Origin of the sequence: Streptomyces sp. NBC_01288, assembly GCF_035982055.1 — a bacterium.
Lineage (GTDB): Bacteria > Actinomycetota > Actinomycetes > Streptomycetales > Streptomycetaceae > Streptomyces.
Genome location: NZ_CP108427.1, coordinates 799111 through 854646, shown reverse-complemented (window position 1 = coordinate 854646; position 55536 = coordinate 799111). Strand labels below are relative to the sequence as shown.

The following is a 55536-nucleotide window of genomic DNA, read 5'->3' as shown; positions in this document are numbered from 1 at the left end:
CACCGGCCAGTTCTGCATGGGCGGCCCCCGCCTGCTCGTCGCGCGCCCCGTCTACAGCACCCTCCTCAACATCCTCGCCGACGCCGTCCCCGGCGTACCGCTCGGCGATCCCCGGCTGCCCGAGACCGTCGTCGGCCCGATGGCGGGGGAGCGGCACCTGCGGAAGGTCGAGGAGTACGTCGACCTCGCCCGCAAGGAGGGCGCCCGCATCGTCTGCGGCGGCGAACGGCTCGACCTGGACGGCGGCTACTACTACAAGCCCACGGTCATCGCCGACCTCGCCAACGACTCCCGGGTGATCCAGGAGGAGATCTTCGGCCCGGTCCTCACCGTCCAGCCCTTCGACACCGAGGACGAGGCCGTCGAACTCGCCAACTCCACGCCCTACGGCCTGGCTTCGGGCATCCAGACCGGCAACCTCACCCGCGCCCACCGCATCGCCGACCGGCTCCAGGCAGGCATCGTCTGGATCAACGACTGGGCGATGCTCGACCCCAACGTCCCCTTCGGCGGCGTCAAGGACTCCGGCTTCGGCCGCGAGTACGGCCCCGAGGGCCTCGCCGCCTACACCCGGACCAAGTCCGTCGTCGTCTCCCTCGACTGACCAGGCCCACTCAGGACGACCGACCACGCCCACTGAGGAGTTCGTACGATGTCCACCACCACGCGCGCGGCCGTCGTCGAGTCGGGCGGCGCACCCTTCACCCTCACCGCCGTCGAACTGGCCGAGCCGGGCCCGCACGAGGCGCTGGTCCGCGTCGTCGCAACAGGCCTGTGCCACACCGACCTTGGAGCAGCGAGCGGCGGACTGCCCTTCCCGCTCCCCGGAGTTCTCGGTCACGAGGGCGCCGGTGTCGTCGAGGAGGTCGGCTCGGCCGTCACCGGCGTCGTGGCCGGCGACCACGTCGTCCTGTCCTTCACGTCCTGCGGCGACTGCCACAACTGCCAGGGCGGGCACCCCGCTTACTGCGCGACCTGGCTGCCGCTGAACCTCATCGGCGGCCGACGTGCCGACGGCAGCAGCACCATCAGCCGCGACGGCGAGCCCCTCGGCGGGCACTTCTTCGGTCAGTCCTCGTTCGCCGAACGGGCGTTGGTCGACGAGCGCAGCCTGGTGAAGGTCGACCCGGACGTGCCGCTGGAGTCGATCGCCCCGCTGGGCTGCGGAGTCCAGACCGGAGTCGGCGCCGTCTGGAACGTCCTCAAGCCCCGGCTCGGCGACACGATCGTGGTGCTCGGCGCCGGAGCGGTGGGGCTGTCCGCGGTGATGGCCGCCGCGCTCACCCCGGCCACTCGGATCATCGCCGTGGACCGCGTCGGCGAACGGCTGGCCCTGGCAAAGGAGTTGGGAGCCACCCACACCGTCAACGCGGGCGAGGCCGACCTCGGTGAGACCCTCGCGGCAGTGACCGACGGCCGGGGAGCCGACGGCATCGTCGAGACGACCGGCAATGTCGGCGTCCTCCGCCAGGGCGCCGACGCGCTCGCCGCCCGGGGCACGCTGGTCGTCGTAGGAGCACCGCCGTTCGGCAGCGAAGTCGCCCTGGACGTCAACGGGTTGCTCCCCGGGAAGCGGATCGTGGGACTCACCCTCGGCGACAGTGAGACGCAGAGCTTTATCCCCGCGCTCGTTCAACTGGTCAAGGAAGGGCGGCTGCCGCTGCACCGCCTGATCACCACATATCCGTTCGCGGAGATCGACCAGGCGGTGCGGGACATGAGCGCGGGCAAGGCGATCAAGCCGGTGCTCACCTTCTGAGCTGTTGCCGGTAACCCGAGCTGTCAAAACGTAGGGAATGCGTCCTCCGGCCAGCAGGGAGTATGTGCCCCGGTACCTGCAAACGCCGGCTTGCGAGGCAGTGCCATTGACGCTTCCAGGTATCGCCCGTTCGATCCGCAATGATCTTTGCGCGGCAGTCCTGCCACTGAATCGGGGCATCTGCGCGTTGGCTTGCAGGACGTCCTGGCGGTTGACTCGGGTGGTGCAATCGATGCTCACCCTGAGAGCCATGGCCTGGGGGTGAGACGCGGACTGCGCGACTTCTCGTTGCGCAGGCCCCTCAAGATCGCCCTCGCTCGGCAGCCTGACCTGGTCAGACCTGTATCAGTGGTGCACCCAGGAGTTTCCACGTGGCTACCGGGTTCGGCACGGCCGCCTGGGCAGAACTGGGCGTCGGCACCTGTCCGGGAACGGAAGTTTTCCTGCTCGAACTGCCTGCGAAACGGTGCTTCCCGTCGATCAGGGTGGCGAGGCGGCACGCGAGGGAACTCCGGCGTCGGGAGGGTTCGACCCGCGGGTGGCGCCGGAGGAATTGCCGGCGCGGGCGGGGCTGTCGATCGCCGATGCGGGGGGTCGGGTTTTCCTCGCCGGTGCAGATCCGATCGTGGCGGATCCGATCCGTCTGGGAGCGGCGGTCGGAATTCCGATGACGGCCGGCGCTGCGGGGGCGGCGAACCTGTTCGTCACCGCGCAACTGCACGACCTCCAGGCACTGGAACCGCTGCTGCGCCGCATCCGCGCCACAAGACCCGGCATCGAGATCGACGACCGGCAGATCGTCCTGCGGTCCGTCGAATCCTGGAGACGCCTCCTCGCGCCTGACGGCCGCGCAGTCCGTGTGGTCCCCGTCGACCCGTGGACATGGACCTGGTCCTACGTCGTGAGGCGGACATGGAGCCGAGCATGACGCGGTATCGGCTTCGGTATCGGCCCCCCTGATGCTTACCGGGGGCGTCCGGGCTGCGCCGGTTCGCCGCGTGGGGAGGCCGGCCGAGCCTGGTCGGCGGTCACCGGGAGCGACGTACGCGTCGGACCCGCCCGGAACCGCCCTGCTGTTCACGACGGCGGCAGCGCGAAGGGCACGCGGCCCGTGGCCCGGCCCTGAAGGTCGAGCAGCCGACCCATGTGCTTGGCGGCGTGGAGCACCACGGCGCGGTCGCGGACCTCCAGCTCCGGGAAGCGGTCGGTGAGCAGGGCTTCGAACGGGTCGACGGCGTTGAGCCCGTGGAGCCACACGACGATGAGCAGGTTGTGCGGGCCGCTCACGAAGAAGCACGAGCGCACCTGCTTCATGCGGGCCAGCGCGTTGCCGGTCGCCTCGCGCTGGGAGTGGGGGACCGAGGCACGGTAGATCATCGCCGCCGACAGTCCCGCGAGGGGGCGGGCCAGGTCGCAGCGGACGGTGATCTCGCCTTCCCGCAGCATGCGCTGGAGCCGTCGGCGGGCGGTGTGCTCGCTCATGCCGGTCAGGGACGCCAGTTCGGTGTAGCCGAGTCTGCCGTCGTCGCCCAGCGCGGACAACAGGGCCTGGTCCTCGGGCCCCGGGCGGTCATACATGTCCGTGGCGAAGACGACACGGGTCGGCGCCCGCGGTTCGGACAGGGCGGCGCGGTCGGCCGGTTCCAAAGCCCAGGTCCGCCAGTCACTGCCCGCCCCGTACTGGGTGATGGCCAGCCGGGTTCGGAGGCTGCGAACCCCGTCCAGTCCGCCGATCGTCTCGTTCACCGAGCGGCCGAGAGCGGGCAGATCGGTGGCCACCACCCCCAGGAGCAGATCGAAGTCGCCGGCGGTCTCGTCGACGTTGAAGACCCAGGGCAGCAGAACCGCGGCGGAGCTCACCGACGCCAGGGAACCCGGTCGGCACCGCACTTCCACAAAGGCGACGGTGGCCTGCTTCGCGGCGTCGTGAGCCGTGATCCAGGCCAGACCGGCCGCGCGCAATCGCTCCCAGTGCCGGGCCGCGGTGGTCGCGTCCACACCCAGCGCCTGGCCGATCCGGGACCAGGGCGCACGGGGAGAGGTCTGGAGCGCGTCAAGGAGCGCCAGATCCAGCTCGGAGAAGCCGTGCCGAGCGTCCGGGGCGTGGGTGCCGGAATCCGGCACAGACCGTTTCACCATGAGGCTTTCCTGTGATTTCCCGGGTTTGTCGCTCATGAGCGGGATCGTAGTGGCATTCCCGTCGGCCGGAATCGGTCGACCCTCCAGCCTCCTGCCCGGATCACAGGCGGAATGCCCACGGCCCGGGTCGGCATCCTGCCGGTCCTCGACCAAGCGTCCCTTTCCACATCCGTGTGGGCCGCCCCCCTCCACACCCCGCATCGTCGAGCAACGAAAGACCTGACTGTGACACCCTCTCCGGCCGACCCGGCCCAGGACACTCCCCCCGCCCCCGCCCCCGCACCACAGGGATTCACCACCGAACTGCGCGATGCCCTCAACCTGCGCGGCGTCCTGCTGATCGTCGGCGTCCTCGCCCTCCAGCTGGGCTTCGTCCTGTCCTACATCGGCGCCTTCCACGCACCCAAGCCCCATCACATCGCCGTGGCGGTCGTCGCACCCTCGCAGGTGTCGGGCCCAGTCGTGAAACAGCTCAACACCCTGGAGAACGGCCCCCTCGACGCCCGCGTCGTCGCCACCGAAAAGCAGGCCCGCACCCTCATCCTCGACCGCACCGTCGACGCGGCGATCCTCGTCGACCCGAAGAGCACCACCGACACGCTGCTGGTGGCCTCGGCAGGCGGTCCGGCCGTCTCCTCCACGGCCCAGCAGATCGCCCAGACCATCGAGACGGACCGCCACCGCCAGGTGACGATCACCGACATCCGGCCGCCCGCCGCCAGCGACGGCCGCGGCATGTCCTCCTTCTACCTCGTCGTCGGCTGGATGGTAGGTGGCTACCTGGCCGCCACCATCCTCGGCATGGCCGGCGGAGCCCGCCCTGCCAACCTCCACCGGACCGTCATCCGGCTGAGCTCTCTCGCCCTCTACGCGATCGTCTCGGGCCTGGGCGGGGCCATCATCGTGGGTCCCCTCCTGGGCGCTCTGGAGGGGCACTTCGCCGAGTTGTGGGCGCTGGGCGCGCTGATCGTCTTCGCCTCGGCCGCCACCACCGTCGCCTTCCAGGTGCTGTGGGGCGTCATCGGTGTCGGGGTGACCATCCTCCTCTTCGTCGTCCTGGGCAATCCCAGTGCCGGGGGCGCCTATCCCGCCGTTCTGCTGCCGCCGTTCTGGCGATCGGTCGGCGAGTGGCTCCCGCCGGGCGCCGGCACCACCGTCGTACGCAACACGGTCTACTTCTCCGGCAACGCCATCGCCCAGCCCCTGTGGGTGCTCGTCGGCTACGCGGTTCTGGGCACCGCGGTGGCCGTCACCGCATCCGCCCTGCGCCTCCGTCGCAGTCAGCGCCTTGCCGGCGCACAACCGGCCGGCGAACCGGTCGTGAGTCGGTTGGGCACCCCGTGAATTGCTCTCCGTAGCGATCTATGGGTTCGGCCGACGGGTGTCGGTCTGCTGTGGGTGGTGGGTGACAGCAGGCTGGAAACGCTGGTGCCGAGCGAGCCCGAGCGGCAGGTGTGGGAGTACCGGGTCATCGGGCTGCTCGATGACCAGCCGGTACGTCTGACTCGCCGAGAGAGTGATCCCGCGCTCGGCCAGCAGCGGGCACGGATCGGTGGTGGAGAACATCCCACGGTTGGCCATCACCTCCCGCAGACGCCACCGGTAGTTCAGCTTCCCCGTCATCTCATCGTCTTCCTACTGACCTTGGCGAAGCGCCCTGTCCAGCACAATGCGCATCATCGTGTTCATGAAGTCCCCACTGACCCCGGTGTAGAGCGCGGTCGTCGAGGGGAATGGGTGGCCGACCTGGCGCTGGACGAACGCGGGATCGGCGCCGTCTTCGATCTGATGTGTGACGTGGCTGTGCCGCGGTCAGTGCGGGACAAGGTCTCCGTCCAGCCCGAGCGCGTCGCGGTACTCCGCGAACCGATCCTCGATCTCCCGGTTCTGCAGCCGCCCGCCGCGCTCGGTCGGCCACAACGCCGCACCCGCACAACTGCGGTAGCAGGGGCGGACGTTGGAGACGCAGTCCTCGACCGCCTCCACCGCCCACGGCATGACACTGAGCACCGTGCGCCGCTTGGGCGGCGAACCTTTGGTGCGCTTGCCTCAGCGCACGTGCGGCGACCGAACCCGCTCAGCTCCGGGGCCTTGGGGTTGCGGTACCAGTCGGCGAAGTCGAGTTTCGAGGTCTCGGCACAGCGCGGCCCCCAGCCGTAGACGACCTTGAAGGCGGTGGCATCCCGGTAGGCCGCCAACGCCCCTTCGCGGTCGGCCCGGACGACCCGGTCGACCTGGGCATCGGCATGGTCGAGGGAGTACTGGAACTCCTCGCGCGGCATCGGCCGACGGGACGCCTCGGCCTCGTAGTCGACCAGGTGAGCAGCCGTGTTCCATGCGTGGCAGAGCTGCACGGGGTGCGTGCCGAAACGCAGTTGGCACTCCTGTGGCCACTGGTGGTGCGGCGAGGTGACGTAGTCGCGGAACAGCCGCACCGCGGTCTGGTAGTTGCGGATCGTCGACGGCGCCCGGTGCGGCTCCGCGATCAGGTACGTCGTCCACTCGTCCACTCGTCCATCGCTCCGGCCGACCAGCGCCACGGGTACTCCTGGGCGAAGGCGTTGAACCGGCGCACCACGCGCACGCAGCCGCTGATCGTCTTCGGCTGCAGGCGTCGGCCACCGTGCTGCCGGCGTGTCCAGCCCTCCAACATCGCATCGAACACGGCGTCTTCGGGATGCAGGAGCACAACGCCGTTCAGCAGCACCAGACGTGCGGAGCCCTCGCTCAGGTCGGTACTCGTCGCCACGCTCCCTCGCTTTCAGAGAGCGCGCGAATCAGGCATCAGATGAAAGATCCTCGGCAAGAGGACAGGCCAGAAGACCTCAACACCCGTTCGCTGGAGGTACGTCTGATGTCACAGGTCTCCAGCTCAGGCGATCCGGGGTCGTACACCGGATGCAATTCCCCGGATCTTTCTGACCTGTTCGGTCGGTCAGTCGACCGCCAGTACCAGCTTGCCCGCGGTGCGGCCGGTGGCGCCGAGCGCGTGTGCCTCGGCGGCATCGGCCAGCGGGAACGTCCCGGCGATCGTCGCGCGCAGCTTGCCAGTCTCGACGAGCTCCGCGATCGCCTCCATGTCGGCACGGTCGGCGTCGACGAGCATCCGGACCGCCCGTACACCGAGCCGCTCGGCCTCCTCGTAGAAGTCCGGCTTGCCCATCGGCACGATGGAGACCACGATCCCGCCCGGACGCAGCACCCGCAGCGACTTGAGCGCGGTCTCGGCGCCGAGCATGTCCAGGACGACGTCCACGTCCTTCACGGCCTCGCTGAAGTCGGTCTCCCGGTAGTCGATCGCCTCGTCGACGCCGAGTTCACGCAGGAAGTCGTGCTTGGCCGCGCTCGCCGTGCCGATCACATAGGCACCGCGTGCCTTGGCGATCTGCACGGCCACATGTCCGACCCCGCCGGCCGCCGCGTGGATCAACACCCGCTGCCCGGGCTGGACTTCGGCGTTCTCCACCAGCGCCTGCCACGCGGTCAGCGAGACCAGGGGCAGCGCGCCCGCCTGGACGTGGTCGATCCCGGCCGGCTTGTGGACGAAGGCGCGGGCCGGGGCGGCGACGTACTCGGCGTGCGAGCCGTGGCCCCACGGGTAGGACAGCATCCCGAAGACCTCGTCGCCGGGTGCGAGACGGGCGACACCGACGCCGACGGCCTCGACGACGCCGGAGACGTCCCAGCCGAGGGTGAACGGCGGCTCGCCGAGGAAGCCGCCGGTGGCCCGGTGCTTCCAGTCGGTGGGGTTGAGTCCGGCGGCCCGCACCTTGATCAGGATCTCGTTGGCGCGCGGCGCGGGGCGCTCGACCTCGGCGACTTCGAGGACCTCGGGACCGCCGAGGACGTGCTGGGTGATGACGCGCATGGTGTTCACAGTGCTCATGGTCAGTCAGCCTGCCGGGTTCCGCACGACAAGGAAATGGCACGATGGCCAACCTTCGATAGAATCGTGCCATGCAGCATGTGGAACGGGTCGTGGTCCTGGCGCTCGACGGCGTCTACCCCTTCGAGCTGGGCATCCCCAGCCGTATATTCGGCGCGGCCGACGGCCACTACGAGGTGCTGACCTGCACGGTCGACGGCCGTCCGGTGCGCACCAACGCCGATTTCTCGGTCGCGGTGGAGCACGGGCCGGAGATCCTGGAAACGGCGGACACGGTCGTGGTCGCCTCCATGGCGACCCCGCGCATCCCGACCGGGCTGCCCACGGAGATCGCCGCCGCCCTCGCCCGGATCCGCCCGGACGCACGGATCGTCTCGATCTGTACGGCCGCCTTCGTGCTCGCCGCCGCCGGTCTCCTCGACGGGCGCCGCGCGACCACCCACTGGCAGGTCGTCGACCGCTTCCGGGCCCTGTATCCGCAGGTCGACCTGGACCCTGACGTGCTCTTCGTCCACGACGGCCGGATGCTCACCTCCGCGGGCGCGGCCTCAGGGGTCGACATCTGCCTGCACATCGTGCGCACCGACCATGGCAGCGAACTCGCCAACAAGGTCGCCCGCAGCTGCGTCGTCCCGCCGTTCCGCGACGGCGGCCAGGCCCAGTACATCCAGCAGCCGGTGCCCGACTGCGGGGTCACCAGCACGGCCGCCACCCGCGACTGGGCCCTCACCCGCCTCGACGAGCCCCTCGCCCTGACCGACCTCGCCCGGCACGCCGGCATGAGCCTGCGCACCTTCGCCCGCCGCTTCAACGACGAGGTGGGCCTCAGCCCCGGCCGCTGGCTGATCCAGCAGCGGGTCGCCCGCGCCCGCGACCTCCTGGAGGCCAGCGACCTGTCGGTCGACCAGATCGCCGGCCGCGTCGGCTTCGCCACGGGCGCGTCCCTGCGACAGCATCTGCACGCGGCGATCGGGGTCTCCCCGCAGGCGTACCGGCGTACGTTCCAAGAAGCCCGCTGAACCCCAACGTTTCGGCTCGCCCGTGCGTCGTAGGAACACGACATGAGGGGGCAGGGCATGCGCAGAGGACTCGCGGGGGTCGCCGTACTGGTGGCCGTGACGGCGGTGGGATGCGGCACGGGGCACGGGAAGGACGTCGTGGTCGCGGGCACAGCGCCTGCCACGCCCTACGCCGGACCGCTGTACGTACTGGCAACCGGCTCCGACAAGTCGGGTGCCGCGGGCCGGGCGCTGGAGTGCGACAGTGCGATGTACGAGGGCGGGGGCGCCGACGCGTGGAGCAAGGGCGACGGCGGCACGACCCCCGAGGGCGGCCTACGGGCGTACTTCGACATGCAGCAGCCGGACGTCCCGCGCACCGGCTACCGCGTCGAGCGCAAGGCGGACGGCCGCGTCCTGTTCTCCTACGACGTCGACGGCCGGACGAAGGTGGCCGTCGTCGTCGCCAAGGACCGCAAGAACAGGCCGGGTTGGGGCCCGGAGACCAGCGCCTCCTGCGACCCTGCCGAACTCCCGGAGAGTTTCACCAAGGCGCACGGATACGAGATCTGGACCGGCAAGGACGGGAAGCGGGTGGCGACCACGGTCGTGAGCAGCTCGGTCGGTGCCGCGCACTGCGACTGGCAGAAGGCGCACTTCCTCCAGACCGGCGAAGGCGCGAAGGGCAGGCTGTACGCCCGCGATCCGGACAAAGTGCTCCCGTCCCAGATGCTCACCGCCCCCTACGACGGTGACGTCCGCATGCCGGCGAGTGCCCACGACACCGGATACCGGTACCGCGACTGGCAGTTGTGGCTCACCGCCGACGCGTCGAAGGCGTACGTGCGCACACCGGACGGCGTGGAGGCCTGGCCCGCGGTCAAGGCGGGCGAGGGCTGCCTCTGAGCGTCCGTCACCGGCTCATGTGCAGGGCGACCAGCAACTGCCATACCTGGTCGGCGATTTCCTCCGCCGTGCCCTCCAACAGCCCGTGCAGCCAGTCGGCGAGGACCCCGCCGAAGGTCCCGGCGACGGCCGAGGCGACCAGGGGGGCGTCCGCCGCGCCCGCGAGTTCGCGCTCACGGAGGCTGTAGGCGCGCAGGTCCCGGTGCAGGACCCGGCCGAGCGGGCCGCCGCCGCCCGGGCTCAACAGGGCGCGGTACAGGGCCGCGTGGGGGAGCAGGCCGGCGAAGAACTCCGGCAGCGCGGGCGGCGCGTGCACCGGGTCGGGCCGTCCGCGCCACGCGTGCAGCGCCTCCACGGCCTCCCGTACGACGTCCGCGCAGGCATCGACGGCAAGCGCTTCCAGGCCGTCGTAGTGGACGTAGAAGGTCGCCCGGCCGACCCCCGCGCGGCGTGCCAGGGCGGCGACACCGACCTCCTCCAGGGGGTGTTCGGCGCACTCGTCGAGGAGTGCCTGGCGCAGGCGTGCCCGGGTGCGGGCGGCCCGCCGGTCCTCGGGCTCGGCGCGGCTCACCGGGCGATCAGGACGGCGGCCAGGGCCACCGCGCCGGGCAGCGCCTGGGCGAACAGGATGCGCCGGTTCGCCGTCACCGTGCCGTAGACGCCCGCGATCACGACGCAGCCGAGGAAGAACACCTGGGCGCGGAAGCCGGTCGGGTCGGCGGCGATCAGGCCCCAGACGAGACCCGCGGCGAGGAAGCCGTTGTACAGCCCCTGGTTCGCGGCGAGCGGTGCGGTGGCTCTGGCCATCTCGGGGTCGAAGCCGTGCAGACCGCGCCCGGGCTTCTTCTCCCACAGGAACATTTCGAGCACCAGGATGTACAGATGCAGCGCGGCCACCAGTCCGACCAGCACGTTCGCGAGCGTTTCCATGATCGATCGACTCCTCGTCAACTTGGACAGGTGTCTACTATAACTGGACACATGTCCATGTTCAGACTTCTCGGAGAGTGACGGAACCCTCACTTCCGCACCGCCTTGAGGTTGATCTTTTACCGTTCAAACCCGATAAGCTCCCCTGCGGCGCAGCGAGTTGACGTGATCGTGACCGGTCGGCTCGTGGTGCGTCCTCCTGAGTGCGGTCTGTCCTCGCACACCCCCCTGTACGTTCGTGTCGCTTCGAAGGATGCAGATGGAACTCGCCACTCCGCCACCGGCGGCGCGGGCACCTGTCGCCTGGTACAGCTGGTGGCTGATGCCGCTGGCCTTAGGAGGTGGGACCGTCGCCGCCACGTTCATGAGCTCGGAGCGAATAGCCGCGACGGCGGCCGGAGCGGCGGCCACGGTGGCCAGTGCCGTGTGCGTGCGACTGCTCATCCGTACGCAGGCTCAACTGCGCCGTTCCGAAAGCGGTTTCCGCACCGTGCAGGCCGAGCACTCCCAGCAGTGGCAGCAGCATGTGGCGGGCCTGGAGCGGAAGTTCAACGCCGAGCGCGCCGCGCTGGAGACGCAGCTGACCGAGCACTCGGGTGCCTACGAGACCCGGCTCGCCGACAGCTCAGGCGCCTACGAGGCCCAACTCGCCGAGCAGGCGCGGGCGTACGAGGAGCGGCTGACCGGGCAGGCCACGTCCTACGAGGCGCAGCTCGCCGACCAGGCCGAGGTCTGGCAGGAGCAGCTGGCCCACCAGCTCTCCGCCGTGGCCCGCCTCGCCGACGAGCAACTCCCCGAGGCGCTCAAGCAGTTGCGCGCGGGTGACGCCATCGACGACCTGCTGCCGGTCACCAGCCAGTGCGCGAAGGTCAGCGCCGAGCTCCAGTCCGAACTGCGCAAGGTGCTGCGGATCTCGCTCATCGGCGTCGAGGAGGAGTTCAACCGCTCCACCGCCGCCGAGCAGGCCGTCATCAGCATCGGCAACCGCATCCACGTACTGACCAGCAAGCTCCGCGGCCGACTGCACGAACTACAGGGCGAGCACGGGCGGTTGCCCGCCGTCGCCCGCGGTCTGATGGAGCTGGACCAGGAGATCGGCCCGGCCGACTGTCTCGCCGCGAGCGTCGGTGTGCTCGGCGGCTCGGACCGGCCCGGCCGGCAGTGGCAGGAACCGCAGCGCCTGCTCAGCGTGGTGCGCGGCGGCATCGGCCGCATCAAGGACTTCCACCGCGTCGACGTCCGCCATCTGCCCGAACTCGGCGTCGACGGCGGTCTGGTGGACCACCTCACGCTGATCTTCGCCCACCTGCTGGACAACGCGGCCCGCTACTCGCCGCCCACCGAGCCGGTCATCGTCTCCGGGAAGGAGGTGCCGAACGGCGTCGGCATCGAGATCCAGGACTCCGGCAAGGGCCTGAGCGAGGAGTCCAAGCGCGAGGCCGAGCACGCCCTCGCCGGCACCGGCGCGGGCCCCGGACTCGGCGGTGTCTCCGAGGACGCCAGCATCGGCCTGCGGGTCGTCGGCACCCTCGCCCGCCGCTACGGCATCCGCGTCACCTTCGCGGACTCGCCCTGGCTCGGCACCTCGGTGGTCGTCGTGGTCCCGCACAAGTACTTCAGCCAGCTGCCCGCGTCCGCCGTCACCGGCACCCCCTCGTTCCAGGCCGCCGCGACGGCCGCGACCGCGGCGGCGAGCCGCGGCACCGCCGTCACCGAGGCTCCGGCGGAGACCGTCGAGGCGGAGGACACCACACCCGGCGGGCTGCCCAGGCGCCGTAGCAAGCGTGGCGAGACGGCGCGGCCCCAACCGGCCGGGCGGACCGGGGAGATGGCCGTCTCCGCCGTACCGCCCGACGCCTCCTTCACCGGCCTGGCGGCCTTCGCCACGGCCGGACGGGAGGCCCCGGAGGAGGAACCGGCGTCCGCAGGCCGCGAGTTCACCGAGCACAGCACTGAAGAGAGCGACGAGTCCACATGACGCAACAGGGAACCGACGTGAGCTGGGCGCTCCGCGATCTGGTGGAGAGCATCCCGGAGATCCGCTTCGCCCTCGTGGCCTCCAGCGACGGCAAGGCGATCACCTCCTTCGGCGCGGAGGACCCCGACGACGTGGACCGCTTCGCGGCCGTGGTGGCCGGCCTGCAGGCGCTGGCCCAGCCGGTCGCCGAGCAGTTCCCCAAGTACGCGGGGCAGTTGCGGCTGGCGATGATCGAGGTCGACGGCGGTCACCTCTTCGTCGTCCGCGCGGGTGTGGAGACGTATCTCGGCGTACTGGCCCGGGAGGGCCTCGACCAGGGCCTGCTCGGACACCAGATGCGGGACCTGGCCCGCAGGATGGGTGAACTCCTCGGCACCACCGCGCGCCTGGAGGAGCACTCTGGATGAGTGCTCCCCGCCGGCCAATCGACCCCTCCGGTCTGGAGCGTTACTACGTCCTCACCGGAGGGCGCAGCGGACCGGGCGGTTCGGCGTCGAGCCTCGACGTGGCGACCCTCATCGTCTCCCGCGCCGCACCTGTACCGGGCATGCAGCACGAGCACGAGGAGATCCTCCGGCGCTGCCGCGAGCCGCTGTCGGTGGCCGAACTCGGCGCCCACCTCGGACTGCCCTTCAACATTCTCGCGGTGCTGCTGGCGGATCTGCTGGAGGCAGACCGCGTCGAAGCCCGTGACCCCATCCCGGCGCACGACGCCGGTCGCGGGCCCGACCTCGCGCTCCTTGAGGAGGTACTCAGTGGACTTCAAAGGCTTTGACCATCCCGGTTCCCCGGCCGGCGCCGAAAGGGCGCGTCGGGGTCGAGAGGACGAACGCGCGGAGGCCCGAAGGGCTGAGCACGATCGGCCTCTCGAACCCGGCTTCGGCGCCCTGGAGGCAAGCGTCGAAAAAGGCGTCACCCGCTCGGTGAAGGTGATGATCGCCGGCGGTTTCGGTACCGGGAAGACCACGATGGTCCGCTCGGTCAGTGACATCAAGCCGCTCACCACCGAGGAGACCCTCACCCAGGCGAGCGCCGGCGTCGACCACCTCATCGGGGTGACCGACAAGACGGAGACCACCGTCAGTCTCGACTTCGGCAAGATCGGCATCAACGACGAACTGGTCCTCTACCTGTTCGGGACCCCGGGCCAGGAGCGGTTCTGGTTCCTGTGGAACGGCCTGTTCAAGGGCGCGCTCGGCGCGGTCGTCCTCGTCGACACGCGTCGCCTCGCCTCCAGTTTCCGGGCGATCGAGGAGATGGAACGGCAGGACGTCCCGTTCGTCATCGCGCTGAACGTCTTCCCCGACTCCCCGGAGCACCCGGTCGACGAGATACGGGACGCCCTCGACATCTCCCCGGACATCCCCGTCGTGGCCTGCGACGCCCGCGACCGCCACTCCAGCCGTGACGTACTGGTCGCGCTGATACGGCACTTGAAGGACCGCTCGGCCGTCGTCGCACTGGAGCCCCGATGACCGACCAGACCTTAGACGGCCCCGATGCCCCGCGCGGCTGCCCCGTCGCCCATGACTCGGGTGACGACCTCACCCGGTTGTACGGGCCGGACGCGGCGACCGATCCACGGGGCATCTACGAGCGGCTGCGCGAGCAACACGGCTCTGTGGCACCGGTGTTGCTCGAAGGGGACGTGCCGGCCTGGCTGGTGCTCGGGTACCGGGACAACCGGCGGGTGCTGGACAGCCCCCGGCAGTTCTCCCGGGACGCGCGGATCTGGCGGGACTGGCGGGAGGGGCGGGTCGCGGAGACCTCGCCGATCATGCCGATGGTGGGGTGGCGGCCGGACTGTGTCTCGCAGGACGGGGAACCTCACCGTCGGCTGCGGGGTGCGGTGACCGACGGGCTGTTGGCCGCGGCCGGGCGGGGTGTCCGGCGGCACGCAACCTACTTCGCCAACAAGCAGATCGACGCGTTCGCGGACGCCGGTCGGGCTGATCTGGTGGCGGACTATGCCGAGTATCTGCCGATGCTTGTCCTCACCCGGATTCTGGGGCTTCCCGCGGGGGACGGGAACCGGCTTGTCGAGTCCAGTGCGCAGGTCCTCAAGGGCGGGGAGGACGCCCTGCTGCACAACGACCGCATCATCGAGATCCTCGGTGAACTCGCCGAGCGTAAGCGGGCCGAGCCGGGTTCCGACTTCACCACCGCGCTTCTTCAGCATCCGGCTGGGCTCGATGCGGAAGAGGTCGTGATGCATCTGCGGCTGGTGCTGATCGCCGCGCACACGACTACCAGCAACTTGTTGGCTCGGGTGTTGCAGCGGATCCTGACGGACGCGTCTCGGCTTTCCGGGCTGGTCAGTGGGCAGTTGACCGTCTCGGCCGTTGTCGAGGAAGTCATGTGGGACACCCCGCCGCTCGCCGTATTGCCGGGGCGGTTCGCTACGGCGGATCTTGAGCTCGGGGGGCATCGGATCGGGGAGGGGGATCTGCTCGTCCTTGGGCTTACCGCCGGGAATGGTGACCCGGAGGTTCGGCCTGATGCGGGGGCTTCCATGCAGGGGAACCAGTCGCATCTGGCGTTCAGTTCGGGGCCGCACGAGTGTCCGGGGCAGAGTATTGGGCAGGCGATTCTTGAGGTGGGGGTGGATGTGTTGCTGCATCGGTTGCCGGGGTTGCGGTTGGGGGTGGCGGTGGAGGAACTGACTTCTACGGCGTCTACGTGGGAGTCGCGATTGGATCGGCTGCCGGTTGAGTTTGCCGTGTGAGTCGGTTGTTTTTCGTCTGCGGGCGCGTGGGGGCTGGTCGCGCAGTTCCCAGCGCCCCTAAAAGACAGGCGCGCTGCCCAAGCCCTTGGTCAGGCAGCGCGCCCCTCGGATCAGACGACCAACAAGAGCCCTTGGCCGGGCAGGTCGCCCCGTCTCACACTGCCAGCAGGTCGTCCACCGAGCCCTTTACCGCTGGGCCCTCTTTCGCTGCCGTGTACCTGCCCGACACCAGCGCCCATTCGTAGTTGCCGTTGATCCAGTGCTGGATGGCCTCAACGCCCTGCTGTACCCGGGCGCGTTCGTCGTCGTTGAGGGCCAACTCGTCGCACATCTGGGGGACTTGGGCCTCCAGGCCGAGGTACTCGGTGAGGCAGGCGGTTGTCATGCGGTAGGCCTCCTCGGCCGCCGCTTCCCAGGACAGGCCGCGGTCCCGGTGGAGTACGGCTATGAGGTTGTGGCCGTCGCCTCGGCGGCGTTCGCGTTCGAAGGAGTGGATGTCGTTCATGAAGCCGATGGTGTCGGCGGCGAGGTCACGCATGCGTTCCATCAGCGGGTGGGCCTGCACCTGGGCCGGGACCTCGAAGCCCCGGCTGCGTTCGCCGGCGTCGATGCTGTGGTGGATGCCGACCGTGCGGCGCCGGAACTCCGTGTACTCGTCCAGGTCCAGCGTGCCCGCGATGCCCCGGGCCGCCAGGTCGACCTCCTCGCAGTGCGCCACCAGGAACCGGCCCCAGGACGCGGCGAACCGAGTCCGCCAGGTCAGGGACATGCCATCCGAAAGGTGGTCCCAGACCTGCGCCCAGGCCACGGTGATCGGGCAGACCACCCGGGGCCTGCTGCCCGCCGGACGCAGGGGCGTGACGATCAACTCCCGCGCCACTTCCAGTATTCGGTCGGCGCGGTCCGGTTGGCTCGCGTCGAACTGGTCGTCGAAGAGGAAGGCCAGGGAGAACCAGTTCATCAGGACGACCATGTCCGCGGCCGACGCGTGCGGATAGGTGCGGGCCGCGGCCTGCGGGAGATCCCACGACCGGTACTCCTCGAACCCGGCCTGGCTGCGCACCAGGCCCATGTCCCAGATCCAGCGCAGATGGCGGGCCCGGGCGTACTCCAGATGGTCGCTGACGGGGGTGTCGAAGGGGAGGTCGAAGGTGACGTCCTGAGGCATGCGCTTTCCTTTCGGGAGACGGAACACGGAGTCCCCCCACTGCGAGCGGGCGGTCCGTTCGACCGCCCGCGCCCTCGAACTGCGCTTCGTGGTGCGAAAGTTGGACCCAGAAGCGGCGGTTACGAGGCTGCCCAGAGCCTAGATGATCTACACCGTGCCCCGATCGTGATCCCCGTTACTGCTCATGCCTCCTGAGCTGCGTACACTCCCGTCCCTCCGACGTAGGTAAGCGCTACCTGCGTCTCCCCGATCTCTTCCGGCGGAGCGGCGAACGGATCGCGGTCCAGGACCACCAGATCCGCCAACGCCCCCGCCGCGATGCGGCCGGTCTCATCCAGATGGTTCGCGTACGCCGAACCCGAGGTGTACGCCGTGACCGCCGCCGCGAGGTCGAGTCGCTCGCCCGGCAGGAACACCGGTCCCGTGCCCCCGGGTTCGACCCGGTTGACCGCGACATGGATGCCCTGGAGCGGGTCGGGACTGCTCACCGGCCAGTCGCTGCCCGCCGCGAGCGTGGCCCCGGAACGCAGCAGCGCCCCGAACGGGTACTGCCACAAGGCCCGTTGGGGCCCGAGGAACGGAATCGTCAGCTCGTCCATCTGCGGTTCGTGCGCGGCCCACAATGGCTGGATGTTCGCCACCGCGCCGAGGCGCACGAACCGCGCCACGTCGTCCGGGTGCACCACCTGAAGGTGCGCGAGATGCGGCCGGGTGTCACTCGGCCCGTTCGCGTCACGTGCCGCCTCGACCGCGTCCAGCGCATCCCGTACGGCCCGGTCGCCCAGTGCGTGGAAGTGGCACTGGAAGCCGAGCGCGTCCAACTCGGTGACGTATTTGGGCAGTTGTTCCGGGTCGATGAAGCTGGTGCCCCGATTGGCCGTCGCGCAGCCGCACTTGTCGAGGTACGGGTCGAGCAGGGCGGCTGTGCCGGTCTCGGCGACCCCGTCCAGCATCAGCTTGACGCTGCTCGCACGGAACCGGCCGTGGGTCAACGCGGCCCGGCGCTCGACCAGTTCGGGGATCTGCTCGGCCCCGCGCTCCCGGTCCCACCACAGCGCGCCGACGACCCGCGCGGTGAGCGAACCGTCCCGGGCGGCGGCGAGATACGCGTCCGAGGGGTCGTCCATCCCCAGGAACTCCCCGACCAGCGCGTCCTGCCAGGCCGTGATGCCGAGCGCGTGCAGATGCCGTTGGGCGTGCAGGAGCGCGGCGAGTCGGTCGCCCTGTGTGGCCGGTGGCGTGAGCCTGCCGACCAACTGCATCGCACCTTCCTGGAGCGTCCCGGCCGGTTCGCCGGACGCGTCCCGCTCGATCCTTCCGTCCACCGGGTCGGGCATGTCCCGTGTGATGCCCGCGAGTTGGAGGGCCCGGCTGTTGACCCAGGCGCCGTGATGGTCGCGGTTGGGCAGATACACCGGCCGGTCCGGCACGACCGAGTCCAGCAGCTCCTTCGTCGGCGTACCCCCCTCGAACGCCTCCATCGACCACCCGCCCCCGGTGATCCACTCCCGCTCGGGATGCGCGTCGGCGTAGGCCCGTACGGCGGCGACCGTGTCCTCCGCCGTCTTGGCCCGCGTCAGATCGCACTGGGTCAGCTCAAGCCCCGCCGGCACCGGATGCACATGTGCGTCCTGGAACCCGGGCAACAACAACCGCCCCGCGAGATCGACGACTTGGGTGTTCGGCCCGGCGAGATCGTGCACCTCGGCATCGCCCACGGCGGTGATCCGGTCGCCGGTGACGGCCACGGCGGTCGCGGTGCGGCCCTCGGGGGTGAGGGCGGGGCCGTTGGTGAAGAGGAGGTCTGCGTGCATGGTTCGTATCCTTGCGGGGTTGTCAGGAGGTGGCGAGGAGCTGCGGCGCGTCGGCGTCGGTGCTTCGGCCCGAGTGGAAGTACGGGGATCTGCGCACCCACTTGGCCCACGCGGCGGCCAGGAAGCCGGACGCGATCATGGCCAGCGGGGTGAGCAGCAGGAACCAGCCGTTGTCCGCGCTGACTTCGAGGTGATCGGTGGAGGTGTAGAAGGACCAGCAGAGGTAACCGCCCAGTCCCAGCAGGGACATGGCGCTCAGCGTGGGCAGGACGACCGCGCGCACGCCCTGCCGCCAGTCCTCCCGGAGGAGAGCGCGGAAGCGGACTGCGGCGGCGAGGGCGGTCAGGGCGTAGGAGAGCGCCACGACGATCCCTACGGCGTTCACCGTGGCCATGATCATGTCGGCCAGGCGGGGTATCACGAGTGACAGTGCCGCAACTGCCGTTGCCAGCGCGCCGATCAGCAAGGTGCCGAGGGCCGGCGTGCCGTAGCGGGCGCTGACCTTGCCCCAGACCGGGCCGAGGGTGCGGTCGCGGCTCATCGCGAACATCCCTCGGGCGGTGGGGATGACGCCGGCCTGGAGTGAGGCGACCGCCGAGAACATCAGGGCCACCAGGGGGAGTGCTGCCAGGGGTTGGGAGGCGAGGCGGTCGCCGAAGTACGCCAGGCCCTGGGCGCCGTGGCCCGCCAACTCGTCCTCGGACAGCACCCGTTGGAAGGCGATCGAGCCGAGCAGGAACAGGCCCAGCATCGTCACCAGGGTGATCAGACCGGCCCGGGACGCGTCGCGCGGGTCGCGGACCTCCTCGTTCACGGTGAACGCGGCCTCGAAGCCCCAGTAGCAGAACACCGACAGCAGCAGGCCCTGCGCGAGCGCCGACGCCGAGGGGATCGCGAACGGGTCGAACCAGCTGAGGCTGAAGGCGTGCGGGCCGGTGACGATGCCGTAGCCGCAGAAGCCGAGCAGGACGACGTACTCGAAGATCAGGAGGCCGGTCTGGAGGCGGGCGGCGGTGCGGACGCCGGTGACGGCGGTGAGGGTGACGGCGACGAGGATCATGATGCCTACGGCGGTCGTCTGTGCCGTCGAGCCCGGGTCGAGGGTGAGGCCGCCCGCCTCGTGGATTCCTGCCTCTCCGGCGAGTTGGATCATCGCCGAGCCGGTGACCGCCGTGGTGTAGGCGAGGAACGCGATCGTCGCGACGATGTTCACCCAGCCGACCAGGAAGCCCAGCCACGGAGTGAGCGAACGGCCCACCCACACATAGCCGTTGCCCGCGTTCGGCTCGACCTTGTTCAGCCGGGAGTAGGCGCCGGCGATGCCCAGGATCGGCAGGAACGCGAGCAGCATGATGGCCGGCAGATGCAGCCCGACCACCCCGGCGGTCACGCCCAGACCGATGCCGATGCTGGTGGTCGCGGCCGTGCTGGACGCGGCGATGGCGACGCCGTCCAGCAGACCGAGGGACTTTCGCAGTGCGGGCCCCGACGGGGGTGGCGTGTCGATCATGGCGTGCTCTCCGCTCGCACCGGGGGGCCCGAACGGCCCCGGTGAACGCACATGAAACTGCCCGCGCACTTAACAGGTCAACGGTGTTGTCGTAAGGTGCGGACACCCGGACAGACCATCGAGGAGGTGCCGTATGAGCGAGCGTGTCGTCCCGGCCGCCGCCCGGCAGCGCAGGCGCCCCACCAAGCAGGGCGTCGTCCTGTCCGAGGAACTGATCGTCGAGACCGCCTTGAGACTGATCGAGGAGCACGGGGCCGACGCGCTGTCCGTGCGCCGGCTCGGGCGTGCCCTCGGCGCCGATCCCAGCTCCCTGTACCGCTATTTCCGGCACACCGACGAGCTGATGCTCGCCGTCGCGGACGAGCTGATCGGCCGGACGCTGCGCACCTGGCGGCCCAGCGGCGACTGGCGGGCCGACCTGCGGGAACTGGGCCTGCGCGTGCACGCCGGGGCACTCGCGCACCCGAGGGCGGCGGTGCTGAGTTCGTACCGGGTGACCGGGCGGGTGTACGAGATCCAGGCCGTGGAGGCGATCCTCGGGGTGCTGCGCGGGGCCGGGTTCCCCGACGCCGAGGCGGTGCGGATCTACCACGCCTACGTCGACCAGGCCCTGGCCTTCGGTGCCCTCGACTCCGCGAACACGGCGTTGCCGAAACCGGCCCGCGAGGCGGAGGCGGCCGTATGGCAGGCGACGTACGCGCGGCTGCCCGCCGACACGTACCCGCACATCGCGGCCACGGCCCGGCATCTCGTGGCCACCATGCGGCACAGTTCCTACCCGGCGGCCCTGGATCTGCTGCTGAGTGCGGCGGCGGCGCGGCTCGACGAGATCCGTGCGGCGGCGGAGGGCTGAGCGGCAGACTGAGGCCATGACTCACGAGCCCGCACGCACCGCGAAGCAGCGCAAGCAGGACACGCTCCGTCGGCTTGAGCACGAGGAGGACGCCTGGGTCGCCACGGCCGGTGAGGACGGGGGAGCGCCCTATCTCGTTCCGCTGTCGTTCGTGTGGGACGGCACGACCCTGTTGTTCGCGACCCCGGCCGCGAGCCCCACCGGCCGCAACCTGGCCTCGACCGGCGTCGCGCGGCTCGGTATCGGGCCGACCCGGGACGTCGTGATGATCGAGGGCACGGTGGTGATGCTGACCCCGGCCGATCTGCCCGAGGAGGACGCCGAGATCTTCGCCTCGAAGACCGGCTTCGACCCGCGCCGACTGACCACGCCCTACCTGTACTTCAGGATCCGGCCGCAGCGCGTGCAGGCCTGGCGGGAGGCCAACGAGCTGAAGGGGCGGGACCTGATGCGGGACGGGGAGTGGCTGGTGGCCGACTGAGCCCGATCGCTATGAGGTGCTCGTGGCTTGCGAGGAGCGCGGGGCGAAGGCCGTCGTCGTGAACGTCGTCTTGTTCGCGGTCGTCGTGCCGTCGGTGAGCCACCAGCGTGTGGGGTCCTGGCCGTAGCTGCCGAACTTCGCGTCCGCGCCCCAGTTCAGGACCAGTTCGTCCTTGCCGTCACCGTCGAAGTCGGCGGCCCCCGCGGGCCGGGCGTGCCGCCACTTCGCCGGGATCTTCTTCCCGTCCTCCGCCGCGGGCCCGTCGCGCAGGACCGTGGTCCGCCGGGCGCCGTCGATGAGGGTGGCGCCCTCGTAGGTGGCGACGAGGATGCCGTCACGGCCGTCGCCGTCCGGGTCGGCGGACACATAACCACCGGGCCCGTACTGGGTGCGCGCGGACTTCGGCGCCTCGGGGAGCCGGTACGTCACCGGTGCGCCGCCGTCGCCGGGATACACGGCGAGCGAACCGTCGACGTCGGCCGGCTCGGTCTCGTAGCCGGGCTCGTCGTTACGGCTGCCGTCGTCGCCGACCGCCACATCGCGCTGCCCGTCGCCGTCGAAGTCGCCGAACGCATGGGCGTTACCGCTCCTCAACTGCCGACCGTTGGCGGACAGTCGGGAGCCTCGGTGAGCGGTGTAGAGCGTGTTCCCGGACTGTTCGCCGTCGCTCACCGCGTGCAGCAGGAGTGAGGTCGCGCGGGGCGTCCCGGACGGCGCGACGGCGTCGGCGGTGAGATCGCCGTCGGCCCAGGGGATGCTCGTGTCGGTGCGGGCGGGGGCGCCCGAGCGCGTGAACGGGCCGTACATCACCACCATCGACGACTGGTTGTACGCGAACCCGGCGAGGTCGTGGTGCCCGTCGCCGTCGAAGTCGCCGCGCACCACGGACTGGACGCCCAACTTCGTCGCGCTCTGCGGGAGTTGGACGGGAGTGGCGGAGGTCTTCGCCGTCGGTCCGCCGGGGCCGCCCCACGATATGTACGGGAGGGTGCGCGGGGCGGTGATGTTGTTGTCCGACGTCATCGTGCCCGGGACGGTCGTGATGACGTCCGGGAAGCCGTCGCCGTCCAGATCGGCGGTGGTGAGGTCCGCGGTGGACACCGCGTCCTTCGTCGCCGACATCTGCTTGCCGGGTGCGGGCAGGCCGAGGTCGCCGCGCCGGTAGACCGTGTGCGTCGATGCGTCGAGGCCCCTGGCCGATCCATAGACCACACCGACCCGTTCGTCGAGGGTGCCGTAGAGCGCTCCGCTGTCGACGGTGATCGGCACCACGAGGTCGCGATGCCCGTCGCCGTTGATGTCGTCGGGGTCCTTGGAACCCTTGCCCGGAGCGGGAGTTCGGCTCGCGGCGGCCGTCGTCGGTTCTCCCGGGGACGGCGACGATTCATGGGCGCCGGTGCCGCTCCCGCATCCGCTGAGCGGAGCGAGCACGGTGCAGACGGCGAGGGTCACTACGGCGATACGAGGCTTCACCCGTCTCACCCTCGCATCCCGTGTCCCACCCGAACCAGGGGAGCCGTGCGGTTGTTGCACGTTCGTTGATCGACGCCGGTCGTCGGCATCAACTCGCGGAACGGGGATATCCGTTGGGGGCGAGGCAACCGGACTCGACCCTTGCCCGCCCCAGTCTTCGGAGGACACATGGCATTGGTCAACGCTAGCTTCGTGGTGCTCGACGCGGTCGAGCCGGAGAAACTCGCCGTGTTCTACACGGAGTTGCTGGACGGCGAGCAGACGGACATCACCCTCGACCAGGTGGAGATCAGGGGCGCCGACGGGACCCGGCTGGCGTTCCGCCGGGACCTCAGCGCCACCCCGCCGAGCTGGCCCCGCGCCGAGAACAACCAACAGGTCCACCTGGACTTCCTGGTGGAGGACATGGACGAGGCCGAGCGCCGGATCGTCGGACTCGGCGGCCGCCCGCTGGAGACCAAGGACATGCCGGGCCCGTACGAGGAGCGCGTGTACGCGGACCCGGCCGGCCACTCCTTCACGCTCCGCCCGGTACCGCCGACGGCCGCCGATCCGGTCTGAGCGACCTCGGTCCCGGCCGCCCCGGTCCCCAACTGCCCTACTCCCGGCCGCCCTTGTCCTTCGCCGGCCAGATCCCGGTCGAGCGTTCGATGGCCTTCGCGCCGGTGCGGTCCGCCGCGCTGCGCGCCACCGCGAACAGGGCGCCCTGGAGCGCGGCGGCGAGCAGGATCTCGGCCCAGCCGCGGTCCCGGTCCAGCGGGTCGGGGGCGTTGTCCTCGTGCCGTACCGCCTTCCACGTGGCGCGGAAGGCACGGCCCGCGAGGGCACCGCTCACCAGGCCCAGGACGAGACCGACGGGCTGGTAGACGAGGGGGAGTTTCTTCTTCTTGATCTTGGCCACGCTGATCTCCTTCTGCGGACGAACGGGCGGGTCGGCACGCTCGGCACCCCGACGGTGCCATCGAAACCGGTCCTCCGGTAGAGGGTGTGAGCAGCACCCTCAGGGGCAGTCGGCGTAGATGAGCGACACAGCTGCCGACCACGCATCCGACCGGAAGACCCGGGTCACCGTTCTCGTCGCGCTCGCCGCCAACCTGGTGATCGCGGCAGCCAAGGCCGTCGGAGGTCTGGTCGCGGGGTCGCCCGCGCTGCTCTCGGAGGCCGCGCACTCGGTGGCCGACAGCCTCAACGAGGTCTTCCTCCTCGCGGCCCTGCGCCGCAGCCGCCGCCCCGCCGACCAGCGGCACCCCTTCGGCTACGGCAAGGAGCGGTTCTTCTGGTCGCTGCTCGCGGCCGTCGGAATCTTCGTGATGGGCGCCTGCTTCTCCGTTTTCCAGGGGATCGAGGCCCTGCGCAACGGCGCGGAGGAGACGTCCACCGGCTATCTGGTGGGCCTGATCGTGCTCGCCGTCGCCCTGGTCGTGGAGGGGATCTCCCTCCTGCGGGCCCTGCACCAGGTGCGCGCCCAGGGCGGTGGCATGGACGCGCTGCGCGACCCCGCGCTGCGGACGGTCGTGGCGGAGGACGGCACGGCCGTGCTCGGCGTGACCCTCGCCATCATCGGCATGGCGCTGCACATGATCACCGGGCAGGTGGTGTGGGAGGCGTCCGCGTCGATCGCGATCGGCATGCTGCTCGGCTACGTCGCCTACCGCCTCGGCCGCGACGCCCGCGACCAGCTCATCGGCGAGGCCGTCGACCCCGAACTGAGCGACAGGATCCGCTCGTTGCTGGCGGCCGAGCCCGAGATCGACAGCGTGGAGGCACTGTTCACGATGCGGATGGGGCTCGACTCGACGATGGTCGCCGCCCGGATCGACCTGGTCCCCGGGATGGACAGCGAGCGGGTCGAGGAGGTCTCGGTGCGCATCAAGCGGTCGCTCGGCGAGGCGGTGTCCGAGGCCGGCGAGATCTTCCTGGACATCACCGACCGGCCGGTGGAGGAGGCACGGAAAAGCCCCGCCGCGACGGGGGAGCGCGGCGGGGCCTGAACGTCGGATGCCCAACGGTCACCGGTTCATGCGCCCCGGAAACAAGAAACTTTCCCCGGGCCGGAGCCGGCCTCCAGGAGTCAGCTTCCGGCGGCCGGTTCGAGGACGAACACCGGGATCTGCCGGTCCGTCTTCGTCTGGTACTCGGCATACGGGGGGTACGCGGCCACCGCTCGCTCCCACCACGTGGCCTTCTCGTCGCCGGTGACCTCGCGGGCCGTCAGGTCCCACTTCTCCGGTCCGTCCTGAAGCTCGACGTGCGGATCGGCCTGGACGTTGAAGTACCAGACCGGATGCGTGGGCGCGCCGCCCTGCGAGGCGACGACGGCGTAGACCCCGTCGTGCTCGACACGCATCAGCGGGGTCTTGCGGATCTTCCCGCTCTTGGCGCCCACCGTCGTCAGCAGGATGACGGGCAGACCGGTGTCCGCCAACGTTGTCCCCTTGGTGCCGCCGGAGCTCTCGTACAGCTCGACCTGGTCGCGTACCCACTGCGACGGGCTGGGTTCGTACTCGCCCTCAAGAGGCATGTCATTCGTCCCATCTCGCGTTCTACGGCTGTCTGGCACCGAGATTCAACACCAGCCGGTGCGTGATTCATCCATACCGCGGCTCTCTTCGGCCACGCCCCCTCCACCGGGTGATGACCTCGGAGGTAATCGCACCGGAACGGACTCTCCGGAACAGTCGGCACCCCGCACGATCACCGGCCGAGGGAGAGCGCCCGATGTCCACGACCCCGACCACCCGCACCGTCGTAGAAGACCTCCTGCACCGCATCGGCCACGCCGAGCCCGAGCGCATCGCCGAGTTGTACGCCGAGCACGTCGACTGGAGGCTCGACTGGCCCGAGGACGCGCACGGCGGCTCCGCCACTCCGTGGATCCGGCACCGCGCCACCCGAGCCGACGCCGCCGACCACTTCCGGGAGCTCGCCGCCCACCATGTGCCGGGACAGGCGGGCACGGAGATCGAGCGCGTCCTGGTCGACGGCGAGGACGCGGTGGTTCTCGGCGAGATCCGGCTGACCGCCGGCCCCACCGGACGGTCGTATCGCGCCAGGTTCGCCCTTCGTCTCACCGTCCGGGAGGGGCTGATCGTCCGTCATCACGTGTACGAGGACAGCCTCGCCGTGTTCCTGGCCTTCGCCCCGGCGGACGGCGGGACTCCGGTCGCGGGCGGGTGACATTGGACCGGTCCCACGACCGTGATCGTCGGGTCGGCCGGGGCCATCGGGTTCGGCCAGATTGTAGGCACCACCGATCTGGCCGAACTTGAGGTGGCCCTATAGGTGCCTCGGGCATCTAATGAAGATCGGCAAGACGCACTCTTCGTCTGCGAGGTCTTCCATGACGGATCTGACGGAACTGACGGACCGGACCGACCAGCCCGAACCCGTCTCCTTCCCGCAGGACCGCACCTGCCCCTACCACCCGCCCGCCGGCTACGACCCCCTCCGCAGCGCCCGCCCTCTGACCCGCATCACGCTCTACGACGGCCGCACGGCATGGCTCGTCACCGGGCACGCCGCCGCCCGTGCCCTGCTGGCCGACCAGCGGCTGTCCTCCGACCGCAGCCGGGCCGATTTCCCCGCGACCAACGAACGGTTCGCGGCGGTCCGGAACCGCAAGGTCGCCCTGCTCGGCGAGAACGACCCCAAGCACCGCACCCAGCGGCGGATGATGATCCCCGCCTTCACCGTCAAACGCGCCACGGCGATGCGGCCCGACATCCAGCGGATCGTCGACGAACGGCTCGACGCGATGATCGCCCAGGGTCCGACCGCTGACCTGGTGCCCGCGTTCGCGCTGCCCGTCCCCTCGATGGTGATCTGCGCGCTGCTCGGCGTCCCGTACTCCGACCACGAGTTCTTCGAGGCCCAGTCCCGGCGCCTGCTGCGCGGTCCGAAGGCCGAGGACAGCCAGGACGCCCGCGATCAACTGGAGGCGTATCTGGGCGAGTTGATCGACCGCAAGCAGCGGAGTCCCGGCGGTGGGCTGCTGGACGAACTCGTCCGGGACCGGCTGAGCGAAGGGGCGCTGGACCGCGCGGAGTTGATCTCCCTCGCGATCATCCTCCTCGTCGCGGGCCACGAGACGACCGCCAACATGATCTCCCTGGGCACCTACACGCTGCTGCTCCACCCCGAGCGGCTCGCTGAACTCCGGGAAGATCCGGGGCTGTTGCCCGACGCGGTCGAGGAACTGATGCGGTCGCTCTCCATCGTGGACGGGTTGATGCGGCAGGCCCTTGAGGACATCGAGGTGGACGGCACGACGATCCGGGCCGGCGAGGGCGTGATCTTCTCGGCCGCGGTCATCAACCGCGACGAGGACGTCTACACCGCCCCGGACACCCTGGACTGGCACCGGCCCACCCGCCATCACGTCTCGTTCGGCTTCGGCATCCACCAGTGCCTCGGCCAGAACCTCGCCCGCGCCGAACTGGAGATCGCCCTGCGCAGCCTCTTCGAGCGGCTGCCCACGCTGAGCCTGGCCGTGCCGGCGGAGGAGATCCCCTTCAAACCCGGCGACACGATCCAGGGGATGCTGGAACTCCCCGTGACCTGGTAAGAGGCTGCGCTCCATGCACACGGAAATTCACATCGACACGGACATCTGCATCGGGGCGGGCCAGTGCGCCCTGGCCGCCCCGAGCGTCTTCACCCAGGACGACGACGGCTACAGCACGGTGCTGCCGGGCAAGGAGGACACCGACGACCCGATGCTCAGGGAGGCGGCACGGGCCTGCCCGGTGAGCGCGATCACGGTGTCGGACAGGGCGGTGGGCTGAGCGGGCTGCTCCGCAGGGGGCAGGGCTGCCGGGTGACCGGTTCCTGAGTGCGGTGGCGGGCGGGCTGGGCCGAGCGGTTCCTGAGGAGGCGCTGGCCGGCCCGCCGAACCACCTCCTCCTGCCGCGAAGCCGATCCCTCCAGCCCGCCCGCCTCAACCCACCACCCCAAGCACCCCGACCTCGACTCCCCGCAACCCCGCCCGCCCCGCGACCACCTCGTACGCGGCGACCCGCCCACCCTCGACCCGCACCCGGAGAGCGAGCAGCAACCGTCCCCCCGGCGTGACCACGATCCCCGCGTCCCCGTCGACGAGGGCGACGGTCGCGTACCGCGTCCGGTGCCGCAGCAGTACCGTCCCCTCCGCGACCGCCCGGGCGCCGCGCAGCTCGGCCGCCACACCCGGCGGCAGCACGGCGGGGTCGGCGTGCCGGACGACATCGGGGGCGAGCACGTCGAGGAGCGCGCCGAGATCACCGCCCCGCGCGGCGGACAGGAACGCCTCGACGACCTCCCGGTGCCGGTCGAGTTCGGCGCCCGGCACCACCGGCGTGCCCCGCACCTTGTGCCGGGCCCGGCTGGCGAGCTTCTTCGCGGCGGGCTGGGACCGGTCCAAGACCGCGGCGACGCTGTCGAACGGCACCGCGAACAGGTCGTGCAGCACGAACGCGACCCGCTCCGCCGGACCCAGCGTGTCCAGCACCACCAGCAGCGCGAGCCCCACCGAGTCGGCGAGCACGGCCTCGTCCTCGGGCAGCTCGTCGGCGCTCGACTCAGGCGGGTCGTCGCCGTAGGGATCCTCCCGTCGGGACGCGCGTGAGCGGAGCATGTCCAGGCAGATACGGGAGACGACCGTCGTCAGCCAGGCGGTGAGGTTGTCGATGCCGCCGCCCGTACGGCTGAGCCGGAGCCAGGCTTCCTGCACCGCGTCGTCCGCCTCACCGAGCGAACCCAGCATCCGGTACGCGACCGCCCGCAGCCGCCCTCGGCGCTCCTCGAACCGCTCCGCCAACTCGTCGTGCCCCCGCATGGGTCACCTTTCCTCGCCGTGCTCCGTCACCTGTCCGACGAACCCGAACCGACCGAGGTGACCACACCATGCTGCTGCACATCGACTCCAGCGCCGACACGACCGCCGACTCCGTGACCAGGCAACTCACCGATACCTTCGCGCGGACCTGGCACGCTTCGCACGGCAGCACGGCGGACTGCCGCCACCTCGACCTGTCCGCCGCACCGGTGCCGCCGATCAGCCCCGCCTACACCACCCTCGGCCGCCGGGTGGAACGCGAGGGATTCGTCCCGCCCGCCAAGGTCCCCGCGCTGATCGAGAGCGCGGCCGAACAACGTGAGTGGGAGCTGACGCTCCCATACATCACCCAACTCCTCGGCGCGGACACGCTGTTGCTCGGTGTCCCGATGTACAACTTCTCGGTGCCCGCGACCCTGAAGGCGTGGATCGACCGCGTCACCTTCCCGGGCGCGCTCACCGACCCGGACACCGGCGAGAGCCTCCTGCGGCACACCCGCGTGGTCGCGGTCATGGCACGCGGCGGCGGATACGGCCCCGGCACCCCGCGCGAACACTTCGACTTCCAAATGCCTTACCTGAAGGCCTACTTCGGCAACCTGGGCGTCCCGTCGGAGAACCTCCACCTCGTCGCCGCCGAACTCACCCGGGTCGACGTCCCGCCCCAACTGGCCGGCCTGGAGGACCTGGCGGCGGCCTCCCTCAACCAGGCCCGTGCTCAGCTCACGGCACTCGCCGCCGTCTGACCCGCCCGACCCGCCCGACCTCAGCGCGCCCGCGACAGCGAACGGGCCGCCTCCCGTGCCTCCGCCGCAGGCTCCGCGCTCCCGGTGATGCCCGCCGTGACCATGGCCCCCTCGGCCAGCAGGAACACCTGCCCGGCGAGTACGCCGGGCAGCCCCGCGTCCGCCACCAGCCCGGTGAGATACTCGCGGAACGCCCGCTTGTGCGCCCGCACTTGGGCCACCACGCGCTCCGAGGTCGCGCCCAGTTCGCCGTACGAGTTGATCCACGCGCACCCGCGGAAATCGGCCTCGGCGAACCACTCCTCCAGCCAGTCGAAGACGGCCGGAATCCGCTCCCGCGGATCATCGTGGCGCTCGACGTGCTCGGCGAGGCGTCCGCGCCAGCGCAGGTCACGCCGTTCGAGATACGCCTCCACCAACTCCTCCTTCGCGGGGAAGAGTTGATAGAGCCGCTTGAGGGAGAGCCCGGAGGCGGTGCGGACGGCGTCCATGCCGACGGCCTGGACGCCCCGCCCGTAGAACAGCTTCTCGGCGGCGTCCAGCGCCTGCTCCCGGGCGACTGCGCTGTCCATGGACACGACCACTCCTCGGCTGCTCCTTGACGTGAGAACGGGCGTTCTCTACGTTAGCAGCGAGAAAGAGAACGTACGTTCTCCGCCTATCGCCCTTCTGGAGACGACCATGGCCGACCGCCCTCCCCTCCCGCCCTTCACCCGTGAGACCGCGGCCCGGAAGGTCCAGGCCGCCGAGGACGCCTGGAACACCCGCGACCCGCAGCGGGTGGCGCTCGCCTACTCGGAGGACTCCGTCTGGCGCAACCGGGACACCTTCGTCACCGGCCGCGCCGAGATCGTCGAGTTCCTCACCGCGAAGTGGGCCCGCGAGCACGAGTACGCGCTCCGCAAGGACCTGTGGGCCTTCGACGGCAACCGCATCGCCGTCCGCTTCCAGTACGAGTGCCGGGACGCCGACGGGCAGTGGTGGCGGTCGTACGGCAACGAGCTGTGGGAGTTCGACGAGCACGGCCTGATGACCCGGCGCGAGGCGAGCATCAACGACCTCGCCATCGAGGAGAAGGACCGCCGCGTCTTCGGGACCCGGCCGGAGACCGAGCGCGGCCGGTCGTTCCCGCTCCAGTAGGCCCAGAAGGCTGGACAAGTAGGGTTCCCGGATGACCGAACCCGACGGAAGACCCTTCCTCTACGTCGTCGTCTGTGCCGCCGGGATCGCCGCCGATGTCGGCCGACTGATCGCCGCCGCACAGGAGTCGGACCGGGAGGTCGGGGTGATCGCGACCCCGGTCGCCGCGTCCGGCTTCTTCGACATCGCCGCCGTCGAGGAACAGACCGGCCGTCCCGTCCGGTCCGCCTGGCGAATGCCGGGCGACCCGCGCCCGTTCCCGCCGCCGGACGCCGTGATCGTCGCGCCCGCCACCTTCAACACCATCAACAAATGGGCGGCCGGTACGGCGGACACCCTCGCCCTCGGCACCCTGTGCGAGGCGTACGGGCTGGGTGTCCCGACCGTCGTACTCCCTTGTGTGGCCGACGCGTTGGCGGCCCACCCCGCCTACCGGGAGAGCCTGGTACGGCTGTGCGGGATGGGTGTGCGGTTCGGGGACCCGTACTCCGGTGAGGTCCAAGAGGGCGGTGCGCGACCGGAGTTCGGCTGGGAGCGGGCGCTGGACCTGCTCTAGCCGCAGGTCACGGTCGGTCCCGCCAGCATGCCCCCGGTGTACAGCGCCTGGCCCTGCGGCATCCAGTACCCCAGCTTCGAAACCACCGTGGAACAACGGGACTTGAGCGCGACCCGGACCACCACCGTGTCCGGGTGCCCCGGCTGGAGATCGGTGAGCGCGCAGTCCAGGGTGTGATGGAGCCGGGTCTGCGACGGGTGGCGGCCGACCAGCGGGTTGACGCAGCGCGGGTCGGACGTGGTCAGCTCCGCGCCCGTGCCCTCCTCCGCGATGAGCCCGAACCGCGCGCTGCCGTCACCCTCGTCACTGTGCCGTTGGACCGTGTACGTCAGGGTCGTCACCGAGTCCGGCCGCAGCGTGCTCCGGTCGACCTCGATGCCGTGCGTGACCTTCGGTCCGGGCGCGGTCAGGGTCAGCGTGGCGTGGACCGTGCCCGTCAGGTCCACGCCCTCGGGCGCGGAGCGGACGCGCACGGTGGCCGTGAAGTCGTACGTCCCCGGGCCCGGATACTGGCCCGACCCGGGCAATGTGCCGGACGCGGCCGTCGCGCCGTCCCGCACGGCGGTCCAGGTGCCCGAGGTGCGGCACGTGTACCGGACGGTCGATCTGAGCTGTCCGCAGGCCGCGGGAGCCGAGACCGCCATGGTCGGGGTGCCGCTGCCCGCGCAGAGGCTGACGACGGCATGCTGGCCGTGCGCGCCGTGCAGGGTGCCCGCGGGCGCACACAGGGTCGACGGCTGCTCGGGCGGGGACGGTGCCGGGTCCGTGCCACCCCACGCGGGCGACACCAGGGCGAGCGGCAGCAGGGCCGCCCCCATCAGAATCCTCAGGCTGGTCGAACGTCTCGGCACCGTGTTCCTCCCGTACGGCCATGACCGGCCGGGTGCCGGTCGTGGCCGTACCGAGGATGCGCGACCCCGGCGGCCGCCCGGCCGTTCCCACGCCGGGGCGCCGGGGGCGTCACACCAACGCCGGACGTCCGTGAACGGCGCAGTGTCGCTCCGGTCGGCCGGGGACGGTCGTGCGACGCCGCGTTGCTCCTGGCTCCGGTCCCACGCTCGGCGGCCGAGGGCGGTCACGCCTCGCCCGGACGCCCGTCAGTGGCCCAGCAGCGCACGCAGCTCCGGCTGCAACAGCTCTCCGTGCGCCCGTACGAGGTCGTCGCACAGGTCCCAGATCCGCTCGACCGGCAGCGCCGCCGCCGTCGCGGGGTCGGCCATCGCCGCGTGCCGGATGTGGCGGGGGTCGCCGTCCGTGGCCGCGCGGACCACCAGGTCGGTGACGGAGATGTACGCGCTGTTGAGGGCCGCGCACTGCGGGGGCAGGGTGCCGATCCGGGTCGGCTGGACGCCCAACGCGTCGACCAGGCACGGGACTTCGACGACCGAGTCGGCGGGGAGGTTGTCGATGAGGCCGCGGTTGGGGACGTTGCCGTAGATCGTGCGGGGTGTGCCGGTGACGATGCTGTGGATGATCTGCGGGGCGTACTCCAGCGTGCCCTCGACGGGGAGCGGGGTGCCGGAGGCGAGGGCCTCGCGGGTGCGGTCGTAGCTCGCGGTGTTCTCCTCGATGATCTCCAAGTACGCGCCGACCGGCAGCCGTAGCCGCTCGATCTCGCTGTCGTGGTGGAGGTACCAGGGCACGTACTCGGCGGAGTGCTCGCTGGTCTCGGTGGGGTAGTGGCCGAGCCTGCGGTACATGTCGACGCGGGCCCGGCGCAGGAGTTCGGGGTCCTTTGCGATCGTCTCGTCGAGGAGGGGGTAGAGGCTCTGCCCAGCCTGTTCGAAACGCAGTACCCAGGCCTGGTGGTTGACGCCTGCGGCCAGGTACGAGACCTCCTCGAAGGGGACGCCGATGAGCTGGGAGAGGTCGTGCATCGTCCAGTACACCGAGTGGCACAGGCCCGTCGCCTTGAGGGTGGGGGCGATGCGGCTCAGGTAGAGGAGGTTCATCGCCATCGGGTTGGTGTAGTTCAACAGGTGGGCGTCCGGGCAGAGTTCGGCCATGTCCTCGGCCAGTGACCGCAGCACCGGGAAGGTGCGCAGCGCGCGGAAGATACCGCCGATGCCGAGGGTGTCGGCGATCGTCTGGCGCAGGCCGTGGCGGGCCGGGACCGCGAAGTCGGTGCGGGTGGCCTCGTTCATGCCGACCTGGACGATGTTGACGACGAAGTCGGCGTCCGCGAGGGCCGATCGGCGGTCGAGGTGCGCGGTGATCTCCGGCTCGGCGCCGCGCACTTGGGCGATGTGGCGGGCCGCGCCCTCCGCCGTCGCGAGCCGTTCGGGGTCGATGTCGTGCAACGCGATCCGGGCGCGGGCGAGTTCGGGGAAGGCGAACAGGTCGGCCAGCAGGCCCTGCGTGAACACCACACTGCCGGCGCCGATGAAGGCCACCTTCACAGCGCTGCCGTCTGTCATCAAGTTCCTTTCAGGTAAGTGGAGTTGGGGTGTGCCGCTCATCCCTTGAGGCCGCTGGACGTCAGCGACTGGATGAACGTCTTCTGCGCCAGCAGGAACGCCACGAGCACCGGCACCACCGTGATGACGTTGCCGGCCATCACCGCCGACCACTTGGTGTGGTGCTGCCCCTGAAAGGTCGTCAGCCCCAACTGGAGCGTGTACCGGGTGTCGTGGTTGATCGCGATCAACGGCCACGACAGGTCGTTCCACGTGGACAGGAAGGTGAGGACGGCGACCGTGGCGAGCGCCGGGCGGGCCAGCGGCATCACGATCGAGAACAGCACCCGCAGCCGCGAACACCCGTCGATCCAGGCGGCCTCCTCCATCTCCCTCGGCAGGGCGAGGAAGAACTGCCGGAACAGGAACACCGCGAACGGCGTCACCAGCGACGGCAGGATCAGCGCGCCCAGCGTGTCGATCAGCCCGAACCACTTCATCACCAGGAACGTCGGGATCATCGTCAACTGGAACGGCACGACCATCGTCGCCAGCATCAGCCCCAACAGCAGCCGTGACCCGGCGAACCGCATCCGCGCGAACGCGTACCCGCCGAGCGAGCCCAGCAGCAGATTCGACACCACCGCCACCGACGCCACGATCAGCGAGTTGGCGAACCAGCGCGGGAACATCGCGTTGCCCAGCACATACCGGTAGCCGCCCAGGTCAATTCCCTTGGGCCACAAGGCCGGTGGGAAGCGGTTGATCTCCGCGTTCGTCATCACCGAACTGAGCAGCAGCCACACGAACGGCAGCGCGAAGCACAACGCCAGCGGCGCCAGCACCAGATGCCACGCACTCACCCGCCGCGCACTCATCGGACCCCTCCCTCCGTACGACCCTGCCGCCGCCGTACGACCCGCAGCGCGCCGCCCGCCACCAGCAGCGCCACCGCGAGGACGTACGCCGACGCGGCGCCGTAGCCTGCCGTGAACATCTGGAAGGCCTGCTGCCAGACGAAGTACACGATCACCGTCGTCGAGCCCAACGGGCCGCCCTTCGTCGTCACATAGATCAGGTCGAAGACCTGGAGCGAGGTGATGAACTGCCACAGCAGCAGGAAGACGGTGACCGGCGTGAGCGCGGGCAGCGTCACATGGCGCAGTACCCGCGTACGGGTCGCGCCGTCGATCCGGGCCGCCTCGACGAGTTCGGGCGGCACGTCCTGGAGCGCGGCCAGGTACACGACGACGCAGAAGCCGACTCCGCTCCACAGTGAGATCAGGACCAGCAGGTACAGCGCCTGGTCCGGGTCGGCGAGGAACCCCTGGGCGGAGATGCCGAGTTGGTGCAGCAGTGCGTTGGCGACGCCGAACTCCGGGTCGAGGATGAACGAGAACAGGACGCCCTGCGCGGTCGCCGACACCACGAACGGGATGAACACCAGCGTCCGGTACAGGCCGATGAGCCGGATCCGGCGGTTGAGGGCCAACGCCAGCGCCAGTCCGCCGACCAGGCTGAGCGGCACGTACAGGGCCGCGTACAGCAGCGTGTTGCCCACCGCGGTACGGAAGTTGGGGTCCTGGGCGAGGGCGCGGTAGTTGTCGAGACCGACCCAGCGGCCGGGCGTGACCAGGTCGTCGGCACGGAACGACAGCAGCAGCGACCAGACGACGGGCACGACACTCAGCCCGAGGATCACCACGACCGACGGACCGATGAACGCCCAGGCGGTGGACCGCTCTTGACGGGCGCGACGGCGAGCGGCGCGGCGCGCGGCCTGGGCGGTCGCGGCGGGTTGTGCGGGGAGGGTGAGGGCGCGGGGCAGTGTGGACATCGGGGTCTCCCGGAAGGGGGAAGTCACCTGGGGATGAGCAGGGCCGCGTCGGCCTTGTCGGCGCAGGAACGGAGTGCCTTCTCGGGGGAGTCCCGGCCGAGCAGCACGGACACGATCGCCTCGCCCAGCGCCTGCGAGATCTGCGGATACGCGGCGTGCACGGGCCGGACGCGCGCCGAACGCAGGCTGTCGGTGAAGACGTCGAGCCCGACCGTCCCGGCACTGTGCTTCCGCCACTCCGGCTGTGCCGCGGTGCCCGTGCTCAGCGGCAGCCCGCCCGCCGAGATGTCCCAACGGACGTCGTGGACAGGGGAGTTCATCCACTGCACGAACTCCACGGCCGCCCGGGACCGGGCCGAGCCGTTGTCGAAGACCGTCCACGTGTCGGGTCCGGAGATGGTGATCGCGTGCCCGCTGTACGTCGGCAGCGGCACGACGCCGTAGTCGATCTTCGCGGTGATGATGTCGGGGAGTTCCCACGGCCCGGTGGCGACCATGGCCATCCGGCTGTTGAGGAAGACCTGGTAGAGCTGTTCGCTGCCGGGCTTGGTGTCCAGGTACGCGCTTTTGTCGTGGCCGAGTCGGGCGAGGGTACGCAGGGCGCGGACGCCCTGGTCGGCGAAGCCGATGTGCTTGCCGTCCGGGGCGACGACCTCGCCGCCGAGATCCCACAGCATCGGCCACAGCCGCCACACCGTGTCCTCGTCGCCGACGGCCGGCCAGCCGGTGCCGAAGACGCCCCGGTCGTGGTCGGTCAACTTCCGTGCGGTGTCGGTGAATTGCTCCCAGTTCCAGCCGGGTTCCGGGTGGTCGAGCCCGGCCTGCCGGAACAGCTTCTTGTTGTAGACGACGGCCAGCGAGTCGAGCACGGCGGGCGCGGCGCGCACCCGTCCGTTGACGGTGACCGCGTCCCGCACCGGCTTCCAGAACGTGTCCCACGGCGTCGGCCCGTCGCGCATCGCGGACGTCAGGTCGACGACGCGCGGGCTGCGCGCCACGCTCGCCAGGTCCGAACCGAAGATGTAGGCGATGTCCGGGTACGAGCCGGCGGCCAGCGCTGCGGTCACCTTCTGGAGCATCGCGTCGGCCAGCACCCCACCGCCGCCCGGGTCCACGCGGATCGTGGGGTGGGTCCGGTTGAACTCGGCGACCAGCGCCTCCACCGCCTTGCGGCCCGTGTCGACCTGCCCGTGCCACAGCTCCACGGTCACCCGGCCGTCCGCACCGACCCCGTCCGAGGCACCGCCCGCACAACCACTCGCGGCACCGATCGCGGCGGCCCCGAGGAGCAGCCCACGGCGTGACATCCCGTTCCCCATCACGGCCTCCTCACCGCACCTTGCGGACGTAGCCGGCACTACCGGGCGTCGACACGTCCAGGTCCCGGCGCACGATGCTGAGCCTCCCGGCGAAGCCCGAACGGGCCTTGCGCAGACCGGAGTCGGAGTACTCGATGACGATGACCCGGTCGTCGAAGGCCCGGGCGTACTCCCCGCACTCGTCGTACTCGGCGCACTCCTCCGCGATCGCGAAGTCCAGCCCGGTCTTCTTCCTGAGCCCCGCCAACTCCACGGTGTTCTTCTGGGCGATGGCCAGGTGCCGGGCGTGCGCGTGCCGGGAGAGCAGGGTGATGAAGGCGGTCGCGTCGTTCGCCGTCAGCAGGTCGTCGGAACGGGTGTAGCTGTCGTAGTTGTCCGGCTCGACCGCGTCGAAGCCCTTGGCCGCGCAGCCGTCGATCCACCGGTTCACCCGCGCCGCCACCCGCTCCCGCTTGGCCGCCGTACCGATGTCGAGCAGCGCCTCGCCCCAGTCCTCGTCGACGACCACCTCGCCGTCCGCGTCCCGCAGCAGCAGGTCGGCGGGCCAGGAGGCGCGCTCGTCCGGCTGGGCCTGGAAGGCGTTGACGTAGCAGATGGTGTAGAGGCCGGGCGCGGGCGACGCCGTACGGTCACGGCTGACGATCCGGACACCGGCCGGCGGGGGATAGGCGCCGCCGATCTGGTAGTCGAAGTCGGCGTGCGGGGGCGGGAGTTGGACCGTTCCAAGCGTCGAACGGGAGGCGCTCGCAGACGGGGTGGGGCTTTTCGACGGCGCCGCGCGGGGCGGGCTCGCCGAAGGCGCCGGACGCGACGGGCTCTTCGGTGCCGCGCGCGACGGCTGTTCCGGCGCCGAACTGGTCGAGGTTCCGCACGAGGTCAGGACCGCCGCGGTCGCGACGGCGCCGCCCAGGAACGCCGCCGTCCCGAGACCTCCGACGCGGGAGACACCCTTGACGGGCATGTCCGCTCCATCAATCGCGGGTACGACCCCGCCTCGGACCGGATGGAGCCGCGGTCCTGGCGACTGTGGCCGGGCTTGGAACCTGTCCGCTACCGGCTGGGCGCACCTCTGCGTACCGCGCCGCACGCGCGGGCACGTCCAGGATCAAAGCGCCCGGCCGCGCCACTCGTCAAGGGTGCGCGCACATGCCCGACTTCGAGTACCCGCGAAGTCGTACGCTCCGAAGCGGTACCGAACTCGAAGGCAGGAGCAGCAACGATGCAGTACGTGAAGCTCGGTTCGACCGGCCTGGACGTCTCGCGGATCTCTCTGGGCTGCATGACCTACGGCCTCCCGGACCGCGGCACCCACGAGTGGACCCTCGACGAGGAGGCGTCGCGCCCGCTGATCCGGCAGGCGCTGGAGGCCGGGATCAACTTCCTCGACACGGCGAACGTCTACTCCGACGGCACCAGTGAGGAGATCACCGGCCGGGCGCTGCGCGACTTCGCCCGGCGCGACGAGGTCGTCCTCGCCACGAAGGTGCACGGCCGGACCCGCCCCGGACCCAACGGTGCGGGACTCTCCCGCAAGGCGATCATGTCCGAGATCGACCACAGCCTGGAACGTCTCGGCACCGACTACGTCGACCTCTACCAGATCCACCGTGCCGACCCGCACACCCCTGTCGAGGAGACGATGGAGGCGCTGCACGACCTGGTGAAGGCGGGCAAGGTCCGCTACATCGGGGCGAGTTCGATGTACGCGTGGCAGTTCGCCAAGCACCAGCACACCGCCGAGCGGCACGGCTGGACCAAGTTCGTCTCCATGCAGAACCACTACAACCTCCTCTACCGCGAGGAGGAGCGCGAGATGCTGCCGCTCTGCGCGGACCAGGGCGTGGGTGTGCTGCCGTGGAGCCCGCTGGCGCGCGGCCGGCTCACCCGGGACTGGGGCACCACCACCGAGCGCAGCAGCACCGACAACTTCGGCAACCGCCTCTACCAGGACGGCGACCGCGCCATCGTCGAGGCGGTCACCCGCATCGCCGGCGACCGGGGCGTCCCGCGCGCCCAGGTCGCCCTCGCCTGGCTGCTGCACCAGAGCACGGTGGCCGCACCGATCGTCGGCGCGGCCAAGCCGCAGCACATCGAGGACGCCGTGGCGGCCGTCGAACTGGAGCTGAGCGACAAGGAGTTGGAGGAGCTGGAGCAGCCCTACACTCCGCACGCGATCAGCGGGCATTCCTGACCCGGCCCAACAGGGCGTGGTCCAGGCCTTGTTGACGAACCGTCAGTGCGGGCCGTGCGGTGCGAACTCCGTGCCGCACGGCCCCGCCCCGGCGCTCTCCGCCAGCGGCACCCGCTCACCGCTCATCGAGATCGTGCGGTAGAAACGCCCGATACGGTCGGCCGAGCGGCCCACGTAATGCCCGATGAACGAGCGGCGGAAGCGGTCCGCGCTGCGATTGGGCCCGGAGCCGTGCACCAGGCTCCCGTTGAAGAACAGGACGTCCCCGGGCGCCATGTCGACCGGCACGGCCGCGAGCCCCGGCGGCGGTGGCACGTACTCGCGCGCGAAGGACACCCCGGCGTCCGCCTCCTCCGGGCAGAACACGTCCATGCGATGGGTGCCGGGCACGACCTCCAGGCCGCCGTTGTCCCGGTCGATCTCGTCGCAGGCGATCCACGCGGCCACACAGGTGCCCGGCTCGGCCCGCAGATAGAAGTTGTCCTGGTGCAGCGCCTGGCCGCGCGCTCCGGGCGGCTTGAAGTAGAACATGCTCTGCGCGGCCAGTACCTCCTCGCCGAACAGGGTCTCCAGGACGCTCCGCAGGCGCGGTTCCAGGAGGAAACGCAGGGCCAGTCGGCTGATCTCGTGGGGGTGCATCACCCTCGGGTGGGTTCGGAGGGGATCGTCGGAGACGTGCGGTTCGAAGTGTCCGGGCACCGGACCGGCCGCGTGCAGTGCGGTGAACTCCGCACAGAGCCGGTCGATTTCGTCGGAGCCGAACAATCCGCGCGCGATCGTGAACCCGTCCTCCTCGAACGCGCCGATGTCCGTGGCCGTCATACAGACCTCCTCAGTGTTATGTCACACCACAGTGTCAGGAGGTCGGGTGCGTGCCTATTGGTTGGTCGTGAACTCTGCCATCGGTGATGGCGTGGAAGTCGGCAACTCCCGTGCCGCCAGTGGCTCGTGCGGCAATGAGCCGGGCGGCCGGAACATGACCTGGGAAAACCGGAGCAAGGGCCGTCCTCGCGCGCGACGCGCGAGGTACGCCGGGCTGCCTCCGGCCAATGGTTTCTGGATTTCCCGTGTGGATACGGTGGCAATCCCATAACGGACCCGATTGACGAATCGTCAAATGGCAGGGGTCGGACCGCAATGCACAAAACGAAGGGAGACCTTGTTCCGCCTCGCTGACCTGTGCAAAGGTGTGCCTGTCGACGCGCGGGCACATTGATGATTCCCCTCCGCGCGTTCGAGGCCGCTCCCGTACGTCACCCCCTTGCTTCAAAAGAGCTGCCCCAGGCGGACGTTCGGGATGCCATCAATCGGACGGGCGGACCTTGTCGGCCTGTCGGCAGGGTCGCATACCCGCCGGTATGGGCCGAATTCCGCGTTTCACCTGGAGGAATGCAGCCGTGACGGACCCAGGTCCCTCGAATTCCCCGACTTCCGCTCACCACTTCGAAGTGACCGACGAGCAGCTCAGCGCCGAGCTGAAGAAGTGGACGGGGACGACGCCCGCGCTGCAACCCGTCGGCGAACTGCTGGACCGGCACTGGGAAGCGGCCTTCGCCTATGCGCGGCTGTGCACCGACGGACCGCACCACGCCGGAATGCTCACCACGGCCGCTTTCACCCGCCTCTTCGGGGAATCCCTGCGGCAGTCGGGACCGACCGCGGCCTGGCGTCCCCAGGTGCTGGTCACCGTCCGCCGTATCGCCGCGGAATGGGTCGCCGACCACCGGCAGGAAATGCTTCACCCCGATCTGCGCTGGGCGAGCGGCGACGGCGACCGCGGCGCGGCCCGGATGCTGCCCGTGCCCGAACGGCGCCTGCTCTCCCGGGCGTTCCAGCGGCTGCCCCAGGCGGCCCGCACCCTGCTCTGGCACATCGAGGTCGAGTCCGAGCCCTATGCGATACCCGCCGGACTGCTGGGCCTGGACGAGGAGGGCGCCGACATCGAACTCGGGCGCTCCCGCGGCCGGTTGCGCGAGGAATGCCTCCAGGTCCACCGCGAACTCGCCCAGGACGACGAGTGCATGCGGTACATCCGGCTGCTGGACGTCACCTTCCGGCGCGGCGGCGCGGAGGTCGACCCGGACCTTGCCATGCACCTCAGCGTCTGCAAGCACTGCCGGTACACCGCCGACCAGCTGAACCAGTTCAACGCCGGACTCGGCATCGCACTCGCCGAAGCGGTGCTCGGCTGGGGCGCGCGGGCCTACCTGGAGGTCAGGGCCGGCAGCCGCGCGCTGCCCGCCGAGATGTCGTCCGCCTCGACCGAACTTGCGGTGCACCCCGGCCCGCGGCGCGGCGAACTCAGATCGGCCCACAAGGCGGCCCGGCGTGTCCGCCGCCGCAACCTCGCCGTGGCCGTGCTGACCGTGAGTGGGCTGGTCGTCCTCCCGCTCGTCCTGTGGTCGATCGGCGGCTCCGGCGGCGACAGGACCAGCACGGAGAACCAGGCCGCCGGCGCCTCCGGCACGGGCAAGGAATCCGCCGACCCCTCCTGGGCCAGCAAGAACGACACCACCCAGGGCACGCTCAGCGGCCGGCTGCACAACGTCGAGTCCGGCCTGTGCATCGGCGTCGCAGGCAACAAGCCCCTCCGGGGCAACGAGGCCGAACTGCAGACCTGCTCCTCGGCGGCCGGCCAGCAGTGGTCGTACGAGACGGACGGCCAGTTGCGCAGCACCGCCGACCCCGGCCTCTGCCTCGACTCGCACCTCGCCTTCGAGGTACAGCTCGCCCCCTGCACGAGCGCGTCGTCGGCGACCGCGAAGAACATCCGCTACGACTTCACGCTCCAGGGCATCCTCGTACCGCGCTGGAACCAGGACCTGGCCCTGACCCCCGCCTCCACCGACGGCGCCGGCGCGCTTGTCCTGAAGAACCGGGCGGACGGCTCCGCGCAGCGCTGGGTCTTCGACACCTCGAAGGCCGACCCGCAGATGCAGGTCGTCAACTGGGACACCGACAGCACCGGCTCGCCGACCCCCACGACGAAGAAGGCCGCCCCGACGCCCTCGAAGACGCCGACGGCCACGCCCACCCCGACGCCGAGCGCGTCGACCCCGCAGTCCACGCCGACGACCACGGCCCCGACCACGGACTACTGCGACTACTACCCGTCGTACTGCGAGGGCGGCAGCCAGGGCGGCTGGGGCGGAGGCGGCGGATACGGGGGCGGAAACGGCGGCGGTGGGCACGGCCACTGAGCCTCAGTGCGGCGGATGCGGCGGTGGCGGCGGCAGGGTCGAGATGCCCGGCGCCGCCTCCGGCCACACCAGCAGCACCGGACAGGGCGCGTGATCGACGGCGAACCGTACGGCGGGCCCGAGACTGTGCGGGCCGAGCCGGGCCCGGTCGCCGTCGCGGGCCAGCACCAGCAGATCGGCGTCCCCGGCGGCGGCCACCACCTCGCGCTCCACGCGCCCGGACCGTTCCGTCCGGGTGCACGGCCGCCCGAGCCGCTCGGCCGCCGCGTCCAGCAGCTCCGCCGCGGACGTACTGCCGAGATCCTCCAGCCGGGTCCCGGGATCGCGGTGCGGACCACCCCTGCCGAGCAGCCCGGCGAACGCCCCGTGCGCGACCTCGGGCACATCCGGCCCGCTCACATGCAGCAGCACCACCTCGTCCGCCTCCGGCGCATGCGTCCGTACGGCGTCCACGCAGGCGGGCCATGTGCCCTCGACCAGCCAGGCGATCACACGCATTCGGCCTCCCTCGGTGTCAGAGAACCTGGAGCGACACCCACAGTGCCAGCACCGCCGGGACGAGCGCGGACGGCACGGCGAGCAGCCCCAGCTTCGTGAACTCCTTGAGATCCACGCCGTGTTCGTGCTGATGCACGATCCGCCGCCACAGCAGCGTCGCGAGCGACCCGGCGTAGGTCAGGTTCGGCCCGATGTTCACCCCGAGCAGCACGGCGAGCACGGCCCCCGGCCCGGACTGCGCGGTCAGCGGCAGCAGGACCAGTACCGCCGGCAGGTTGTTGATGAGATTCGCCAGTACGGCGGCCAGGGCGGCGATCCCGAGCAGGGCCGCGATGCCGGTCCCGCCGGGCAGGAGGTGCCCGAGCGCGTCCGAGAGCCCGTTGTCCACCACGGCCCGCACCACGATCCCGAGCGCCAGCACGAACGCCAGGAAGGACGGCGCGGCGGCCCGTACGACCGTGAGCGGGGTCGCCTGGCGCCGTAGCAGCGCCCGGCCGGCGAGGACGAGCGCGCCCGCCAGCGCGGCCCACGCCGGATCGATGCCGATCGCCGAGGTCAGCACGAACCCGGCGAGGGTGCAGGCGACGGTCGCCAGCGCGAACACGGGCAGCTCGGGCTTGTCGCCCGATGTCGGTGAGGGCGCGGCCGCCGCGAGGTCGCGGGCGAAGAAACGCCGGAACACCAGGTACTCGGCGCCGATCGCGACCAGCCAGGGCAGCACCATCAGCCCGGCGAAGCGGGTGAAGCTCAGACCGCTCGCCGCGAACGCGAGGAGGTTCGTCAGGTTGGAGACCGGCAGCAGCAGCGAGGCGGTGTTCGACAGGTGCGTGCACGCGTAGACGTGCGGCTTGGGACGCACCCCCATCCGGGACGCCGTCGCGAACACGACCGGCGTCAGCAGCACGATGGTGGCGTCCAGACTCAGCACGGCCGTGATCACCGAGGCCAGCGCGAACACCGCCGTCAGCAGCCGGCTCGGACTGCCCTTCGCCCATTCCGCCATCCAGGCCCCGCAGGCCCGGAACAGGCCCTCCACATCGCAGAAGTGGGCGAGTACGAGGACCGCGGCGAGGAACCCGACCACCGGCCCGAGCTGCTCGGCCTCCGCCCGCGCGTGGTCGAGCGAGATCGCCCCGGTGGCCACGGCGATCCCGGCGGCGGGGACCGCCATCACCGCCTCCGGCCACCCGAAGGGGCGGACGACGGCCCACACGAGGACGGCGACGAGCAGGACGACGGACAGGGTTTCGGCGAGCGGGGTGTTCAGCGGACGGTCCTCCGGGACGCGGGACGTGGTGCCCGCCCCATGTAACCAGGCCGCGGCGCGCAACCCGTGATCAGGAACCCGTACCCGCGCTGAGCACCGTCAGACGCACCGAGGACGAGTTGCCCGACAGGGGCACCGCGCCGGCCGTCCACTTCACGTGCAGCGAGTCCTGCTCGTCGGGCGGGGTCACCGCGAGCCAACTCGCGATCGCCGTCTTGGCGCCGCTGACCTCCGGGTTGGAGAAGGACAGGCCCGCCCAGGCGCTCTGCCCCGGCTTCAGCGTGACCGTGGTGACGGTGCTGCCCGACTCGCGCTGCGGGTCGTCGCCCAGCTGGGTGCCGGACGCGTTCAGGAAGGCGGCGCCGGGATAGCCGCGGACCGTGCAGGTACGGCCGGACGAATTGGTGAGGACGATCGGGAAGTTCTCCTGCCCGGCGCCCGGGTCGTTGGTGCCCACCTTCGCCTTCAGCTCGGAGGTGTGGCACCGGGTGCTGCTCGCGGTGCCGGAGTTGGTGCTCGTGCCGCCGGAGCCCGAGGAGGTGGAGGAACCCGACGAGGTCGAGTTCGAACCGGTCGCGGTGTCGCTGCCGCTCGACGTGGAGGCCGGTGTGCCGGACCCGTCGGCCGAGGCGTCGCCGCCCGCGGGCGCGGCCGTACCCGACTGGGTCTGCGGGCTGCTCACCGTGCCGCTGCCGCTGTCGCAGGCCGTCGTCGTCAGACCCAGGACGGCGATCGCGCTCACGAGCAGGGCCGCCCGGCGCAGGGACTGGGACGTGTTCGCCATCTTCAACACTCCTGGTGGTTCACCGCACGCACTTCGGCGTGCCGACCGCGCCTCATGCGCCGTCACACTGGTCCGATACGGATGGGCACGGAAAAGTTCGCGAGTCCGCCGGGATCTTTTCCCGGACTTGGGACTCGACAGTGGTCAGGTGACCCGGAGCGAGCGGAGTATGCGCGAGGTCGCGTCACCGCTGTGCTGCCGGATCTGCACGTAGACCTGGGGCTGCGCCGCGCCGCCGACCATGCGCAGCGCGGTCTCCGAGAGGGTGCCCGTGCTGCCCGAGCAGTCGCTCCAGGTACGGATCGTGCCGCGCCAGGTGGCGCTGGAGTAGGCGTGGCTGCCGTCGTAGTGACAGCCGGAGTGCGCGATGCCGTCCACCTCGGTCGCCACGCTGCCGTGCTCGCTCAGGCCGATGAACACGCCGTTCACGTCCGCCGACAGATCCGGCCACTTCGACAGGTCGTCGGCGACGGCCAGCCCCGGCTCGCTCCCGGCCGTCAGCCCGAGCGCCTGCGGATTCCAGCCCGAGTCACGCAATTGACGGCCCCACGCGTCGGGCACCTCGGCCACGATCCGGCCGGTGCTGTCCTTGACCCGCAGTACCGATGAACTCCCGGACGACGAGGGCAGGTTCAACACCACGGCGCCCGTGCCGGCCGCCACCACGACGAACAGACCGGCCATCAGCGCGACGCCGCGGTGCCGACTGTGCGGCTTGCGCTGCCTGCGCGTGGGGGCGGCCTCGGCGGCCAGCCGCTCCAGCTCCTCCGCGAACTCCCGCGCCGTCGGCCAGCGCCGCTCGCGGTCCGGTTCCAGCGCGCGGAGCACGGCCCGCTGGACGTCGGGCGACACGTCCGGCCGCAGCCGGTCCGGCCGTACGACCTGCCCGGGAGCCCCCGGGACCGTGCCGGTGAGCAGCTCGTAGCCGACCGCTCCCAGGCTGTACACGTCGGCACGCTCGTCGATGCCGTACCCGGGCTGCGCCTGCTCCGGCGGCTGGTAGCCCGCCGAACCGGCGGCCAGGGTCAGGCCCGACCCCTGCGCCAGGCTCTTGGCCAGGCCCAGGTCGGCGAGCAGGACGCGGTAGCTGCCGTCCGGCGCGGTGCGCAGCAGCACGTTGGTCGGCTTGATGTCCCGGTGCACGATCCCCGCCTTGTGCAGCGCGGCGGCGCCCCGGGCGGCCAGCGCGGTCAGCCGCAGCGCCTCGGAGACGGGCAGTGGACCGGCGGTGAGGAGATCGGCGAGGGTGCCGGCGTCGGCGTACTCCATGACGAAGTACGGCCGTCCGTCCGGCAGCTCACCGATGTCGTAGACCTGGACGACCCGGTTCGAGTCGGCGCGGCGCAGCAGCCGGGCCTCGGAGAGGAAGCGGTCGACGATGTCGAGGCGGTGCGCCCAGTTGTCGGCGAGGACCTTCACGGCCACCGGAGCTTCGAGCACGTCGTCGTGCGCGAGCCAGACCGTGCCGAACGCGCCGGTGCCCAGGCGGCGTTCGAGTCTGTAGCGGCCGATCTGTTCGACGAAGTGCATGCGACTATCATGCCTGCTCGTAGACCGAGGCGGAGGAGTGGATCCAGTGCGGGACACGGTACGGACCGAGGAACTGGCGCGGCGGGCCGCGGCCGGTGACCCGGGTGCCCTGGACGAGCTCCTGCGGTCGATCGGACCCGAGGTCCTGAGGCGGTGCGGGCGCTTCCTGCCGTGCCGCGAGGACGCCGAGGAAGCGGCGCAGGACGTGCTGATGCAGGTCGCCCGGAAGATCGGCACGTTCGAGGGCCGCAGCCTCTTCAGCACCTGGCTCTACACGGTGGTCGCCAACGGCGCCCGGCAGAAGTACCGCGAGCTGAAGCGGCGGGCCGCCGAGCAGCCGGCCGAGATCGACGTGTCACAGCACGTCGATCCGCGCACCACGAGCGTGATCGCCGGCTCGAAGATCGACCTCCTGGAGGCGCTGGAACGCCTGGAGCGGGAGCAGCCGCACCTCGTCGAGCCGCTGGTCTACCGGGACATCTGCAACCTGGAGTACGCCGACATCGCCGCTCGCCTCGGCATCCCGCTCGGCACCCTCAAGTCCCGGCTGCACGAGGCCCGCCGCCAGGTCAGGCCCTGGCTGACCGACCTCTCCTGAGCCGACCGGCCTCTCCCGGTACGGCTCAGACCTCGTCGAAGAGGGACAGCTCCGCCCAGATCGTCTTGCCGTCGGCCGTGTGCCGGCTGCCCCAGCGCTGGGTGAGCTGCGCGACCAGCAGCAGCCCGCGCCCGCCCTCGTCCCAGGTCTTGGCGCGGCGCAGGTGCGGGGCCGTGTGATTGGTGTCGGAGACCTCGCAGATCAGCGTGGTCGCGTCATGGATCAGCCGGAGCCGGATGGGGTGCGCGCCGTAGCGGATGGCGTTGGTGACCAGCTCGCTCACCACCAGCTCGGCCGTGAACCCGGCCTCGCTCATGTTCCAGGTGTCGAGCTGCTCCACGACCTGCTTGCGGATCGGGGCGACGAGTGACGGGTCGGCGGGGATGTCCCAGGTCGAGACCTGCTCGGCGGGCAGCCCCTGGGTGCGCGCCAGCAGCAGCGCCACGTCGTCGGCGGCACCGCCCGGCGGGAGTACGGCGTGCAGGATCCGGTCGCAGGTCTCGTCCAGGGAGTCCGAGGGGGCGTACAGGGCGTCGAACAGCAGCCGTTGACTGTCGTCGAGGTCCCGCTCCCGGTTCTCGATCAACCCGTCGGTGTACAGGGCGAGCACGGTGCCCTCGGGCAGCTCGAACTCGGCCGACTCGAAGGGCAGCCCGCCCAGGCCGAGCGGCGGTCCCGCGGGCAGGTCGACGGGCTCGGGCGGACCGCCGGGCCGGATCATGACCGGCGGCGGATGCCCGGCACGGGCCAGCGTGCAGCGGCGGGACACCGGGTCGTACACCGCGTACAGACAGGTCGCCCCGACCTCACCCGGGCTGCCCTCGCCGCCTGCCTCCGCGGACAGCCGTACGACGAGGTCGTCGAGATGGGTCAGCAGCTCGTCGGGGGCCAGGTCGATGTCGGCGAGGGTGCGGACGGCCGTGCGCAGCCGGCCCATGGTGGCGGAGGCCTGGATGCCGTGGCCGACGACGTCGCCGACGACCATGGCGACCCGCATCCCGGACAGCGGGATCACGTCGAACCAGTCGCCGCCGACCCCCGCGCGCGCCGCCGGCAGATAGCGTGAGGCGGCTTCCAGGGCGGCCGTGCGCGGGAGTTTGCGGGGGAGCAGGCTGCGTTGGAGGGCCAGCGCGGTCTCGCGTTCGCGGGAGAAGCGGCGGGCGTTGTCGATGCAGACGGCGGCCCGAGCGGTGACCTCCTCGGCCAGCAGGACGTCGTCGGCGGCGAACGGGTCGTTGCGCCGGTACCGGGTGAGGACCGCCACACCTAGGGTGACCCCGCGGGCCTGGATCGGTACGGCCATCGAGGAGTGGATGCCGTACTCCTCGACGCGCCTGCTGCGGGTGCGGTCCCAGGCGAGCCAGAGTTCGAGGGCCCGGCCCGAGGCGACGAGCGTGCGGCCCGCGACCAGCGCGTCGGCCTGCGGGGACTGCTCCGGATACAGGTTCAGCTGGCCCGGTTTCGCGACGGCCTCGGGGCTGCCCTGCTGCACCGACTGGTGGGCGGCCCGGCGCAGTCGGATGGGCGTGGTGATCGCCGTCGGGGGCTCGCCGCCGTGCTCCTGCGGGTCCAGCAGATCGATGCTGACGAAGTCGGCGAGCGCCGGTACGCAGACGTCCGCGAGCTCCTGGGCCGTACGGGTGACGTCGAGGGTGGTGCCGATGCGGACGCTCGCCTCGTTGACGAGTTGCAGCCGCTCCCGCGACAGGTAGTTCTCGGTGAAGTCGTGCGCGGCCAGACACACGCCCCGCACCCGCCCCTCGGCGTCGGTGATCGGCGCCATCCGGGCCAGCCACGCGTGCGCGGCGTCCTCACCGCCGGTGCGCATGTAGATCTGGAAGTCCTCGGCGGTGCCGGAGGTGAGCACGCGCAGCATGTACTGCTCCAGCTCCGAGCTCTGCGTCTTCCCGCCGATCTCGGTGATCCGCAGCCCCTGGATGCGCTCCTCGGGCAGCCCGATCACATCGGCCATGGCGTCGTTGACCCGGCTCAGCCGCAGCCGCTCGTCGTAGACCGCGATGGCACACGGCGACTGGGTGAGTGCCGCGGTCGCGAGAGGGTCCTCGGCCGCGGGCGGACCGCCCCCCTCCAACGGCGTCACGACGAGCCAGTCGCCGGGCCCACCGTCCCGGGGGCGCCGGTGGTGGGCCAGCAGCCATACGGACACGGCCCGCCCGTCGCGGTGGCGCAACGAGACCGTGCCGTCCCAGCGGGCACCCGTGATCCCGGGCAGCGCCTCGGCACCGCCGGCCAGCAGCCGCACGGCCGGGCGGCCCACGACCTCGTCCGCGGTGTGGCCGAGGAGCCGCTCGGCCCCGTCGTTCCACTCCACCAGAGTGCCCGCGTCGTCGATGACAACCCGCGCCGTCGCGGCATCGTCGAACGGGTAGACCGGTCTCATCGTCGCCACTCCATTGCGCGCACTCACAGTGAACAGACACGCCACTTGCGTTCCAGCCTAGTGCGTCACGGTCCCGCGCGGACGAGAACCCCCAGGGCCGGGGGCCGCGGTGGGCAAGGGGGAAAACCGGTCGAAGTGGCCCACGGGACAGCCGTCCGCCCCCGCACCCTTGACGGCCCGGTGTGCCACCCCGTCAGAATCTGTTCGGTCACGATCAGTTGTGAGTACTTCTGGGCCCTGATGAGGGAGAGCCGCCATGACGGTCACTCGCAGATCGGTTTTGATCGCTTCCACGGCCGCGCCGACGGCCGCATCACTCCTGTCCGCCCCGGCCGCACGCGCCGCCGGCGCGAGCACGTCCGGCCGCCGCACGGTCCCGCTCCGGGACGGCTGGCGCTTCGCGCTGGTCAACCCGGGCGGGACCACCGACCCGACCGGCGCCTACGCCGAGGCCGCCGCACCGGACTACGACGACTCGGCCTGGCGCCAGGTCGCGGTCCCGCACGACTGGAGCATCGAACAGACCCCCACCACGGCCTACGGCACGACCAGCGGCACCGGGTTCTTCCCCGGCGGCCTCGGCTGGTACCGGATCGCCTTCACCCTGCCGCCGGCCTTCGCGGGCAAGCGGATCTCGGTCGAGTTCGACGGCGTCTACATGGACTCGTACGTCCACTGCAACGGCACGCAGGTCGGCCAACACCCCTACGGATACACGGGGTTCGCCTTCGACCTCACCGACCTGGCGCACACCGACGGCACCACGGAGAACGTCGTCGCGGTGCAGGTGCGCAACCAACTCCCCAGCAGCCGCTGGTACTCGGGCAGCGGCATCTACCGCGAGGCCCGCCTCGTCATCACCGAGCCGGTGCACGTCGAACGCCGGGGTACGTACGTCACGACCCCGGACATCACCGCCGAGCGGGCCGTCATACGGGTGCGGACGTCCGTGGTGAATGAATCCGGCACCGCGAGCGAGGTCGAGGTCCGATCGAGAGTCGTCGACCCCGGCGGCCGGACGGTGGCCCGCGCCGCCTCCACGGTCACCGTCACCGACCGCGCGACCGAACCCCATGAACTCGCCGTCCCCAAGCCCAAGTTGTGGGACATCGAGACCCCGGACCACCGCTACACCCTGGAGACCGAACTGCGGGTGGCCGGCAGGACGGTCGACACGTACAGCACCCCCTTCGGCATCCGCACCTATCGCTTCGACCCGGACGAGGGCTTCTCCCTCAACGGAACGCACACCAAGATCAAGGGCGTTGACCTCCACCACGACCAAGGCGCCCTCGGCTCCGCGATCAGCCTCGACGCCGTACGCAGGCAGTTGAGCATCATGAAGTCGATGGGCGTCAACGCCTTCCGCACCTCCCACAACCCGCCCTCGCCCCAAATCATCCAGGCCTGCGAGGAGTTGGGCATCGTGATGATGGTCGAGGCCTTCGACTGCTGGCACACCGGCAAGACCACCTACGACTACCACCGGTTCTTCGACGACTGGTGCGAGCGGGACGCCACCGAGATGGTCCTCGCCGCCCGCAACTCGCCCGCCGTGGTGCTGTGGTCCATCGGCAACGAGATCCCGGACTCCACCGCCACCGCCGGACTGGCGATGGCCGACCGCATCATCGGCGCGATCAAGGCGGCGGACGACACCCGGCCGGTGGTCATCGGCTCGAACAAGTACCACGGGGTGCCCGCCAAGGGCTCCGCCGCCGACCTCATGCTCGCCAAGCTCGACGGACTCGGCCTCAACTACAACACCGCCAAGTCGGTCGACGCTCTGCACGCGGCCTATCCGAACCTGTTCCTCTTCGAGTCCGAGTCCTCCTCGGAGACCTCGACACGCGGCGCCTACCAGGAGCCGGAGCACCTGAACACCGGCGAGAACCACACCCCGGGCAGGCGCGACACCTCGTCGTACGACAACAACCTCGCCTCCTGGACGATGAGCGGCGAGTACGGACACAAGAAGGACCGGGACCGGAAGTGGTTCGCGGGCCAGTTCCTGTGGTCCGGCATCGACTACATCGGGGAGCCGACGCCGTACGACGTCTTCCCGGTCAAGGCGTCCTTCTTCGGCGCGGTCGACACGGCCGGCTTCCCGAAGGACATGTACCACCTCTTCCGCAGCCAGTGGGTCAGTGAGCCCATGGTCCATCTGGTGCCGATGAGCTGGAACCACCGGCCGGGCGACACGGTCGAGGTCTGGGCGTACGCCAACGTCGAGACCGTCGAGCTGTTCCTCAACGGAAAGTCCCTGGGGACAAGGGAGTTCGACACCAAGAAGACCACCGACGGCCGCACCTACCTGGAGACCACCGAGGCCACCGGCGACGACAAGACCTTCACCACCGGCCCCTACCCGGGCAGTTACACCAGCCCGAACGGCAGCGCGGGCAAACTCCACCTGACCTGGAAAGTCCCTTACGAGCCGGGCGAGTTGAAGGCGGTGGCGAGCAGCGGCGGGAAGACGGTCGCGTCGGACGTGCTGCGCACGGCGGGACCCGCACACGCCGTCCGCCTCACGGCCGACCGCAAGTCCCTTGCCGCGGACGGCCGTTCGCTGGTCTTCGTGACGGCCGAGGTCGTCGACGCCCACGGGGTCGTCCTGCCCGACGCGGACGATCTGATCGCCTTCGAGGTGCGGGGTGGATCACTTGCCGGTCTCGACAACGGGCGCGAGGAGAGCGCCGAGCGCTACCAGGCGAGCACCCGAACCGCCTTTCACGGCAAGGCACTTGCGATCGTGCGGTCCGGTACGAAGGCGGGCTCGCTGAAGGTGACGGCGCGGGCGGAGGGGCTGCGGGGCGGCACGGTGACGGTACGGACGGCACCGGGTCGGGATGTGGTCGTGACTTCGGCGGAGCGCTTCGAGGCCGACTACCCGACGCCCCTGAACTACCCCTACGCCGACGCGAGTTACTCCGGCCGACCCGACACACTCCCCGTCGCCATGCTCGACGGTGACGCGGCGACCGGATGGTCCAACGCGTTCGCGAAGTCGGCCACGGCTCTGTTGCCAGGGTTCAGCGGCGCGCGTGGGGAGGACTGGGTGTCGGTGGACTGGGGCAGGGTGCGGTCCTTCGACCGGGTGGAGGTGTCGTTCACCGCGGACTCGACGCACAGTCTGCCCGCGGCGGTGGTGGTCGCGGTGTGGGACGGTCGGGCGTGGGTGCCGGTGGAGGGGGCCGCCGTCGACTGGGCCACGGCCTCGGACACCCCGACTGTCGTCACCTTCGGTGCTGTGCGCGGGTCGCGGGTGCGGCTGACGTTGAGCAGTGCTCATCCGGGGGCGGCTCAAGGGGCGGTGAGGATCAGCAAGTTGGAGGCTCCGGCCGGATAGCGAACCGTGACCCGTCGACGATTCGGGTGGGAATCCGGCCGGTCCGGACCGTTGACGGGTTGTCATGTCTCGAAAGGTGGTTCGCGGCGGATCAGGGATGCCCCAGCGCATGGGCAGGTCTGCGGAAGTCGCACATCAGGTGTCGTCGGAACTGCCGGCGAGAGATCCGCCTATCCAGAAGGACAGCGCCTCTTGGTCTTTGCCCAGTGAGCGTCGTATGGCGTTGACCAACCGCACCTGCGCTTGGGCGGGCGCCCTGTTGGCCTGGGCGAACTCCTCCTGGCTCAACGGATTACGTGCCGGGTCGCGCTCCACTTGCTCCAGTCGTAGTCCCAGCCCTGGCAACTGCCCCTAGGAGTTGTCTTCAAATGTCACGCCCACATCAGGAGCGATGCGAGGGTGACGGCTGCCTGGTAGGACTCGGCGGTCTTGTCGTAGCGGGTAGCGATGCCGCGCCACTGCTTCAAGCGGTTGAAGCACCGTTCCACGACGTTGCGTCGCTTGTAGAGCTGCTTGTCGAAGACCGGCGGGCGCCCGCCTCGGCTGCCGCGCCGGAGCCGGTTGCGGACCTGGTCGGACCGCTCGGGAATGGTGTGACCGATGCCCCGCCGCCTGAGCCACGTGCGGATGGCCCGGGAGCTGTAGCCCTTGTCGCCCAGCACATGGGCGGGCCGTGTGCGGGGCCGTCCCGGGCCGATGCGGGGCACCCGGATGGTTTCCATCATGGCGGTGAACTGGGTGCAGTCGTTGGTGTTGCCGCCCGTGAGGGTGAAGGCGAGCGGGCGGCCCACGCTGTCGCAGGCCAGGTGGATTTTGCTGGTCAGGCCGCCTCGGGAGCGTCCGAGGCCGGGACTGCGGGCCCCCTTTTTCGGGCCCCGGCGGCGTGCTGGTGGGCGCGGACGACGGTGGAGTCGACCGACACCAGCCAGTCAATGTCCCCGGCCGCGTCGGCGTGCGCCTGGGCGGCCCGGAGCATGCGCTCGAAGGTGCCGTCCAGCGCCCACCGGCGAAAGCGGGTGTGCAGGGTGGCCCACGGGCCGTACCGCTCGGGCACGTCCCGCCAGGCCGTCCCGGTACGGAACTTCCACACGATCCCGTTCAGCACCCTGCGGTCGTCCAGCCGCTTCCGGCCCCGCAGCGACACCGGCAGCAGCGGCCCGACGAACTCCCACTCGGCATCGGACAGTTCATGGCGACGTATCACCCCACCATGATCCACCACTCAAGATCTTTTGAAGACACGGCCTAGGTGCAATGCCGTTGCTTTAGTTGGCGGCGTAGCCTGCTGGCAGGGCGTCGGGGGTGGTGCCGGTGGCGGAGAGTGTCCCGGAGTTATCCGGTCTTGGATTGTTGACCTGGGTGTATCCGCCGGGTCTGGTGGATCGGGTGGTCGCTGCGTGCGGCCGGACCGAGCAGCGCAGACGGCTGCTTCCCGCTCGGGTGGTGGTGTACTTCGTTCTCGGTCTGGCCCTGTTCTCGCCCGCTCCGTATCTGGAGGTGCTGCGGCATCTGACCGACGGACTGCGTGCGTGCGGGCTGTGGGGCAACTGGCGGATCCCGGCGAAGTCCTCCCTGTTCAGGGCCCGTGGCCGACTGGGCTCCGAGCCCCTGCGGGTGCTGTTCGCGGCCACCGTCCGTCCATTGGCGGATGAGGAGACACCGGGCGCGTTCTGGCGCGGGCTGCGGCTGACGGCGGTGGACGGCACCTGCTGGGATGCCGCCGACACTGCCGCGAACGACCAGGAGTTCGGCCGTCCCGGCAACACCCGCGGCCCGGACAGGTCAGCGTTCCCGCAGGTGCGGATGGCCGCTCTGGTCGAGTGCGGCACCCATGCCGTGCTGGATGCGGAACTGGCCGGCTGCCGGGTCGGTGAACTCACCCTCGCCGCCTGCCTGGTCCGCTCCACCGGGCCGGACATGCTGGTCCTGGCCGACCGGGAGTTCCTGGGGGTGCCGTTGTGGAGAGCGTTCACCGCCACCGGCGCCCACCTGCTGTGGCGGGTGTCGGCCAACCGGGTCCTGCCCGTGCAGGAACTCCTTCCCGACGGCTCCTGGCTCAGTCGCCTGCACGCAGGCACCGACGGCAAGAAACGCGATCCGGTGCGCGTGAGGGTGCTCGCCTATCAGCTGTCCGACGGCGGAGCGAGCACCCAGAACACGCACTACCGCCTGGTCACCGACCTCCTCGATCCGGAACGCTTCCCCGCGGCCGAACTCGCGGCCCTGTATGCCCAGCGGTGGGAGATCGAGTCGGTCTTCGACGAGATCAAGACCCATCAGCGCGGCCCCCACGTCGTCCTGGCCAGCAAGACCCCCGACGGCGTGCGCCAGCAGATCTGGGCCCACCTGCTGGTCCACCACGCCCTGAGGTCCCTGATATCCAGAACCGCTGCCGTCCACGGCATCGACCCGGACCGGCTTTCGTTCACCGACACCCTGCGTGCGGCCCGCCGCAGCGTCACCGTCGCGCCCGGCATCTTTTCCCCCTGAGCACCTGATCACGGCGCTGGTCCGGCTCCGCGACGACCTGCTGACCACGCTGCTGCCACCGCGCCGGCTCCGCAGCCAGCCCCGTGTCGTCAAGCGCAAGATGTCCAACTACCTGCTCAAACGGGCCGAGCACCGTGCCTGGCCCCAGCCCACCAGAACACACGACGACGCCGTCACCATCCGCCCACCGAGACCAACAGCCCAGTAAAGCAACGGCATTGGGCCTAGGTGTTCTGTCTCGGGAGGTTGTGGACGGGTGAGCCAGGTCTCGGCTGAGGGATCTTGAACAGGTGAGGGCCTTCCGGTTCGGTGTGGATTGCGACGTCTACACCGACAGAAAGGCCCTCGTGCCCCACCGTAATGCACCCCTGACCGAGACCGGCCGTCTGCGTCTGGCCCGCTGCGTGGTCGAGGACGGCTGGACCCTGCGCAGGGCGGCCGAACGCTTCCAGGTCTCACCGACCACGGCCCAGCGATGGGCGGACCGTTACCGAAAGCTCGGCGCGGTCGGCATGAGCGACCGCTCGTCCAGACCGCATCACAGCCCGAGCCGGACCCCGACCCGCACCGAGCGGCGGATCATCAAAGTCCGTGTCCTGCGCCGCTGGGGACCGGCCCGCATCGCCTACCTGCTGCGATTGAGCCCGTCCACGGTGCACAGGGTCCTGGCCCGCTACAGGCTGGCCCGTCTCGCTCATCTCGACCGCGCCACCGGACGAGTGATCCGCCGCTACGAACGGTCCACACCGGGCGAGCTGGTGCACGTGGACATCAAGAAGCTCGGCAACATCCCCGACGGCGG

Annotated in this window: 55 protein-coding genes and 1 pseudogene (2 of these 56 cut by a window edge); 27 read left to right on the top strand and 29 right to left on the bottom strand. The window is 70.6% G+C overall.

Annotation, left to right across the window (positions count from 1 at the left end; genetic code table 11):
• The 3 genes from OG194_RS03905 to OG194_RS03895 form a co-directional block, all read left to right on the top strand.
• Positions 1 to 604: the end of an aldehyde dehydrogenase family protein gene (locus OG194_RS03905; protein ID WP_327399405.1), read on the top strand. Its footprint begins 851 nt before the window's first position; the window shows 604 of its 1455 coding nt (coding positions 852-1455); its start codon lies beyond the left edge, outside the window; its stop codon occupies positions 602 to 604.
• A 48-nt stretch (positions 605 to 652) separates the two neighbouring features.
• On the top strand, positions 653 to 1759 hold the full coding sequence (locus tag OG194_RS03900) for an NAD(P)-dependent alcohol dehydrogenase (protein WP_327399404.1): 1107 nt from the start codon (positions 653 to 655) through the stop codon (positions 1757 to 1759).
• Between the two features lie 538 nt (positions 1760 to 2297).
• Entirely contained in the window at positions 2298 to 2687 is a 390-nt protein-coding gene (locus OG194_RS03895; RefSeq protein WP_327399403.1) for a hypothetical protein, read from the top strand.
• Positions 2688 to 2836: 149 nt separating this feature from the next.
• Here the strand turns inward: OG194_RS03895 and OG194_RS03890 are convergent, their stop codons facing one another.
• Entirely contained in the window at positions 2837 to 3934 is a 1098-nt protein-coding gene (locus tag OG194_RS03890) for an Lrp/AsnC family transcriptional regulator (RefSeq protein ID WP_327399402.1), read from the bottom strand.
• Positions 3935 to 4123: 189 nt separating this feature from the next.
• On the opposite strand from OG194_RS03890, the gene OG194_RS03885 reads away from it, so the two are divergent.
• Positions 4124 to 5242 carry a DUF3533 domain-containing protein gene (locus tag OG194_RS03885; protein WP_327399401.1) on the top strand — a complete coding sequence of 373 codons (1119 nt, stop codon included), beginning with the start codon at positions 4124 to 4126 and terminating at the stop codon, positions 5240 to 5242.
• 18 nt (positions 5243 to 5260) lie between these two features.
• Here the strand turns inward: OG194_RS03885 and OG194_RS47580 are convergent, their stop codons facing one another.
• The 4 genes from OG194_RS47580 to OG194_RS03865 all read right to left on the bottom strand — a co-directional run bounded on the left by OG194_RS47580 (position 5261) and on the right by OG194_RS03865 (position 7784).
• Entirely contained in the window at positions 5261 to 5521 is a 261-nt protein-coding gene (locus tag OG194_RS47580) for a hypothetical protein (RefSeq protein WP_442811485.1), read from the bottom strand.
• 189 nt (positions 5522 to 5710) lie between these two features.
• Positions 5711 to 5896 (bottom strand): hypothetical protein, encoded by a 186-nt coding sequence (locus OG194_RS03875; protein WP_327399400.1) that lies wholly within the window; start codon positions 5894 to 5896, stop codon positions 5711 to 5713.
• A 487-nt stretch (positions 5897 to 6383) separates the two neighbouring features.
• Positions 6384 to 6647, bottom strand: a complete 264-nt coding sequence (locus OG194_RS03870) for a hypothetical protein (protein ID WP_327399399.1) — start codon at positions 6645 to 6647, stop codon at positions 6384 to 6386.
• Between the two features lie 186 nt (positions 6648 to 6833).
• Positions 6834 to 7784 carry an NADP-dependent oxidoreductase gene (locus tag OG194_RS03865; protein ID WP_327399398.1) on the bottom strand — a complete coding sequence of 317 codons (951 nt, stop codon included), beginning with the start codon at positions 7782 to 7784 and terminating at the stop codon, positions 6834 to 6836.
• Positions 7785 to 7855: 71 nt separating this feature from the next.
• Between OG194_RS03865 and OG194_RS03860 the strand changes: the two genes are divergently transcribed.
• Positions 7856 to 8803 (top strand): GlxA family transcriptional regulator, encoded by a 948-nt coding sequence (locus OG194_RS03860; protein WP_327399397.1) that lies wholly within the window; start codon positions 7856 to 7858, stop codon positions 8801 to 8803.
• 57 nt (positions 8804 to 8860) lie between these two features.
• Positions 8861 to 9688 carry a hypothetical protein gene (locus OG194_RS03855; RefSeq protein WP_327399396.1) on the top strand — a complete coding sequence of 276 codons (828 nt, stop codon included), beginning with the start codon at positions 8861 to 8863 and terminating at the stop codon, positions 9686 to 9688.
• Positions 9689 to 9695: 7 nt separating this feature from the next.
• Here OG194_RS03855 and OG194_RS03850 read toward each other — a convergent pair whose 3' ends face one another.
• Together OG194_RS03850 and OG194_RS03845 are read right to left on the bottom strand one after the other, a co-directional pair.
• A complete protein-coding gene (locus tag OG194_RS03850) occupies positions 9696 to 10259 on the bottom strand; it encodes a TetR/AcrR family transcriptional regulator (RefSeq protein WP_317771495.1) in 564 nt (187 codons plus the stop codon).
• Positions 10256 to 10618 (bottom strand): DUF1304 domain-containing protein, encoded by a 363-nt coding sequence (locus tag OG194_RS03845; protein ID WP_327399395.1) that lies wholly within the window; start codon positions 10616 to 10618, stop codon positions 10256 to 10258. Before OG194_RS03845 ends, OG194_RS03850 begins: the two co-directional genes overlap by 4 nt.
• A 259-nt stretch (positions 10619 to 10877) precedes the next feature.
• On the opposite strand from OG194_RS03845, the gene OG194_RS03840 reads away from it, so the two are divergent.
• The 5 genes from OG194_RS03840 to OG194_RS03820 all read left to right on the top strand — a co-directional run bounded on the left by OG194_RS03840 (position 10878) and on the right by OG194_RS03820 (position 15321).
• Complete coding sequence (locus OG194_RS03840) at positions 10878 to 12596, top strand: ATP-binding protein (RefSeq protein WP_327399394.1); 1719 nt, start codon at positions 10878 to 10880, stop codon at positions 12594 to 12596.
• Entirely contained in the window at positions 12593 to 13003 is a 411-nt protein-coding gene (locus OG194_RS03835; RefSeq protein ID WP_019057749.1) for a roadblock/LC7 domain-containing protein, read from the top strand. The genes OG194_RS03840 and OG194_RS03835 overlap by 4 nt, the downstream gene beginning before the upstream one ends.
• On the top strand, positions 13000 to 13371 hold the full coding sequence (locus OG194_RS03830) for a DUF742 domain-containing protein (protein ID WP_318020589.1): 372 nt from the start codon (positions 13000 to 13002) through the stop codon (positions 13369 to 13371). The genes OG194_RS03835 and OG194_RS03830 overlap by 4 nt, the downstream gene beginning before the upstream one ends.
• Before the next feature lie 157 nt (positions 13372 to 13528).
• Positions 13529 to 14071 (top strand): GTP-binding protein, encoded by a 543-nt coding sequence (locus tag OG194_RS03825; RefSeq protein WP_442811778.1) that lies wholly within the window; start codon positions 13529 to 13531, stop codon positions 14069 to 14071.
• Complete coding sequence (locus OG194_RS03820; RefSeq protein ID WP_327399393.1) at positions 14068 to 15321, top strand: cytochrome P450; 1254 nt, start codon at positions 14068 to 14070, stop codon at positions 15319 to 15321. The genes OG194_RS03825 and OG194_RS03820 overlap by 4 nt, the downstream gene beginning before the upstream one ends.
• 154 nt (positions 15322 to 15475) lie before the next feature.
• Here the strand turns inward: OG194_RS03820 and OG194_RS03815 are convergent, their stop codons facing one another.
• From OG194_RS03815 to OG194_RS03805, 3 genes are all read right to left on the bottom strand, one after another.
• Entirely contained in the window at positions 15476 to 16489 is a 1014-nt protein-coding gene (locus tag OG194_RS03815; RefSeq protein WP_327399392.1) for a 7-epi-alpha-eudesmol synthase, read from the bottom strand.
• Positions 16490 to 16671: 182 nt separating this feature from the next.
• On the bottom strand, positions 16672 to 18303 hold the full coding sequence (locus OG194_RS03810) for an amidohydrolase (RefSeq protein WP_327399391.1): 1632 nt from the start codon (positions 18301 to 18303) through the stop codon (positions 16672 to 16674).
• A gap of 22 nt (positions 18304 to 18325) precedes the next feature.
• Positions 18326 to 19813, bottom strand: coding sequence for an APC family permease (locus OG194_RS03805; RefSeq protein ID WP_327399390.1), 1488 nt, complete (start codon positions 19811 to 19813; stop codon positions 18326 to 18328).
• Between the two features lie 133 nt (positions 19814 to 19946).
• Here OG194_RS03805 and OG194_RS03800 point away from each other — a divergent pair, with 133 nt between their 5' ends.
• Both OG194_RS03800 and OG194_RS03795 read left to right on the top strand, forming a co-directional pair.
• Positions 19947 to 20666 carry a TetR/AcrR family transcriptional regulator gene (locus tag OG194_RS03800; protein WP_327399389.1) on the top strand — a complete coding sequence of 240 codons (720 nt, stop codon included), beginning with the start codon at positions 19947 to 19949 and terminating at the stop codon, positions 20664 to 20666.
• 16 nt (positions 20667 to 20682) lie between these two features.
• The gene (locus OG194_RS03795; RefSeq protein ID WP_327399388.1) at positions 20683 to 21147 is read left to right on the top strand and encodes a pyridoxamine 5'-phosphate oxidase family protein; all 465 of its coding nucleotides are present in this window, start codon (positions 20683 to 20685) and stop codon (positions 21145 to 21147) included.
• Between the two features lie 9 nt (positions 21148 to 21156).
• Here OG194_RS03795 and OG194_RS03790 read toward each other — a convergent pair whose 3' ends face one another.
• The gene (locus OG194_RS03790) at positions 21157 to 22620 is read right to left on the bottom strand and encodes an FG-GAP repeat domain-containing protein (protein WP_327399387.1); all 1464 of its coding nucleotides are present in this window, start codon (positions 22618 to 22620) and stop codon (positions 21157 to 21159) included.
• Between the two features lie 168 nt (positions 22621 to 22788).
• Between OG194_RS03790 and OG194_RS03785 the strand changes: the two genes are divergently transcribed.
• The gene (locus OG194_RS03785; RefSeq protein WP_327399386.1) at positions 22789 to 23181 is read left to right on the top strand and encodes a VOC family protein; all 393 of its coding nucleotides are present in this window, start codon (positions 22789 to 22791) and stop codon (positions 23179 to 23181) included.
• 37 nt (positions 23182 to 23218) lie between these two features.
• On the opposite strand, the gene OG194_RS03780 is transcribed toward OG194_RS03785, so the two are convergent.
• Positions 23219 to 23521: a DUF4235 domain-containing protein gene (locus OG194_RS03780; RefSeq protein WP_327399385.1), complete on the bottom strand. Its 303-nt coding sequence runs from the start codon at positions 23519 to 23521 to the stop codon at positions 23219 to 23221.
• Positions 23522 to 23639: 118 nt separating this feature from the next.
• On the opposite strand from OG194_RS03780, the gene OG194_RS03775 reads away from it, so the two are divergent.
• Positions 23640 to 24611: a cation diffusion facilitator family transporter gene (locus OG194_RS03775; protein ID WP_327399384.1), complete on the top strand. Its 972-nt coding sequence runs from the start codon at positions 23640 to 23642 to the stop codon at positions 24609 to 24611.
• Between the two features lie 80 nt (positions 24612 to 24691).
• On the opposite strand, the gene OG194_RS03770 is transcribed toward OG194_RS03775, so the two are convergent.
• A complete protein-coding gene (locus OG194_RS03770) occupies positions 24692 to 25141 on the bottom strand; it encodes a nitroreductase family deazaflavin-dependent oxidoreductase (RefSeq protein WP_327399383.1) in 450 nt (149 codons plus the stop codon).
• A 197-nt stretch (positions 25142 to 25338) separates the two neighbouring features.
• Between OG194_RS03770 and OG194_RS03765 the strand changes: the two genes are divergently transcribed.
• The 3 genes from OG194_RS03765 (at position 25339) to OG194_RS03755 (ending at position 27404) form a co-directional block, all read left to right on the top strand.
• A complete protein-coding gene (locus OG194_RS03765; RefSeq protein ID WP_327399382.1) occupies positions 25339 to 25797 on the top strand; it encodes a nuclear transport factor 2 family protein in 459 nt (152 codons plus the stop codon).
• A 163-nt stretch (positions 25798 to 25960) separates the two neighbouring features.
• On the top strand, positions 25961 to 27184 hold the full coding sequence (locus OG194_RS03760; RefSeq protein ID WP_327399381.1) for a cytochrome P450: 1224 nt from the start codon (positions 25961 to 25963) through the stop codon (positions 27182 to 27184).
• A gap of 13 nt (positions 27185 to 27197) precedes the next feature.
• Positions 27198 to 27404 carry a ferredoxin gene (locus OG194_RS03755; protein WP_327399380.1) on the top strand — a complete coding sequence of 69 codons (207 nt, stop codon included), beginning with the start codon at positions 27198 to 27200 and terminating at the stop codon, positions 27402 to 27404.
• A 152-nt stretch (positions 27405 to 27556) separates the two neighbouring features.
• Here the strand turns inward: OG194_RS03755 and OG194_RS03750 are convergent, their stop codons facing one another.
• Entirely contained in the window at positions 27557 to 28432 is an 876-nt protein-coding gene (locus OG194_RS03750; protein ID WP_327399379.1) for a sigma-70 family RNA polymerase sigma factor, read from the bottom strand.
• A 68-nt stretch (positions 28433 to 28500) separates the two neighbouring features.
• On the opposite strand from OG194_RS03750, the gene OG194_RS03745 reads away from it, so the two are divergent.
• On the top strand, positions 28501 to 29178 hold the full coding sequence (locus OG194_RS03745; protein WP_327399378.1) for an FMN-dependent NADH-azoreductase: 678 nt from the start codon (positions 28501 to 28503) through the stop codon (positions 29176 to 29178).
• Positions 29179 to 29198: 20 nt separating this feature from the next.
• On the opposite strand, the gene OG194_RS03740 is transcribed toward OG194_RS03745, so the two are convergent.
• A complete protein-coding gene (locus tag OG194_RS03740; protein ID WP_327399377.1) occupies positions 29199 to 29750 on the bottom strand; it encodes a TetR/AcrR family transcriptional regulator in 552 nt (183 codons plus the stop codon).
• A gap of 109 nt (positions 29751 to 29859) precedes the next feature.
• On the opposite strand from OG194_RS03740, the gene OG194_RS03735 reads away from it, so the two are divergent.
• Both OG194_RS03735 and OG194_RS03730 read left to right on the top strand, forming a co-directional pair.
• Positions 29860 to 30318, top strand: coding sequence for a nuclear transport factor 2 family protein (locus tag OG194_RS03735; RefSeq protein WP_327399376.1), 459 nt, complete (start codon positions 29860 to 29862; stop codon positions 30316 to 30318).
• 31 nt (positions 30319 to 30349) lie between these two features.
• Positions 30350 to 30874, top strand: a complete 525-nt coding sequence (locus OG194_RS03730; protein ID WP_327399375.1) for a flavoprotein — start codon at positions 30350 to 30352, stop codon at positions 30872 to 30874.
• Here OG194_RS03730 and OG194_RS03725 read toward each other — a convergent pair.
• From OG194_RS03725 to OG194_RS03700, 6 genes are all read right to left on the bottom strand, one after another.
• Positions 30871 to 31725 (bottom strand): hypothetical protein, encoded by an 855-nt coding sequence (locus tag OG194_RS03725; RefSeq protein WP_327399374.1) that lies wholly within the window; start codon positions 31723 to 31725, stop codon positions 30871 to 30873. The two genes, OG194_RS03730 and OG194_RS03725, sit on opposite strands and share 4 nt — an antisense overlap.
• Positions 31726 to 31971: 246 nt before the next feature.
• Complete coding sequence (locus OG194_RS03720) at positions 31972 to 33291, bottom strand: alpha-glucosidase/alpha-galactosidase (protein WP_327399373.1); 1320 nt, start codon at positions 33289 to 33291, stop codon at positions 31972 to 31974.
• A 38-nt stretch (positions 33292 to 33329) separates the two neighbouring features.
• Positions 33330 to 34148, bottom strand: a complete 819-nt coding sequence (locus tag OG194_RS03715; protein ID WP_327399372.1) for a carbohydrate ABC transporter permease — start codon at positions 34146 to 34148, stop codon at positions 33330 to 33332.
• A complete protein-coding gene (locus OG194_RS03710; RefSeq protein WP_327399371.1) occupies positions 34145 to 35107 on the bottom strand; it encodes a carbohydrate ABC transporter permease in 963 nt (320 codons plus the stop codon). Before OG194_RS03710 ends, OG194_RS03715 begins: the two co-directional genes overlap by 4 nt.
• Positions 35108 to 35130: 23 nt before the next feature.
• On the bottom strand, positions 35131 to 36426 hold the full coding sequence (locus tag OG194_RS03705; RefSeq protein ID WP_327399370.1) for an ABC transporter substrate-binding protein: 1296 nt from the start codon (positions 36424 to 36426) through the stop codon (positions 35131 to 35133).
• A gap of 10 nt (positions 36427 to 36436) precedes the next feature.
• Positions 36437 to 37387, bottom strand: a complete 951-nt coding sequence (locus tag OG194_RS03700; protein WP_327399369.1) for an endo alpha-1,4 polygalactosaminidase — start codon at positions 37385 to 37387, stop codon at positions 36437 to 36439.
• Positions 37388 to 37645: 258 nt separating this feature from the next.
• Here OG194_RS03700 and OG194_RS03695 point away from each other — a divergent pair, with 258 nt between their 5' ends.
• Positions 37646 to 38617, top strand: coding sequence for an aldo/keto reductase (locus OG194_RS03695; RefSeq protein WP_327399368.1), 972 nt, complete (start codon positions 37646 to 37648; stop codon positions 38615 to 38617).
• 42 nt (positions 38618 to 38659) lie between these two features.
• On the opposite strand, the gene OG194_RS03690 is transcribed toward OG194_RS03695, so the two are convergent.
• A complete protein-coding gene (locus OG194_RS03690; protein WP_327399367.1) occupies positions 38660 to 39439 on the bottom strand; it encodes a phytanoyl-CoA dioxygenase family protein in 780 nt (259 codons plus the stop codon).
• A 575-nt stretch (positions 39440 to 40014) separates the two neighbouring features.
• Here OG194_RS03690 and OG194_RS03685 point away from each other — a divergent pair.
• Complete coding sequence (locus OG194_RS03685; RefSeq protein WP_442811484.1) at positions 40015 to 41817, top strand: ricin-type beta-trefoil lectin domain protein; 1803 nt, start codon at positions 40015 to 40017, stop codon at positions 41815 to 41817.
• A 3-nt stretch (positions 41818 to 41820) separates the two neighbouring features.
• Here OG194_RS03685 and OG194_RS03680 read toward each other — a convergent pair whose 3' ends face one another.
• From OG194_RS03680 to OG194_RS03665, 4 genes are all read right to left on the bottom strand, one after another.
• Positions 41821 to 42315, bottom strand: coding sequence for a universal stress protein (locus tag OG194_RS03680; protein ID WP_327399365.1), 495 nt, complete (start codon positions 42313 to 42315; stop codon positions 41821 to 41823).
• A 16-nt stretch (positions 42316 to 42331) separates the two neighbouring features.
• Positions 42332 to 43645: an arsenic transporter gene (locus OG194_RS03675; RefSeq protein WP_442811483.1), complete on the bottom strand. Its 1314-nt coding sequence runs from the start codon at positions 43643 to 43645 to the stop codon at positions 42332 to 42334.
• A 7-nt stretch (positions 43646 to 43652) separates the two neighbouring features.
• The gene (locus tag OG194_RS03670) at positions 43653 to 44366 is read right to left on the bottom strand and encodes a DUF4232 domain-containing protein (RefSeq protein ID WP_327399364.1); all 714 of its coding nucleotides are present in this window, start codon (positions 44364 to 44366) and stop codon (positions 43653 to 43655) included.
• 144 nt (positions 44367 to 44510) lie between these two features.
• Positions 44511 to 45896, bottom strand: coding sequence for a serine/threonine-protein kinase (locus OG194_RS03665; protein WP_327399363.1), 1386 nt, complete (start codon positions 45894 to 45896; stop codon positions 44511 to 44513).
• Positions 45897 to 45942: 46 nt separating this feature from the next.
• Here OG194_RS03665 and OG194_RS03660 point away from each other — a divergent pair, with 46 nt between their 5' ends.
• The gene (locus OG194_RS03660; RefSeq protein WP_327399362.1) at positions 45943 to 46494 is read left to right on the top strand and encodes an RNA polymerase sigma factor; all 552 of its coding nucleotides are present in this window, start codon (positions 45943 to 45945) and stop codon (positions 46492 to 46494) included.
• A 25-nt stretch (positions 46495 to 46519) separates the two neighbouring features.
• Here OG194_RS03660 and OG194_RS03655 read toward each other — a convergent pair whose 3' ends face one another.
• Positions 46520 to 48895 carry a SpoIIE family protein phosphatase gene (locus OG194_RS03655; protein WP_327399361.1) on the bottom strand — a complete coding sequence of 792 codons (2376 nt, stop codon included), beginning with the start codon at positions 48893 to 48895 and terminating at the stop codon, positions 46520 to 46522.
• A gap of 256 nt (positions 48896 to 49151) precedes the next feature.
• Here OG194_RS03655 and OG194_RS03650 point away from each other — a divergent pair, with 256 nt between their 5' ends.
• Positions 49152 to 52244 (top strand): glycoside hydrolase family 2 TIM barrel-domain containing protein, encoded by a 3093-nt coding sequence (locus tag OG194_RS03650; protein WP_327399360.1) that lies wholly within the window; start codon positions 49152 to 49154, stop codon positions 52242 to 52244.
• A 135-nt stretch (positions 52245 to 52379) separates the two neighbouring features.
• Here the strand turns inward: OG194_RS03650 and OG194_RS03645 are convergent, their stop codons facing one another.
• Together OG194_RS03645 and OG194_RS03640 are read right to left on the bottom strand one after the other, a co-directional pair.
• On the bottom strand, positions 52380 to 52589 hold the full coding sequence (locus OG194_RS03645; protein ID WP_327399359.1) for a hypothetical protein: 210 nt from the start codon (positions 52587 to 52589) through the stop codon (positions 52380 to 52382).
• A gap of 26 nt (positions 52590 to 52615) precedes the next feature.
• Positions 52616 to 53445 (bottom strand): annotated as a pseudogene (locus tag OG194_RS03640) (IS5 family transposase).
• 101 nt (positions 53446 to 53546) lie between these two features.
• Between OG194_RS03640 and OG194_RS03635 the strand changes: the two are divergent.
• Together OG194_RS03635 and OG194_RS03630 are read left to right on the top strand one after the other, a co-directional pair.
• Positions 53547 to 54734: an IS4 family transposase gene (locus OG194_RS03635; protein ID WP_327399358.1), complete on the top strand. Its 1188-nt coding sequence runs from the start codon at positions 53547 to 53549 to the stop codon at positions 54732 to 54734.
• A 347-nt stretch (positions 54735 to 55081) separates the two neighbouring features.
• Positions 55082 to 55536, top strand: partial view of an IS481 family transposase gene (locus tag OG194_RS03630; RefSeq protein ID WP_327399357.1) — the 5' end (the start) only. The gene runs 499 nt beyond the window's last position; only the first 455 of its 954 coding nucleotides appear in the window; it begins with the start codon at positions 55082 to 55084; its stop codon lies off the right edge, out of view.

Coding starts and splice junctions, on each gene's coding strand:
- OG194_RS03825 (WP_442811778.1), top strand. CDS start 13,529: ATGATCGCCGGCGGTTTCGGTACCGGGAAGACCACGATGGTCCGCTCG.
- OG194_RS03815 (WP_327399392.1), bottom strand. CDS start 16,489: ATGCCTCAGGACGTCACCTTCGACCTCCCCTTCGACACCCCCGTCAGC.
- OG194_RS03730 (WP_327399375.1), top strand. CDS start 30,350: ATGACCGAACCCGACGGAAGACCCTTCCTCTACGTCGTCGTCTGTGCC.
- OG194_RS03835 (WP_019057749.1), top strand. CDS start 12,593: ATGACGCAACAGGGAACCGACGTGAGCTGGGCGCTCCGCGATCTGGTG.
- OG194_RS03845 (WP_327399395.1), bottom strand. CDS start 10,618: ATGGAAACGCTCGCGAACGTGCTGGTCGGACTGGTGGCCGCGCTGCAT.
- OG194_RS03750 (WP_327399379.1), bottom strand. CDS start 28,432: ATGCGGGGGCACGACGAGTTGGCGGAGCGGTTCGAGGAGCGCCGAGGG.
- OG194_RS03890 (WP_327399402.1), bottom strand. CDS start 3,934: ATGAGCGACAAACCCGGGAAATCACAGGAAAGCCTCATGGTGAAACGG.
- OG194_RS03900 (WP_327399404.1), top strand. CDS start 653: ATGTCCACCACCACGCGCGCGGCCGTCGTCGAGTCGGGCGGCGCACCC.
- OG194_RS03795 (WP_327399388.1), top strand. CDS start 20,683: ATGACTCACGAGCCCGCACGCACCGCGAAGCAGCGCAAGCAGGACACG.
- OG194_RS03865 (WP_327399398.1), bottom strand. CDS start 7,784: ATGAGCACTGTGAACACCATGCGCGTCATCACCCAGCACGTCCTCGGC.
- OG194_RS03680 (WP_327399365.1), bottom strand. CDS start 42,315: ATGCGTGTGATCGCCTGGCTGGTCGAGGGCACATGGCCCGCCTGCGTG.
- OG194_RS03745 (WP_327399378.1), top strand. CDS start 28,501: ATGCTGCTGCACATCGACTCCAGCGCCGACACGACCGCCGACTCCGTG.
- OG194_RS03735 (WP_327399376.1), top strand. CDS start 29,860: ATGGCCGACCGCCCTCCCCTCCCGCCCTTCACCCGTGAGACCGCGGCC.
- OG194_RS03740 (WP_327399377.1), bottom strand. CDS start 29,750: ATGGACAGCGCAGTCGCCCGGGAGCAGGCGCTGGACGCCGCCGAGAAG.
- OG194_RS03655 (WP_327399361.1), bottom strand. CDS start 48,895: ATGAGACCGGTCTACCCGTTCGACGATGCCGCGACGGCGCGGGTTGTC.
- OG194_RS03700 (WP_327399369.1), bottom strand. CDS start 37,387: ATGCCCGTCAAGGGTGTCTCCCGCGTCGGAGGTCTCGGGACGGCGGCG.
- OG194_RS03830 (WP_318020589.1), top strand. CDS start 13,000: ATGAGTGCTCCCCGCCGGCCAATCGACCCCTCCGGTCTGGAGCGTTAC.
- OG194_RS03690 (WP_327399367.1), bottom strand. CDS start 39,439: ATGACGGCCACGGACATCGGCGCGTTCGAGGAGGACGGGTTCACGATC.
- OG194_RS47580 (WP_442811485.1), bottom strand. CDS start 5,521: ATGACGGGGAAGCTGAACTACCGGTGGCGTCTGCGGGAGGTGATGGCC.
- OG194_RS03650 (WP_327399360.1), top strand. CDS start 49,152: ATGACGGTCACTCGCAGATCGGTTTTGATCGCTTCCACGGCCGCGCCG.
- OG194_RS03720 (WP_327399373.1), bottom strand. CDS start 33,291: ATGACAGACGGCAGCGCTGTGAAGGTGGCCTTCATCGGCGCCGGCAGT.
- OG194_RS03710 (WP_327399371.1), bottom strand. CDS start 35,107: ATGTCCACACTGCCCCGCGCCCTCACCCTCCCCGCACAACCCGCCGCG.
- OG194_RS03800 (WP_327399389.1), top strand. CDS start 19,947: ATGAGCGAGCGTGTCGTCCCGGCCGCCGCCCGGCAGCGCAGGCGCCCC.
- OG194_RS03810 (WP_327399391.1), bottom strand. CDS start 18,303: ATGCACGCAGACCTCCTCTTCACCAACGGCCCCGCCCTCACCCCCGAG.
- OG194_RS03670 (WP_327399364.1), bottom strand. CDS start 44,366: ATGGCGAACACGTCCCAGTCCCTGCGCCGGGCGGCCCTGCTCGTGAGC.
- OG194_RS03805 (WP_327399390.1), bottom strand. CDS start 19,813: ATGATCGACACGCCACCCCCGTCGGGGCCCGCACTGCGAAAGTCCCTC.
- OG194_RS03755 (WP_327399380.1), top strand. CDS start 27,198: ATGCACACGGAAATTCACATCGACACGGACATCTGCATCGGGGCGGGC.
- OG194_RS03770 (WP_327399383.1), bottom strand. CDS start 25,141: ATGCCTCTTGAGGGCGAGTACGAACCCAGCCCGTCGCAGTGGGTACGC.
- OG194_RS03665 (WP_327399363.1), bottom strand. CDS start 45,896: ATGCACTTCGTCGAACAGATCGGCCGCTACAGACTCGAACGCCGCCTG.
- OG194_RS03820 (WP_327399393.1), top strand. CDS start 14,068: ATGACCGACCAGACCTTAGACGGCCCCGATGCCCCGCGCGGCTGCCCC.
- OG194_RS03760 (WP_327399381.1), top strand. CDS start 25,961: ATGACGGATCTGACGGAACTGACGGACCGGACCGACCAGCCCGAACCC.
- OG194_RS03765 (WP_327399382.1), top strand. CDS start 25,339: ATGTCCACGACCCCGACCACCCGCACCGTCGTAGAAGACCTCCTGCAC.
- OG194_RS03840 (WP_327399394.1), top strand. CDS start 10,878: ATGGAACTCGCCACTCCGCCACCGGCGGCGCGGGCACCTGTCGCCTGG.
- OG194_RS03875 (WP_327399400.1), bottom strand. CDS start 5,896: ATGCCGTGGGCGGTGGAGGCGGTCGAGGACTGCGTCTCCAACGTCCGC.
- OG194_RS03715 (WP_327399372.1), bottom strand. CDS start 34,148: ATGAGTGCGCGGCGGGTGAGTGCGTGGCATCTGGTGCTGGCGCCGCTG.
- OG194_RS03785 (WP_327399386.1), top strand. CDS start 22,789: ATGGCATTGGTCAACGCTAGCTTCGTGGTGCTCGACGCGGTCGAGCCG.
- OG194_RS03705 (WP_327399370.1), bottom strand. CDS start 36,426: ATGGGGAACGGGATGTCACGCCGTGGGCTGCTCCTCGGGGCCGCCGCG.
- OG194_RS03775 (WP_327399384.1), top strand. CDS start 23,640: ATGAGCGACACAGCTGCCGACCACGCATCCGACCGGAAGACCCGGGTC.
- OG194_RS03695 (WP_327399368.1), top strand. CDS start 37,646: ATGCAGTACGTGAAGCTCGGTTCGACCGGCCTGGACGTCTCGCGGATC.
- OG194_RS03860 (WP_327399397.1), top strand. CDS start 7,856: ATGCAGCATGTGGAACGGGTCGTGGTCCTGGCGCTCGACGGCGTCTAC.
- OG194_RS03855 (WP_327399396.1), top strand. CDS start 8,861: ATGCGCAGAGGACTCGCGGGGGTCGCCGTACTGGTGGCCGTGACGGCG.